The 57,480-nt window shown below is 57.7% G+C and carries 53 protein-coding genes (2 of these 53 running past the window's edge); 32 read left to right on the plus strand and 21 right to left on the minus strand.

Annotated elements, in window-relative coordinates:
• The 4 genes from AC2FLE_RS05075 to AC2FLE_RS05090 all read right to left on the minus strand — a co-directional run.
• A protein-coding gene (locus AC2FLE_RS05075) for a DsbA family protein (protein ID WP_496695588.1) crosses the window boundary here: on the minus strand, window positions 1-818 show its 5' portion. The gene continues 430 nt to the left of window position 1, outside the view; 818 of the gene's 1,248 nt are visible here — the first part of the coding sequence; its start codon is at window positions 816-818; the stop codon falls past the left edge of the window.
• Between the two features lie 89 nt (window positions 819-907).
• Window positions 908-2,377, minus strand: coding sequence for a carboxypeptidase M32 (locus AC2FLE_RS05080; RefSeq protein WP_496695590.1), 1,470 nt, complete (start codon window positions 2,375-2,377; stop codon window positions 908-910).
• Window positions 2,378-2,382: 5 nt separating this feature from the next.
• Complete coding sequence (gene ctaA / locus AC2FLE_RS05085) at window positions 2,383-3,528, minus strand: heme A synthase (protein WP_496695591.1); 1,146 nt, start codon at window positions 3,526-3,528, stop codon at window positions 2,383-2,385.
• A 62-nt stretch (window positions 3,529-3,590) separates the two neighbouring features.
• Window positions 3,591-4,334, minus strand: coding sequence for an RNA methyltransferase (locus AC2FLE_RS05090; protein WP_281972025.1), 744 nt, complete (start codon window positions 4,332-4,334; stop codon window positions 3,591-3,593).
• 153 nt (window positions 4,335-4,487) lie between these two features.
• Here AC2FLE_RS05090 and AC2FLE_RS05095 point away from each other — a divergent pair, with 153 nt between their 5' ends.
• The 4 genes from AC2FLE_RS05095 to AC2FLE_RS05110 all read left to right on the plus strand — a co-directional run bounded on the left by AC2FLE_RS05095 (window position 4,488) and on the right by AC2FLE_RS05110 (window position 7,711).
• Window positions 4,488-5,108: a thiamine phosphate synthase gene (locus AC2FLE_RS05095; RefSeq protein WP_496675816.1), complete on the plus strand. Its 621-nt coding sequence runs from the start codon at window positions 4,488-4,490 to the stop codon at window positions 5,106-5,108.
• 56 nt (window positions 5,109-5,164) lie between these two features.
• Window positions 5,165-6,058: a PfkB family carbohydrate kinase gene (locus AC2FLE_RS05100; protein ID WP_281972023.1), complete on the plus strand. Its 894-nt coding sequence runs from the start codon at window positions 5,165-5,167 to the stop codon at window positions 6,056-6,058.
• Window positions 6,055-6,969 carry a pseudouridine-5'-phosphate glycosidase gene (locus AC2FLE_RS05105; RefSeq protein WP_496695594.1) on the plus strand — a complete coding sequence of 305 codons (915 nt, stop codon included), beginning with the start codon at window positions 6,055-6,057 and terminating at the stop codon, window positions 6,967-6,969. The genes AC2FLE_RS05100 and AC2FLE_RS05105 overlap by 4 nt, the downstream gene beginning before the upstream one ends.
• Before the next feature lie 64 nt (window positions 6,970-7,033).
• On the plus strand, window positions 7,034-7,711 hold the full coding sequence (locus AC2FLE_RS05110) for a DUF502 domain-containing protein (RefSeq protein ID WP_142633557.1): 678 nt from the start codon (window positions 7,034-7,036) through the stop codon (window positions 7,709-7,711).
• Here AC2FLE_RS05110 and AC2FLE_RS05115 read toward each other — a convergent pair whose 3' ends face one another.
• Complete coding sequence (locus tag AC2FLE_RS05115; protein ID WP_496695595.1) at window positions 7,712-8,737, minus strand: patatin-like phospholipase family protein; 1,026 nt, start codon at window positions 8,735-8,737, stop codon at window positions 7,712-7,714. It lies immediately after the preceding gene.
• Between the two features lie 18 nt (window positions 8,738-8,755).
• A complete protein-coding gene (locus tag AC2FLE_RS05120) occupies window positions 8,756-9,529 on the minus strand; it encodes a 3-hydroxybutyrate dehydrogenase (protein WP_142633555.1) in 774 nt (257 codons plus the stop codon).
• Between the two features lie 291 nt (window positions 9,530-9,820).
• Here AC2FLE_RS05120 and AC2FLE_RS05125 point away from each other — a divergent pair, with 291 nt between their 5' ends.
• Together AC2FLE_RS05125 and AC2FLE_RS05130 are read left to right on the plus strand one after the other, a co-directional pair.
• Entirely contained in the window at window positions 9,821-11,647 is a 1,827-nt protein-coding gene (locus AC2FLE_RS05125) for an extracellular solute-binding protein (protein WP_496695596.1), read from the plus strand.
• 561 nt (window positions 11,648-12,208) lie between these two features.
• A complete protein-coding gene (locus AC2FLE_RS05130; protein ID WP_142633552.1) occupies window positions 12,209-12,445 on the plus strand; it encodes a hypothetical protein in 237 nt (78 codons plus the stop codon).
• Here AC2FLE_RS05130 and AC2FLE_RS05135 read toward each other — a convergent pair.
• Window positions 12,434-13,057: a helix-turn-helix domain-containing protein gene (locus tag AC2FLE_RS05135; RefSeq protein ID WP_496695598.1), complete on the minus strand. Its 624-nt coding sequence runs from the start codon at window positions 13,055-13,057 to the stop codon at window positions 12,434-12,436. The genes AC2FLE_RS05130 and AC2FLE_RS05135 overlap by 12 nt on opposite strands.
• Window positions 13,058-13,122: 65 nt before the next feature.
• On the opposite strand from AC2FLE_RS05135, the gene AC2FLE_RS05140 reads away from it, so the two are divergent.
• From AC2FLE_RS05140 to AC2FLE_RS05160, 5 genes are all read left to right on the plus strand, one after another.
• Window positions 13,123-14,640, plus strand: coding sequence for a class I adenylate-forming enzyme family protein (locus AC2FLE_RS05140; protein WP_496695599.1), 1,518 nt, complete (start codon window positions 13,123-13,125; stop codon window positions 14,638-14,640).
• Complete coding sequence (locus AC2FLE_RS05145; protein ID WP_142633547.1) at window positions 14,637-15,296, plus strand: DsbA family oxidoreductase; 660 nt, start codon at window positions 14,637-14,639, stop codon at window positions 15,294-15,296. Before AC2FLE_RS05140 ends, AC2FLE_RS05145 begins: the two co-directional genes overlap by 4 nt.
• Before the next feature lie 75 nt (window positions 15,297-15,371).
• On the plus strand, window positions 15,372-16,580 hold the full coding sequence (locus AC2FLE_RS05150) for a multidrug effflux MFS transporter (protein ID WP_496695600.1): 1,209 nt from the start codon (window positions 15,372-15,374) through the stop codon (window positions 16,578-16,580).
• A 57-nt stretch (window positions 16,581-16,637) separates the two neighbouring features.
• Window positions 16,638-18,302: a hypothetical protein gene (locus AC2FLE_RS05155; protein WP_496695602.1), complete on the plus strand. Its 1,665-nt coding sequence runs from the start codon at window positions 16,638-16,640 to the stop codon at window positions 18,300-18,302.
• Window positions 18,299-18,967, plus strand: coding sequence for an SH3 domain-containing protein (locus tag AC2FLE_RS05160; RefSeq protein ID WP_496695604.1), 669 nt, complete (start codon window positions 18,299-18,301; stop codon window positions 18,965-18,967). Before AC2FLE_RS05155 ends, AC2FLE_RS05160 begins: the two co-directional genes overlap by 4 nt.
• Here the strand turns inward: AC2FLE_RS05160 and mfd are convergent.
• Entirely contained in the window at window positions 18,964-22,419 is a 3,456-nt protein-coding gene (mfd, locus tag AC2FLE_RS05165) for a transcription-repair coupling factor (RefSeq protein WP_496695606.1), read from the minus strand. The two genes, AC2FLE_RS05160 and mfd, sit on opposite strands and share 4 nt — an antisense overlap.
• An 18-nt stretch (window positions 22,420-22,437) precedes the next feature.
• Window positions 22,438-22,965, minus strand: a complete 528-nt coding sequence (locus AC2FLE_RS05170; protein ID WP_496695607.1) for a component of SufBCD complex — start codon at window positions 22,963-22,965, stop codon at window positions 22,438-22,440.
• A 119-nt stretch (window positions 22,966-23,084) separates the two neighbouring features.
• Between AC2FLE_RS05170 and hemB the strand changes: the two genes are divergently transcribed.
• The 4 genes from hemB to AC2FLE_RS05190 all read left to right on the plus strand — a co-directional run bounded on the left by hemB (window position 23,085) and on the right by AC2FLE_RS05190 (window position 27,935).
• On the plus strand, window positions 23,085-24,083 hold the full coding sequence (gene hemB / locus AC2FLE_RS05175) for a porphobilinogen synthase (protein WP_281972015.1): 999 nt from the start codon (window positions 23,085-23,087) through the stop codon (window positions 24,081-24,083).
• A gap of 141 nt (window positions 24,084-24,224) precedes the next feature.
• Window positions 24,225-24,800 (plus strand): lipid-binding SYLF domain-containing protein, encoded by a 576-nt coding sequence (locus AC2FLE_RS05180; RefSeq protein ID WP_142633534.1) that lies wholly within the window; start codon window positions 24,225-24,227, stop codon window positions 24,798-24,800.
• A 173-nt stretch (window positions 24,801-24,973) separates the two neighbouring features.
• Window positions 24,974-27,436 carry a penicillin acylase family protein gene (locus AC2FLE_RS05185; protein ID WP_496695610.1) on the plus strand — a complete coding sequence of 821 codons (2,463 nt, stop codon included), beginning with the start codon at window positions 24,974-24,976 and terminating at the stop codon, window positions 27,434-27,436.
• A 106-nt stretch (window positions 27,437-27,542) separates the two neighbouring features.
• Window positions 27,543-27,935 (plus strand): nuclear transport factor 2 family protein, encoded by a 393-nt coding sequence (locus AC2FLE_RS05190; protein WP_496695612.1) that lies wholly within the window; start codon window positions 27,543-27,545, stop codon window positions 27,933-27,935.
• A 52-nt stretch (window positions 27,936-27,987) separates the two neighbouring features.
• Here AC2FLE_RS05190 and hflX read toward each other — a convergent pair whose 3' ends face one another.
• The 4 genes from hflX to trkA form a co-directional block, all read right to left on the minus strand.
• Complete coding sequence (gene hflX / locus AC2FLE_RS05195; RefSeq protein WP_496695613.1) at window positions 27,988-29,259, minus strand: GTPase HflX; 1,272 nt, start codon at window positions 29,257-29,259, stop codon at window positions 27,988-27,990.
• Window positions 29,259-29,498, minus strand: a complete 240-nt coding sequence (gene hfq / locus AC2FLE_RS05200; protein WP_010440340.1) for an RNA chaperone Hfq — start codon at window positions 29,496-29,498, stop codon at window positions 29,259-29,261. The genes hflX and hfq overlap by 1 nt, the downstream gene beginning before the upstream one ends.
• Window positions 29,499-29,624: 126 nt before the next feature.
• Window positions 29,625-31,163, minus strand: a complete 1,539-nt coding sequence (locus tag AC2FLE_RS05205; protein ID WP_496695615.1) for a TrkH family potassium uptake protein — start codon at window positions 31,161-31,163, stop codon at window positions 29,625-29,627.
• A complete protein-coding gene (gene trkA / locus AC2FLE_RS05210) occupies window positions 31,163-32,539 on the minus strand; it encodes a Trk system potassium transporter TrkA (protein WP_496695617.1) in 1,377 nt (458 codons plus the stop codon). The genes AC2FLE_RS05205 and trkA overlap by 1 nt, the downstream gene beginning before the upstream one ends.
• 192 nt (window positions 32,540-32,731) lie before the next feature.
• Between trkA and AC2FLE_RS05215 the strand changes: the two genes are divergently transcribed.
• Window positions 32,732-33,115 (plus strand): hypothetical protein, encoded by a 384-nt coding sequence (locus tag AC2FLE_RS05215; protein ID WP_282027378.1) that lies wholly within the window; start codon window positions 32,732-32,734, stop codon window positions 33,113-33,115.
• Between the two features lie 11 nt (window positions 33,116-33,126).
• On the opposite strand, the gene ntrX is transcribed toward AC2FLE_RS05215, so the two are convergent.
• The 5 genes from ntrX to dusB form a co-directional block, all read right to left on the minus strand.
• The gene (gene ntrX / locus AC2FLE_RS05220) at window positions 33,127-34,536 is read right to left on the minus strand and encodes a nitrogen assimilation response regulator NtrX (RefSeq protein ID WP_496675862.1); all 1,410 of its coding nucleotides are present in this window, start codon (window positions 34,534-34,536) and stop codon (window positions 33,127-33,129) included.
• Window positions 34,533-36,821 (minus strand): sensor histidine kinase NtrY-like, encoded by a 2,289-nt coding sequence (locus tag AC2FLE_RS05225; protein WP_496695619.1) that lies wholly within the window; start codon window positions 36,819-36,821, stop codon window positions 34,533-34,535. Before AC2FLE_RS05225 ends, ntrX begins: the two co-directional genes overlap by 4 nt.
• A gap of 99 nt (window positions 36,822-36,920) precedes the next feature.
• Window positions 36,921-38,288 carry a response regulator gene (locus AC2FLE_RS05230; RefSeq protein WP_282021919.1) on the minus strand — a complete coding sequence of 456 codons (1,368 nt, stop codon included), beginning with the start codon at window positions 38,286-38,288 and terminating at the stop codon, window positions 36,921-36,923.
• A 42-nt stretch (window positions 38,289-38,330) separates the two neighbouring features.
• On the minus strand, window positions 38,331-39,398 hold the full coding sequence (locus tag AC2FLE_RS05235; RefSeq protein ID WP_496695621.1) for a two-component system sensor histidine kinase NtrB: 1,068 nt from the start codon (window positions 39,396-39,398) through the stop codon (window positions 38,331-38,333).
• Window positions 39,395-40,378 carry a tRNA dihydrouridine synthase DusB gene (dusB, locus tag AC2FLE_RS05240; protein WP_496695622.1) on the minus strand — a complete coding sequence of 328 codons (984 nt, stop codon included), beginning with the start codon at window positions 40,376-40,378 and terminating at the stop codon, window positions 39,395-39,397. The genes AC2FLE_RS05235 and dusB overlap by 4 nt, the downstream gene beginning before the upstream one ends.
• Window positions 40,379-40,562: 184 nt before the next feature.
• On the opposite strand from dusB, the gene AC2FLE_RS05245 reads away from it, so the two are divergent.
• The 6 genes from AC2FLE_RS05245 (at window position 40,563) to AC2FLE_RS05270 (ending at window position 46,518) form a co-directional block, all read left to right on the plus strand.
• Window positions 40,563-41,693, plus strand: a complete 1,131-nt coding sequence (locus AC2FLE_RS05245; RefSeq protein ID WP_496695624.1) for a bifunctional 2-C-methyl-D-erythritol 4-phosphate cytidylyltransferase/2-C-methyl-D-erythritol 2,4-cyclodiphosphate synthase — start codon at window positions 40,563-40,565, stop codon at window positions 41,691-41,693.
• Window positions 41,690-42,187 (plus strand): phosphatidylglycerophosphatase A family protein, encoded by a 498-nt coding sequence (locus AC2FLE_RS05250; protein ID WP_282021915.1) that lies wholly within the window; start codon window positions 41,690-41,692, stop codon window positions 42,185-42,187. Before AC2FLE_RS05245 ends, AC2FLE_RS05250 begins: the two co-directional genes overlap by 4 nt.
• Window positions 42,184-42,663, plus strand: a complete 480-nt coding sequence (locus AC2FLE_RS05255) for a CinA family protein (protein WP_496695626.1) — start codon at window positions 42,184-42,186, stop codon at window positions 42,661-42,663. The genes AC2FLE_RS05250 and AC2FLE_RS05255 overlap by 4 nt, the downstream gene beginning before the upstream one ends.
• A 148-nt stretch (window positions 42,664-42,811) precedes the next feature.
• Window positions 42,812-43,993 carry an ammonium transporter gene (locus AC2FLE_RS05260; protein WP_496695628.1) on the plus strand — a complete coding sequence of 394 codons (1,182 nt, stop codon included), beginning with the start codon at window positions 42,812-42,814 and terminating at the stop codon, window positions 43,991-43,993.
• A gap of 128 nt (window positions 43,994-44,121) precedes the next feature.
• Complete coding sequence (locus AC2FLE_RS05265) at window positions 44,122-44,802, plus strand: orotate phosphoribosyltransferase (RefSeq protein ID WP_496695630.1); 681 nt, start codon at window positions 44,122-44,124, stop codon at window positions 44,800-44,802.
• Between the two features lie 225 nt (window positions 44,803-45,027).
• Window positions 45,028-46,518 carry a replicative DNA helicase gene (locus AC2FLE_RS05270; RefSeq protein WP_142633499.1) on the plus strand — a complete coding sequence of 497 codons (1,491 nt, stop codon included), beginning with the start codon at window positions 45,028-45,030 and terminating at the stop codon, window positions 46,516-46,518.
• 3 nt (window positions 46,519-46,521) lie between these two features.
• Here the strand turns inward: AC2FLE_RS05270 and AC2FLE_RS05275 are convergent, their stop codons facing one another.
• Window positions 46,522-47,064, minus strand: coding sequence for a GNAT family N-acetyltransferase (locus tag AC2FLE_RS05275; protein WP_496695632.1), 543 nt, complete (start codon window positions 47,062-47,064; stop codon window positions 46,522-46,524).
• A 232-nt stretch (window positions 47,065-47,296) separates the two neighbouring features.
• Here AC2FLE_RS05275 and alr point away from each other — a divergent pair, with 232 nt between their 5' ends.
• Genes alr through AC2FLE_RS05290 form a run of 3 tightly spaced genes read left to right on the plus strand, consistent with a single transcriptional unit; the run spans window position 47,297 to window position 49,853 of the window.
• On the plus strand, window positions 47,297-48,331 hold the full coding sequence (gene alr, locus AC2FLE_RS05280) for an alanine racemase (protein ID WP_496695634.1): 1,035 nt from the start codon (window positions 47,297-47,299) through the stop codon (window positions 48,329-48,331).
• The gene (locus AC2FLE_RS05285; RefSeq protein WP_271947374.1) at window positions 48,328-49,110 is read left to right on the plus strand and encodes an MlaE family ABC transporter permease; all 783 of its coding nucleotides are present in this window, start codon (window positions 48,328-48,330) and stop codon (window positions 49,108-49,110) included. Before alr ends, AC2FLE_RS05285 begins: the two co-directional genes overlap by 4 nt.
• The gene (locus AC2FLE_RS05290) at window positions 49,107-49,853 is read left to right on the plus strand and encodes an ABC transporter ATP-binding protein (protein WP_496695636.1); all 747 of its coding nucleotides are present in this window, start codon (window positions 49,107-49,109) and stop codon (window positions 49,851-49,853) included. The genes AC2FLE_RS05285 and AC2FLE_RS05290 overlap by 4 nt, the downstream gene beginning before the upstream one ends.
• On the opposite strand, the gene AC2FLE_RS05295 is transcribed toward AC2FLE_RS05290, so the two are convergent.
• Window positions 49,850-50,260, minus strand: a complete 411-nt coding sequence (locus tag AC2FLE_RS05295) for a hypothetical protein (RefSeq protein ID WP_496695638.1) — start codon at window positions 50,258-50,260, stop codon at window positions 49,850-49,852. The two genes, AC2FLE_RS05290 and AC2FLE_RS05295, sit on opposite strands and share 4 nt — an antisense overlap.
• Window positions 50,261-50,378: 118 nt before the next feature.
• Here AC2FLE_RS05295 and AC2FLE_RS05300 point away from each other — a divergent pair, with 118 nt between their 5' ends.
• From AC2FLE_RS05300 to AC2FLE_RS05330, 7 genes are all read left to right on the plus strand, one after another.
• Window positions 50,379-50,831, plus strand: a complete 453-nt coding sequence (locus AC2FLE_RS05300) for a paraquat-inducible protein A (RefSeq protein ID WP_142633488.1) — start codon at window positions 50,379-50,381, stop codon at window positions 50,829-50,831.
• A gap of 148 nt (window positions 50,832-50,979) precedes the next feature.
• Window positions 50,980-51,759: a DNA repair protein gene (locus AC2FLE_RS05305; protein ID WP_496675888.1), complete on the plus strand. Its 780-nt coding sequence runs from the start codon at window positions 50,980-50,982 to the stop codon at window positions 51,757-51,759.
• Between the two features lie 121 nt (window positions 51,760-51,880).
• Window positions 51,881-53,242, plus strand: a complete 1,362-nt coding sequence (gene radA, locus AC2FLE_RS05310) for a DNA repair protein RadA (protein WP_496695640.1) — start codon at window positions 51,881-51,883, stop codon at window positions 53,240-53,242.
• 41 nt (window positions 53,243-53,283) lie between these two features.
• Window positions 53,284-53,880 (plus strand): CvpA family protein, encoded by a 597-nt coding sequence (locus tag AC2FLE_RS05315; RefSeq protein ID WP_496695642.1) that lies wholly within the window; start codon window positions 53,284-53,286, stop codon window positions 53,878-53,880.
• Between the two features lie 616 nt (window positions 53,881-54,496).
• Window positions 54,497-56,020: an amidophosphoribosyltransferase gene (gene purF, locus AC2FLE_RS05320; RefSeq protein WP_496695643.1), complete on the plus strand. Its 1,524-nt coding sequence runs from the start codon at window positions 54,497-54,499 to the stop codon at window positions 56,018-56,020.
• Between the two features lie 252 nt (window positions 56,021-56,272).
• Entirely contained in the window at window positions 56,273-56,521 is a 249-nt protein-coding gene (locus tag AC2FLE_RS05325; protein ID WP_496695645.1) for a hypothetical protein, read from the plus strand.
• Between the two features lie 42 nt (window positions 56,522-56,563).
• Window positions 56,564-57,208 (plus strand): SDR family NAD(P)-dependent oxidoreductase, encoded by a 645-nt coding sequence (locus tag AC2FLE_RS05330; RefSeq protein WP_496695646.1) that lies wholly within the window; start codon window positions 56,564-56,566, stop codon window positions 57,206-57,208.
• Between the two features lie 60 nt (window positions 57,209-57,268).
• Here AC2FLE_RS05330 and AC2FLE_RS05335 read toward each other — a convergent pair whose 3' ends face one another.
• Window positions 57,269-57,480, minus strand: partial view of an ATP-binding protein gene (locus AC2FLE_RS05335; protein ID WP_142633473.1) — the final stretch only. It continues 631 nt past the right edge of the window; 212 of the gene's 843 nt are visible here — the last part of the coding sequence; the start codon falls outside the window, past its right edge — the gene reads right to left on this strand; the stop codon is at window positions 57,269-57,271.

Genomic DNA, 57,480 nt, shown 5'->3' on the forward strand with positions numbered 1-57,480 from the left:
GGCAGTCCACGCATCAGCATCGGCAGGACTGGCCGCAGGATCAGACGGGCGCTGTGACGGTTGGCAAGGGACTGAACACGGTCAAAGGCCAAGTAGGAATACGGGCTGCGGAACGAGAAAAAGAACTCCAGCTCTTTGCCGGCTGCGTTGCTGATTTCCGGTGAGGGATTTGGCGGAGCTATGATCGGTGGCGCGCTTTTGCCAAGCCCGGCCCCCTGCAATCTTTCTTCTAGGTAATGCAGCCGATCCAGACCCCAATACCATTCCCCGCCATAGTAGAACGTTCCGCCAAGATAGTGCCCCAAGGCTGCCAACGCACTGTCACCGGCATGCAGAGCCTTTGATGGGTCGATGGCCGTGCCCAATGGCAGATCACTGCCAGACAACAGAGCCCTGTTGACCCTATCCAGTTGGGCGGCAAAGTCCGACGCATCAAGGCAGGCCGCCAACAGACCATTGGCTTGCGCCTGCGCTTCAGCGCTGCACTTCAGTGGCACCTCCAACCCAAGTTTTGTCGCCAGCCGCGACGCGTCAGCAATCGCATTCTGCCGATGGGCGTCTGCGTCGGGAATAGCTTCCGATGGCGGCCCCGAGATCAGATGCGGGCGCAGCTTGACCCGGTAGCGGTCCTGAAACAGCGAAAGTATCTGCGCGGTCAGATGAGAAAAGGGATCAGCAACATCGTGGAAATAGTGCACCTCATGACCGGTGCCACGCACCCTGCGGCGAACCTCATGCGCCTGCCGTCGTGCAGTCAGAACCGCTTGGCTTGTGATGATCTGAGCAAGCCGGGATTTTACTTTGCGGTCAAGGGACAAGGGGCTCTCCGAGTGAGTGCTTTGCCTGCCACTTTAGCCGTGACCGCGTAAAAGACCACGCGCTTACACGGCAATGTGAGCAGGCATATCTAGACCCCGTAAAGCGCCCCGAATTTTGCCTCGAGATAGGCCAGCAGAGGTTCCGGCCCCGGCTCCATACCGCTGGCGCGTTGGATGATGTCGCGGGGGGCGAACAGGCCACCATGGCGCTGCACGTTGTCGCGCAACCAACCAGTGGCACCCGACGTATCGCCTATGGCCAGCTGGGCGTCCAGATCAGGCAGTGCGGACCTCAGGGCCTGATTCAAGCACCCTGCATAGACATTGCCCAACGAGTAGGTCGGGAAATACCCGAACAGACCGACGGACCAATGGACATCCTGCAAGCATCCGTTCGACGGCCTATCGACCGCATAGCCGAAATCCGCCTTGAACCGGTCGTTCCATGCACCCTCAAGGTCTCTGACCTGCAGATCACCGCTCATCAACGCGCGCTCAAGGTCAAAGCGCAGCATGATGTGCAGGTTGTACTGCACCTCATCCGCCTCGGTGCGGATATAGCCGTTATGGACCCGGTTGACCGTGGCATAGAACGCATCGGCATCGGCGACGCCGAAATTGCCAAAAGCCTCGACCATCTGGCCAAACAGCCAGCCAGTATAGGCGCGTGATCGACCCAGTTGGTTTTCGTAAATCCGGCTCTGGCTTTCATGCACGCCCATCGACACGCCCTGCCCCAGCGGGGTCAAAAGGTAGGCTGGGTCGATGCCCTGTTCATAGGCGGCGTGGCCGACCTCGTGAATGGTTGAATAGAAACAGTTGAATGGATCGGTCTCGCTGGTGCGCGTGGTGATCCGTACGTCCAACCCGCTGCCCGAGCTGAACGGGTGAACGGCCTTGTCGACCCGACCAGTGTTCATGTCGTAACCGAATCCGGTGGCCAGCTTCTGTGACAGTTGCATCTGGGTCGCTGCGTCAAACGCCCCGGTCAGGGCGGCCGGTCCGGGTTGATCCAGTACGGCTGCTCGCAATGCCACCAGACGCGGACGCATCTGGTCAAAGATCGCAGCGATCTGAGTGCCGGTCGTATAGGGCTCGTAATCTTCGACCATGGCGTCATAGACATCGCCGCCCTGTGCCAGGGCCTGACCTTCCTGACGTTTGAGCGCCACAACCTCTTCCAGTACGGGCAAAAAGGCCGCCACATCCTCATCGGCGCGTGCCTGTGCCCATGTGCCCTGCGCGGCTGAGGTAACGCGTGCGATGGTCTTGGCCAAATCGGCGGGCACTTTCACGGTCCGCTCATAGGACCGGCGTATCTCGCGCAGTTGCGCGCGGGCGACATCGTCCTGCGGGTCGGCCTGCTCCAGCCACTCTGCCACACGCGGATCAGACCGTCGGGCATGCAAAACAGCTTCGATCGCGGCCATTTCTTCTGCGCGCTGCGGTGCTGCGCCGCGCGGCATCACTGTTTCCTGATCCCATCCCAGACGCCCGGCAATCTGACCAAGGGCCGAAATTTCACGTTGGAAGGCCATCAGTTCATCATAGGCAGTCATCTGGGTCAGGCTCCGCGGATCGAAGTTGCGATGGGATAGGCTGTCAGGAAGCGCGCACGCAGGATCAGAGTCCACACGATCACGGCCATGAACTGGTGGAAAATGGCGATCTGCCAGGGGGCCGCGTAGATCACGGTCATGATCCCGACAACCACCTGCAGCGACAAGGCTGCGAACATCGTGTTGAAGGCAAAGCGCGTTTGCGGATGCGCACTGGAATTGCCACGCCGCCAGACAACGATGGCAAAGATGAACAGCAGATAACCCGCGCAACGATGGATGAACTGCACAAGCCCGGGGCTTTCGAAAAAGTTCCGCCACATCGGTTCCAGTATCGCCGCGTCCGGCGGGAAAATCTGCCCGCCGATCAATGGCCAGTCGGTATAAGACCGCCCAGCGTCGATACCTGCGACAAGTGCACCGATGAGGATCTGCAGGAATGCGAAATGCATCAGGCCGGTAGACAGGGAAAACAGTTTGGCCTCTTTCGCACGGCGGGCCTGCATCAGGTCACGCTCATCCCGGCCAAGTTCGAACATATACCAGGCGAGGAAACCCAAGATCACAAAGGCCAGACCCAGATGGATCGCCAGGCGATAGCTGGCAACGGCGATCATCCCCTCGCCCTGCGTCACGCCTGACGCAACCATCCACCAGCCAACCGCTCCCTGAATCCCACCCAAAGCACCGGGGATCATCAGCTTGCCGGTCCAGCCCGTTGGTATCTTGCGGGCAATAAGGAACCCGAAAAACCCAAGTGCCCATACCAGCCCGATCACACGGCCCAACTGCCGGTGGCCCCATTCCCACCAATAGATGGACTTGAAATCCGCAAGCTCCATCCACTGGTTCTGGATGCGCCACTGGTCGATTTGCTTGTACTTGTCGAACTCGGCCTGCCAGTCGACCTCGGTCATCGGCGGGACAGCCCCGGTAAGCGGTCGCCATTCGGTGATCGACAGCCCGCTATCGGTCAGGCGGGTCAGCCCGCCCACAGCAATCATCACAACCACAAGTGCAAACAGGATCATCAGCCAGGCCCGGATGGCCTTACGCGCACCACCGCGGCCCCGGTCAATCATACCAGGTTGAACCGCTTGTTGTTTTTCAGAGTCTGAGACCTCTTCGAAGATGCTGCGCTTGCCGCTCATGCGTTCCTCATGTGTCTTGAATTTCGTTGCAAGCTAGGACCACCATGGGACGAGGTCCAGCCTTACCCTTTGTCTTTCCAACGGACCATCTGACGCATGACCCCGTGCAACATCTGCACATCCGCCCGCGTCATCCGCATCCGTGACCACAGATTGCGCAGATTGGTCTTCATGCTTTCGGCTTTTTCAGGCGGGTAAAAGAACCCCGCCTCTTCCAGCCGGTCTTCATAATGTTCGACCAGTTTTTCGACCTCGATGCCTGTGGCCCAGTCGCCTTTGCCCAGATCGGTTGCCTCATGCACGACGTCGCCTGTCTGGCGCATCCACTCATAGGCGGTCAGCAACACGCATTGCCCAAGGTTCAATGAGGCATATTCCGGATTCACCGGGACCGAGATGATGGCATTGGCCTTCGCGATATCCTCATTCTCAAGCCCTGCCCGTTCCGGGCCAAACAGCACGGCGACTTTTTCGCCCGCAGCGACCTTTTCGGCCGCGATCTGCATAGCGCGTTCGGGGCTGAAGACCGGCTTGGTCAACCCGCGCTGGCGGGCCGTGGTGGCAAAGACATAGGTGCTGTCGGAGAGTGCGCCAGCCAAATCGTCAAACAGCTGCGCCTCATCCAGCAGACGGCCCGCCCCACTGGACATCGCCACCGCCTTGGGGTTTGGCCAGCCATCACGTGGGGCCACGATCCGCATCCGGTCCAGCCCGAAATTCCACATCGCCCGCGCGGCGGCACCGATGTTTTCACCCATCTGCGGGCGCACGAGCACAAATGAGGGCTGGGATTTGTCGCTTGGCATGGTTGTCTCCGAAAACTGCGCCTGCTGTAATCGTCGCGCCAACGCAGGGCAAGCCATTGGCGGCGCCAATTCTGCCTGAAACAGGCATAAAAGTTTGCTTCCGCCCCGCAATCCGCTAAACCGCGCAAAAGACTTAAAGCTAAGGACGCGCCGATGGACACCCCCGAGCAGCCGCAGATTTACCTGATTACCCCGCCGACCATCACGTTGAGCACGTTCCCCGACCAACTGGCCCGCGTTCTGGACAGCACCGAAATCGCCTGTATCCGACTGGCTCTTGCGGGAAATGACGAGGATACGATTGCCCGTGCCGCTGATGCCTGCCGCGAGGTTGCGCATACGCGGGACGTGGCGCTGGTGATTTCCAACCACGTCCTGTTGGCGCAGCGTCTGGGTCTGGATGGGGTGCATCTGGATGATGGCGCGCGCTCGGTCCGGTATGTGCGTAAGGAATTGGGTGCCGATGCCATTGTCGGCTGCTTCTGCGGCACCTCCAGCCATGACGGCATGTCAGCTGGTGAGGCCGGGACGGATTATGTGGCCTTTGGCCCGGTTGGCACGTCCTCCTTGGGTGACGGAACCGTGGCCGAGCACGATCTGTTCCAGTGGTGGTCCGAGATGATCGAAGTGCCGGTTGTGGCAGAAGGCGGCCTGACCCCCGAATTGATCCGTGACCTCAGCCCCTGCACCGATTTCTTCGGCATCGGGGATGAGATCTGGTCACAGGATGACCCGGCCGCTGGACTGAACGACCTGATCACCGCCATGGGCTGAGCAGGATGTGAGCGTTAACCCTTGCACCCACGCCGGGGCTGCGGCATGACGTCGACATGACTCAGAACAGCGAAATTCTTTGTATCGGTTCTGTCCTGTGGGACGTGATCGGACGTTCTGCTAGCGCCATGCGGCAGGGGTCGGATGTTCCCGGCAGGATCACCCGCCTGCCCGGAGGCGTGGCAATGAACATTGCCATGACGCTGGTGCGGTTTGGCATGACGCCCACCCTGTTGACCGCCATTGGCCGCGATCCCGAAGGGGATGAGCTGGTCAATGCCTGCGCCCGGCTAGGGATGGTAACGGATCACATCTATCGCTCGCAGGACCTGCCGACCGACCGATATATGGCTGTCGAGGGCGCCAATGGGTTGATTGCCGCGATTGCGGACGCCCATTCACTTGAGGCTGCAGGGGCAAAAATTCTGAAACCCCTGATGCAAGGCCCATTAGGCACAGAGACCATGCCATTCGATGGTCCTGTTGCTTTGGATGGCAACCTGACGCTGTCGCTTTTGGAAGAAATCGCGCAAAGCCCAGCCTTCGCCGGGGCCGACCTGCGCGTGGCACCGGCCTCTCCCGGCAAGGCCGATCGCCTGCTGCCTTTCCTCAAGCATGCCCGCGCGACGCTTTATGTGAACCTCGAAGAGGCTGGCATCCTGTGCCAGCGCGAATTCGCGGATTCGGCAAGCGCCGCCAAGGGGCTGCTGGATCGCGGCGCGCTGCGCGTGCTGGTGACTGATGGCGGCAGCTCGGCAACCGTTGCCAGCGCTGAGGAAATCTTGACCCAAAAACCCCCATCCGTTCTGGTCACCCGTGTGACCGGCGCGGGTGATACATTCATGGCGGCGCATATCGCATCCGAGGCCACCGGTGCCCCAAGCGATGAGGCCCTGTCACGTGCCCTGCATGCCGCCGCAACTTACGTTTCCGGAGAAACCCCACTGTGATCAACATTCAATATTCTGCCGAGGTCCGCGCCGCCAAAGACGCAGGCCAACCTATCGTTGCGCTGGAAAGCACGATCATCACCCACGGTATGCCCTACCCGCAGAACATCGAGGTTGCGGCACAGGTTGAACAAGACATCCGAGACGCGGGCGCTGTGCCAGCCACCATGGCGGTGATCAATGGTACGCTTCACGTCGGTCTGGAAGCCGAAGAGTTGAAAGCGCTGGGCCAAGCGCATGGGGTCGCCAAACTGTCCCGTGCCGATATGGCAGCCTGCATGGCAACCGGTGGCACCGGTGCAACAACGGTCGCCGCAACCATGATCGCCGCCCATCACGCCGGGATCGACGTTTTCGCCACCGGCGGTATTGGAGGCGTCCACCAAGGGGCTGAAACCTCGTTCGATATCTCTGCTGACCTGCACGAATTGGCCCATACCCCGGTCACGGTTGTTGCCGCAGGCGCCAAAGCCATCCTCGATCTGGCCAAGACGCTTGAGGTTCTGGAAACACTGGGCGTTCCGGTCATTGCCTATGGCCAGGACGAATTTCCGGCCTTCTGGTCGGCAAAATCCCCGCTGGCAGCCCCTCTGCGCATGGACAGTGCGGAAGACATCGCGCACGCACATGCGACCAGACGCGCGCTTGGCCTGCCCGGCGGCCAACTTGTCGCCAATCCGATCCCGGAGGCCGATCAGATTCCATCCGAGGAACTGGCCCCGATCATCGCCTCGGCACAGGCGGATGCAGATGCGCATCGGATCAGCGGTAAAGGGGTTACTCCCTACCTGTTGCAACGGATTTATGAGCAGACCGAAGGTCGTTCTCTGACCGCCAATATCGCATTGGTCCGCAACAATGCCCGTCTGGCAGCCGGGATCGCCCGCGCCCTGTCCGCCAAGGCGGATTAACATATAGCTATTGTACCAAGGCCAAGGACTGCTTAACTAAATTCGCAAGCCACTCAGGACCGTAATGAACACTCCTTTTGACGAAGAACCCAACCGACAGCCCGGCCTGTTCTCACGGCTGCGTGCGTCCTTTCTGACGGGCATCGTCGTTATTGCGCCGGTGTGGTTGACGATCTGGCTGATCTGGTCTGTTGTCGGCTGGATCGACAGTGCGGTTCTGCCGCTGGTTCCCCACCAATTCCAGCCTGAACAATATGTTGGCATCAACCTGCGCGGTGTAGGTGTCATCTTTTTTCTGGTGTTCACCGTCGTGGTTGGCTGGGTTGCCAAGGGCATCCTGGGCCGATCCTTTATCTCGTTCACCGAAAGCCTGGTGAACAGGATGCCGGTCATCCGGTCCATCTATTCAGGCATCAAGCAGATTTCCGAGACCGTCTTTGCCCAGACTGAACGGTCATTTGAAAAAGCCTGTCTGGTTCAATATCCGCGCCGTGGCATCTGGGCCATCGGGTTCGTCTCGACCACCGCCAAGGGAGAAGTCAACGAACGCGCAGAAGCGGGTGGCGATCTGTACAGCGTGTTCATTCCGACGACACCCAACCCGACATCGGGGTTCTTGCTGTTCTTTCCGATCGAGGACGTCATCCTTTTGGACATGTCGATCGAAGATGCCGCCAAGCTGGTGATTTCGGCCGGTCTTGTTTACCCGAACGACAAAGACCCGACCCAGCCACCAGAGTGACTATCCAAACATTTCCGGCAGATTGACCGTGCTGCGTGCACCCAAATCGGCCTTGTGATCTGTCAAAAACTGATCAGCTGCATTGCGGCCAGCTTCTTTGAGCTTATGGAGGACCACCGGGTTGGGCACCGTCTTGGTCGCGACCGAGAGGTCATTCATCAGCGCATCATCGGCAATCATGTGAACCAGAACGCGGCTCATTTCGCCCGTTTTCAGCTTGCCATCCTCCAGCAAGCGCTGAACGAAGCTTATGGCCCTCAGTTCCCGAAACAGCGATGAGTTAAAGCCAATCTCATTGATCCGGTTCTGGATCTGCTGCGGCGTCTTGGGGATTTCTTCCCGTTCCAGAGGGTTGATGTTCACGATCACCACGTCCTCGGGCAGATCGGAATTGAACAAGGGATACAGAGCTGGATTACCGGTATACCCGCCATCCCAGTAAGCCTCGGTCCGGCCCGATTTTGGATCGAATATCTCGACCGCCTGAAACAGGGTTGGCAAACAGGCGGACGCAAGGATGGCCTCAGTCGACAGCTCGTCCCCTGTGAACACCCGTATCTTTCCGCTGCGCACGCAGGTCGCGCAGACATACAGACGCGGACCTTCGGCAGCGCATATTTCATCGAAATCAAAGCGCTCAACCACGGGCTGCAAGGGATTACGGTAGAACGGCCCATAGGCATAAGGCGAAACCAATCGCGACCAGGCGTCGCCTACAGCAAACGGCAGCGAATTTTCGATGGACTGTGCGATATGTGAGGGCTCAAACGCACGCATCCAGTTGGTCAGGTTCGTATCGTCGACAGCCCCCATACGGGCCCAGAGCGCATCCAGATTGGCGCGCGCACCCTCCCGGCCGCCCCGTACCATGCCAGACTTATAGGCCGCACCGTTCAGTGCGCCTGCCGATGTTCCCGTGATCGCCGCGACTTCGATATCATCTTCGTCCAGCAGACGATCCAGCACACCCCAAGTGAACGCTCCGTGCGCGCCGCCGCCCTGCAAAGCCAGATTGATACGTATCACTGCCCTACTCCCCAAGGCTCAGAGCGCGGTCCACCCGCCATCAACTGAAATCGTAGTGCCGGTGATCTGCGCCGCCGCATCCGAGCACAGAAAGATCGTCGTACCGCCCAGTTGTTCGACCGTAGCGAATTCTTTCGAAGGTTGCCGCTTTAGCAGGACATTCTTCACGACATCCTCACGGCTCATATCGTATTCTTTCATCGTATTGGGTATCTGCTCTTCGACCAGCGGCGTCAGCACATATCCCGGGCAAATCGCATTACAGGTAATCGGCTCTTGTGCGGTCTCGAGGGCTACGGTTTTGGTCATCCCGACAACACCGTGCTTGGCCGCGATATAGGCGGCTTTGAAAGGCGATGCCGTCAACCCATGGGCCGATGCAATATTCACCACCCGTCCCCAGCCCGCCTTGCGCATCATCGGCAACGCGGCGGCAGTGGTGTGAAAGGCCGAGTTCATGTTGATCGCAATGATCGCGTCCCATTTGTCGGTTGGAAACTGATCAATCGGCGCCACATGCTGAATGCCGGCATTGTTGACCAGGATATCGCAGGCTCCAGCCTTTTCGATCAGCGCCCGACACTCGTCACCCTTGGACATGTCCGCTTTGATATAGCGCGCGTTGGTTCCGGTTTCCTGCCCGATCTCTGCGGCCAGAGCATGATCTTCGTCGCGGTCAGTAAAGGAATTCAGCACCACATCCGCCCCGGCCTTGGCCAGCTCGCGGGCGATGCCCAGCCCAATGCCCGAATTCGATCCTGTGATGATTGCTGTTTTGCCTGAAAGACTCATGGGTGCTCTCCGTCAGATTCCGTGTTGACGGCACAGTGCCATGCTGCACCTGCAAAGAAAACGGGGAAAGATTGGCCGCGCTGTATCAGTGAAAATCGCACAAAAAAAACGCCCGCACGAAGCGGGCGTTAAGTTATTGAGGCAGGTTTCATACAGGCAAGAAACCTATCGAGCAGTACGCCCTTTATAAGCAATTCCACGCCTTCGTCCAAGCTAAAAGTTTGATAATATGAAAAATCATGGCTACGGTGAATCCCAACAAAATAAGGCCAGAGCAGGATTGTTTCCAAAATGAGCCCCGATTTTCTTCGCCCCGTTCGCCCTATGATCGCGGGAATCGTTAGTGTTTTTGCCGTTGCAGCAGCCCATGCAGAATCGACCCATGGCATAGCTATGTATGGCGACCCTGCCCTACCACCGGATTTTGTGTCGCTACCCTATGTCAACGCTGATGCACCCAGAGGCGGCAAAGTCGTATTTGGAAATACCGGCGGCTATAACAGTCTTAACCCGTTTGTGCAAAAAGGCACGTCACCCTGGCAGTTGCGATTTTGGACCCATGAAAGCCTGATGGGGCGTTCCTGGGACGAACCTTTCACTCTTTACGGGTTGTTAGCCGAATCAGTTGAGACGGCTCCAGACCGATCCTGGGTCGAATTTACCCTGCGAGAGAATGCCCGATTCTCGGATGGATCACCGGTCACTGTCGAGGATGTCATCTGGTCATATGAGACTTTGGGAACCGAAGGGCACCTGAGATATCGCGGCCTTTGGGGAAAGATCGACAGTATCGAACAAACCGGACCGCGTTCCGTCCGCATCACGTTTAACGACCCCGACCGCGAGCTTGCGCTGATCGCCGGGATGCGCCCAATCCTTCAGAAGGCACAGTGGGAGGGTAAAGACTTTGCCGACGCGCCGCTGCAAGACATCCCCCTGGGGTCTGGACCGTATGTCATCGACGGGTACGAAGCCGGACGGTATGTGAACCTGCGTCGCAATCCGGATTACTGGGGCGCTGACATTCCGTTTCGGCGCGGCACCATGAATCTGGATGAGATGCGGATCGAGTTCTACGGGGATGGCACAGTCGCATTCGAGGCCTTCAAAGCAGGCGAGCTCTCAGCCGTGCGCGAGTTTAACGCCGATAAGTGGAACAACCAGTATAACTTCCCCGCGGTACAGCGCGGCGATGTGGTGAAAACCGAAATCCCGCATCGCAAGCCTTCGGGCATGACCGGATTTGTCATGAATACGCGCAAGCCACCCTTCGATGATTGGCGCGTGCGCGAGGCCCTGACTCTGGCTTTCAATTTCGAATTCATCAACGACACCGTCACCGGAAGCGCGCAACCGCGGATAACCTCGTATTTCTCGGGCTCGGATCTGGCGATGCAGCCCGGTACTGCCACCGGTCAGGTGGCTGAGCTGCTGCAGCCATACGCCGATACACTGTTGCCCGGTACGCTGGAAGGTTACGAGCTGCCGGTAGGTGACGGTTCGGAACGCAACAGGGCCAATCTGCGCAAGGCAACCAGGCTTCTGCAAGAGGCTGGCTGGACAGTTCAGGACGGCGTGTTGCGAAACGCAGATGGCGAAGCGTTCATCGTTGACATGGTCATCAGCCAGGGCAGCCTCAACGTTGTCCAGAATGTCGGAACGATCGCCGAAATCTATGCGCGTACGCTTGAACGGCTTGGCATCGAGCTTACAGTCGAAAAAATCGACGACGCACAATACACCTCTCGGATGGATGCCCATGATTTTGATATGACCCCATTTCGCCGGGCTCTTTCACTGTCGCCGGGCAACGAACAACGCCTGTATTGGGGCAGTGAAAATGCCAACACGGCAGGAACACGTAACCTGATGGGGGTTCAGTCACCAGCAGTGGACGGTTTGATCGATACGATGCTTGCCTCTGAAAGCCACGAAGATTTCGTGTCTGCGACCCGCGCGCTAGATCGCGTTCTAACCGCTGGCCGGTATGTCATCCCGATCTGGAGCTTTGACGTCGGCCGGATTGCACATGCGCGTGAGCTGAAACAGCCGGAAACCCTGCCCATATACGGTGACGGGCCGGAATACATGCCGCAGGTCTGGTGGTACGAGGAATAGCGCCTCAAAAGAGGCGGCCCTGTCCTTTCCTAATTGCTAACTGTCCGTGCCAATCTCGTTCCAGAGGATCGCAACCGCTGCAGATGTGATGCAATAAGACCCGTTCGGCGTTTGCTGTGTGGGTCTCATACCCTTCGGCGGATTCTGGCACAGACCCGCAGTACCACGACATGCAGGTAAATGCTGTAGGCATTCCGCTATAAATTGATGCGATCCCTAGTTTCAGACAAATTTGAAAAATTTCAACAAGGGGCTTTACGTAACGGGTTCGAAAGATATAGCCTGCGACTAGTACAAATGTATCCAATTTGAATTACGCCAAACATTACCGACACATAGCTGTGTTACAACATCAGGAACAGTATTTTCGGACCAGCCTCCACTCACTCAAAACTATTTGGTCCGTAGGCCCGTCTCAGATTTCCTGTGGCGGGCCTAACTGATTTAAACTTCGCACGCTCAAGGTGCGACATTTTGCCATAGCCCTACCTGCAAACACCATTCGTACCCTGAATTCAGGGCCGAGCAGATCTGTAGCCAGACAAACAGAAAGCCCAATATATGTTTAAGTGGAACGATCTGACGCAAGATTGGAATGAAATGTACGCCCGTGCAAAACGGCGGTTTCCCAATTTGCGCGACCGAGACATGGATGCGGTCGGGCGCGACCGTGCGCAATTCGAGGCTTATCTGGCCGAACGTCATCATCTGACGGTAAACGAAGCACATGAAGAGCTTGAGGATTTCCTGTTCACCGAAGCGCTAACCCGTGAAGTCACCAAACATCTAGGTAAGTGACGTCACCCACAGGATCATCGCGTCTTCTTCACTGACCGAAACGACATTATGCCCCATGCTGCCGTCGTAATAGGCGCTGTCACCGCGGCGCATTTCGACGGGTTCGTAGAACTCGGTATACAGGCGAACAACACCCGTCAGCACGTACAGGAATTCTTCGCCATCGTGGCGGACCCACCCTTCAAACTCATCCATCGACCGGGCACGTACACGGGCGCGATAGGGCAGCATCTGCTTTTTCGTAAGCGTCTCAGCCAGCAGTTCGTGCTCGTATGTTGTGGTTGCGTGGCTGGTACCTTGCCCCATCCGGGTCACAGCCATACGCCCGATCACCTGCTCGCGCTGTGGCGGCGTGAACAGCTGCGGAACAGAGATTTCCAGCCCGATCGCCAGTTTCTTCAGCGCATCGTATGTAGGCGACATCTGCCCATTTTCGATTTTGCTGAGTGTTGAACGCGCCAATCCCGCCTGATTGGCCGCTTGTTCCAAAGTCCAGTTGCGCGCCTTGCGCAATTCACGCACACGGACGCCAAGGTCCAGCGGTTCGACCTCTGTGTGCTCGCCCGAGTTTCGGGCAATTCGGATCAGAGATGTCTGCTCTTTGGTTCTCATGCGCCACTCTATAGGGCCAGCCTGTCCCGCTTGCAACGCAGCAGTTGCCGCGTTAGCCAGACGCCATGCTTTCCCTTTTCGATCAAGGCCCGCCCAAGGCCTGCCCCACCCCTTTCAATCTGGCCGCGCATGTGTTGCGTCAAGCAGATCGCAATGGCGACAAGATTGCCTTGTCGGTACTTGGCGCAACGTCGGCACAGAACTGGAGCTTTTCTGCGTTGAAACGCGCGATCCTTGCAACCGGTACAGGTCTGCTGCGGGCCGGTCTGAAACCGGGCGATCTGGTCTTGATGCGTTTGGGGAACACGGTTGATTTCCCAATAACCTATCTGGGTGCAATCGCGGTCGGCATTGTACCCGTGCCGACATCGTCACAGCTGACACAGCCGGAAACGGCAAAGATCATCCAAGATCTGAAGCCCGCCGCCATATTGCGCGATCCCGATATCGCCAGCGCGGATCACCCGAACCAGATATCTTTGAGCCAACTGCGCGAGATGCGCGATCTACCTCTGGTCGAGTTTCGGATGGGCGACCCCGAAGACATGGCTTATGTGGTCTATACGTCTGGCACCTCGGGCAAGCCACGGGCCGTTGCACATGCCCATCGTGCAATTTGGGCGCGGCAGATGATGGTGGATGGGTGGTACGGCCTGCAGGAAACGGATCGATTGTGCCATGCAGGTGCGTTCAACTGGACCTATACGTTGGGGACAGGACTGATGGATCCCTGGACCATTGGCGCGACAGCGTTGATACCGGAACCCGGCACCGATCTGTCGACCCTACCCGAAATGCTGCGCAATCACCGTGCCACGATATTTGCTGCAGCTCCGGGCGTGTTTCGGAAAATTTTGAACGAAGCAAACGATCTGCACCTTCCCGATCTGAGGCACGGCCTTTGCGCTGGCGAAAAACTCTCACGGCATCTGCACAAGAAATGGACACGGATCACCGGGCGCGAGTTGTATGAAGCTTTTGGAATGTCCGAATGCTCGACCTTCATCTCTTCAAGCCCAGCCTATCCGGCACGTGGCGATGCACTGGGGCAACCACAACCGGGGCGGCGTGTGGCAATTCTGGGTCCAGACGGGCCGGTTCCACAGGGGAAAGAAGGGACCATCGCCATCCACCGATCAGATCCCGGCCTAATGCTGACCTATCTCAACGCGCCGGACGAAGCGCAGGCCAGGATGCAGGGCGAGTGGTTTCTTACCGGCGATCAGGGTGCAATGGCAGTTGATGGTCAGATCACCTATCTTGGCCGAGACGATGATATGATGAATGCAGGCGGCTACCGGGTCTCACCGATCGAGGTCGAGGCCACATTGTCCCGATATCCCGGCATCTCGCAGGTCGGCGCGGCCGCCGTTGAGGTCAAGCAGGACAGTTTTGTCATAGTGGCATTCTATGCCGGGCCGGAAAAGCTGGACGAGGACGCCCTGCGCGCCTATGTCGAGACAAATCTGGCGCGCTATAAGCAACCGCGCGCCTTTATCCATCTGCCTCAGCTGCCAACTGGCGGCAATGGCAAACTTTTGCGCCGGGCGCTGCCGGCCTATTTCAAGGCGACCAATACATGACCCAGACCGTCAAGCTCGACATCATGTCTGACCCGATCTGCCCCTGGTGCTATATTGGCAAGACTCATCTGGACAAAGCGTTGGCTGCAACTCCGGATCATCCATTCATCATTGAATGGCACCCCTTTCAGCTGAACCCCGATATGCCGGTCGAAGGCATGGATCGGCGCGAATACTTGGAGCGCAAATTCGGCGGCAAAGACGGAGCCATCCGTGCGTATGCCCCGGTGGTCGAGCATGCCGAAAATGCAGGGTTGGGCATCGACTTTGAGGGGATGAAGCGCACCCCGAACACGCTGGACGCTCATCGGCTGATCCACTGGGCCGGGATCGAAAACAAGCAGAACGCTATAGTTGATGCCCTGTTTCAGGCCTATTTTGTACAGGGTCGCGATATCGGCGACCACGAGGTTCTGGCGGATATTGCCGACAGTCAGGGGATGGACGCCGCCGTCGTCATGAAGCTGCTGAAATCCGACGCCGACCGCACCGACATCAGCAACCGTGACGCGCATTCCCGGCAGATGGGTGTGACGTCGGTACCGACTTTTATCGTTGCCAACCAACATGCTGTCCCCGGCGCGCAACCACCGGAAATGTGGGAACGCGTGATCGGTGAGATCATGTCTCAAATCGAGGCTTCCCCTGCAAAATAGCACAGCCTCCTGTGCATTCTGATCACTGGCCGTGCCCAATCCGCTGTGATAGCGCGAACGGGTCAGGAGAGCCCCATGAGTAATCGCATGCCGCGCGGAGAATTTGTCGCTTTGATCGCAATGATGTTTGCGACAATCGCGTTTTCTATCGACTCGATGCTGCCCGCCCTGCCGCAGATCAGCGCGCAACTCAGCCCAGGTGATGCAAACAAGGCGCAGTTGATCCTGACCTCATTTGTGCTGGGCATGGGGATCGGCACCTTTTTCACCGGCCCTCTGTCGGATGCATTCGGGCGCAAGCCGGTAATTTACGTCGGCTCTGCGCTGTATATCCTGTCTGCCGCAGTTGCCTGGGCCACCTCCTCGCTTGAGATGCTGTTGATTGCGCGCATCTTTCAAGGCATCGGCAGCGCGGCCCCACGCGTGGTGGCCATGGCCATTATCCGTGACCTCTATTCCGGCCGTGAGATGGCCCGCATCGTCTCGATTGCCATGATGATCTTTACGCTGGTTCCCGCCATCGCGCCCATGATGGGTGCCGGGGTGATCGCTCTGGCCGGGTGGCGTGGCATCTTCGCTTCGTTCATGTTGTTCTCTTTGATCACCATCACGTGGATGGGCCTGCGTCTGAGCGAACCTCTGGCACCCGAAAATCGCCGTCCCCTGCGCCTGCCGCTCATGATTGATGCCGCGCGGCAGATGTTTGCACACCCGACTGTGCGGGTTTCGATCATGGTGCAAACGCTTTGCCTTGGGATGCTGTTCACCATGCTGACGATGGTACAACCTGTTTATGACATCATCTACGACAGAGCAGACAGTTTCCCATTCTGGTTTGGTTTCGTTGCTCTGATGGCTGGCTCGGCCAGTTTGTTGAACGCGACTTTGGTCATCCGATTGGGGATGCGCCGGATTGTAACCTGGACTTTGGGCGCACAGATCATCTTTACGTGTTTTGTCATGGTAATGAATGGTCTGGACCTTTCTGATGGCACCTCATTTGCGCTTTTTGTCAGTTGGCAGACTGCCGTGTTCTTCATGGCCGGTATGACGATGGGCAACCTGAATGCCATCGCGATGGAGCCGATGGGCCATATTGCGGGCATGGCAGCGTCAGTCATAGGCGCGGTATCAACCGTTCTGGCCGCTGCAGTGGCAGCCCCCTTGGGACAGTTGTTTGACGGATCGATCCTGCCCTTGGCAATAGGTGTCCTGACCATGTGCACGATGGGGTTCGGCCTGATGCTGTATATGGGCCGGATAGAAGACAGATTGCCCGCCTGATCTGTGCAGAGCGCGTGAAACACGTTATCCTCCCCTTGTTTCGAGGGGAGATTTTCAATGAGCGACTACTACGATCTGGGCACCCATTCCTGTCCGGTAAGCACCTCTTCGCCCGATGCGCAACAGTGGTTCGACCGGGGGCTGGTCTGGACCTATGGCTATAACCACGAAGAGGCCGTCGTCTGTTTTCAGCGCGCGCTAGAGCATGACCCGAACTGCGCCATGGCCCATTGGGGCGTCGCCTATGCGGCGGGGCCGAATTACAACATGCCTTGGGACCTGCACGATGACGCGGGCCGGCAAAAGGCGCTGGCGCTGGCCTATGATGCGACGCAGCTGGCCATGTCTCTTGCGGGCGAATGTACGCCGGTTGAACAAGCGCTGATCCGCGCGCTTCCCGCCCGCTATCCCCAGCGCGAAGCCATTGACGACATGCACAACTGGGATCACGATTTTGCCGATGCCATGCGTGCAGCGTTTGCATCGCAGCCCGCTCATCTGGACCTGCGCACGATCTATGTCGAAGCGCTTTTGAATCTCACCCCCTGGCAAATGTGGGATTTGACGACCGGCCAGCCCGCCGAAGGGGCCGCCACGGTCGAGGCGCAAAAAGCGCTGGAGGAGGCGATGGTTGATGATCAAGCAGCGATGTCTCATCCCGGGTTACTGCATCTTTATGTCCACCTGATGGAGATGTCTCCGACCCCGGAAAAAGCGCTGAAAGCGGGGGATGTTCTGCGGACGCTGGTTCCCGATGCGGGCCATTTGGTGCATATGCCCACCCATATCGATGTGCTGTGCGGCCATTACCAGAACGTCGTCCACTGGAACCAAAAAGCCGTTGAGGCCGACCTGAAATATTACGAACGCGAAGGCGCGTTCAACATCTACACCGGCTACCGCCAGCACAATTATCATTTTGTCATATATGGCGCCCTATTTCTGGGACAGATGGAACCTGCTCTGCGGGCCAATCAGGGATTGTGGGACACCACCCCCGAAGAGATGCTGCGCATAGAAAGCCCGCCCATGGCGGATTTCTTCGAAAGTTACATGTCGATGGGGCCGCATATCCTCATCCGGTTTGGCCGTTGGGAAGAGGCAATGGCGCTTGAGCTGCCCTCGGACCCCGATCTGTACTGCACTCTCACGGCAACCACGCATTATGCCCGGGCCATTGCTTTTGCCGCCACAGGGCAGGTCAGCGAAGCCGAAGCCGAAGAGCAGTTGTTCCTCGCTGCCAAGGCCCGCGTGCCAGAAACGCGATTGCTGCACAATAACCGCGTGATCGACCTGCTGGACATTGCCCGCGAAATGCTGCGTGGCGAAATCGAGTATCGCATGGAAAACTACGATGCGGCCTACGCCCATCTGCGCCGCTCGGTCGAACTGGACGACACCTTGCCCTATGACGAGCCATGGGGATGGATGCAGCCCACTCGTCACGCGTTGGGTGCATTGCTGTTCGAACAAGGGCATACCGCCGAAGCCGAGGCCATATACCGCGAGGATTTGGGGTTGGGCGGTACGCTCAGCCGTGCCTCTGTCCATCCTGACAATGTCTGGAGCCTCAAGGGCCTGCATGACTGCCTGAAGGCGCGCGGTGAGACGGTTGAGATCGTGCAGATCAGGCAACGGCTGGATTTGGCTCTGGCTCGTGCGGACCGGGCTGTCGGCGCGTCCTGTTTCTGTGCTCAAGCCGCCATGAGGGCCGCCGAATGAGATACGCCCTGCTGTTTGCTTTGCTCTGCAGCCCGGCGCTGGCGGATCGACAATCCTTTCCGCCCGTCGACGAGGCCGAGCGGGATGCCACCCTCGTCTCGTTCCGGGCAAACCTGCTGAACATGGTAGCCGAGCGCGACATCGAAGGCGTGCTGTCTGCTGCCTGCCCGGATATTTACCTTAGCCACGGCGGCAATGGCGGCCCGGACGAGCTGCGCGAGTATCTTACTCCCGGACCGGCAACGTCAGAGCAAGATGATGATGACAGCGAAAAGGTTGTTGAAACCTTTTGGTCCGATCTGGAAAACACCCTGACACAGCCTGGCTATTTCAACGAAGACGGCGAGTTCTGGATGCCCCACCAATGGCAGCTCACCCTACCCGCTTCGCTGGATCCGGCGTTGGCCTATTTTGTGACCGCTCAGGATGTAACTCTGCGCAACGCACCAAATCGAGGCGCGGCCATACTCGACCTCATCAGCTATGAGGTCGTCATCATCCGCGACGTCTCTTCCATCGTGCAATACCAGAGGGTTCTGCTGACTGATGGGGGTCAGGGCTATATGCACAGCGATTTCCTGTGGCCTATGACTGGTTATCGGGCGGCATTGGCAAAATCTGAAACTGGCGAATGGCAGTTGTGCACCTTTGTCAGCGGTGACTAGGCTTTGGCCTTTTTCTTTTCGGCCACAAGTTTTTCCGCCAGATCGCGGGCGATGGCAAAGGCCCCCTTGATCTTGTCGCTGTCCTTCTTCCAATCGCGGCGCACGACGATCTTGTTATCCTTGACCTTGGCCAACCCGCGCTGGTTCTGGATGAACTCGACCAGCCCCTGAGGCGAGGCGAATTTGTCGTTGTGAAACTGGATCGTCGCGCCTTTGGGCCCGCCATCTAGCTTGGCAATCCCTGCCCGTTTGCACATCGCCTTGATGCGCACGACCAGCATCAGGGTGTTGACCTCTTTCGGCAGCGTGCCAAAGCGGTCGATCAATTCAGCGGCGAAGCCTTCCAATTCCACCTTGGTCGACAGCGACGACAAACGGCGATACAGGCCCAGGCGGACATCCAGATCGGGCACATAATCCTCGGGGATCAGGACCGGGACGCCAAGATTGATCTGCGGCGCCCATTGGTCATCTGCATCCGACAGGCCTTCCATCTCACCGGCCTTGATCTTGGCAATCGCCTCTTCCAGCATCGACTGGTAGAGTTCATAGCCCACATCGCGCATTTGGCCCGACTGTTCCTCGCCCAACAGGTTACCCGCCCCTCGAATATCAAGGTCCTGAGACGCCAACGTGAACCCCGCCCCCAACGTGTCGAGCGAGCCCAGAACGCGCAGCCGTTTTTCGGCCGTGGCGGTCAGGCGGGCACGCGGCTTTGTGGTCAGATAGGCATAGGCGCGGGTTTTCGACCGCCCGACCCTGCCGCGGATCTGATAGAGCTGCGCCAGGCCGAACATATCCGCCCGGTGCACAACCATCGTATTTGCTGTCGGGATATCCAGCCCGCTTTCCACAATCGTGGTGGCCAGCAAAACATCGTATTTGCCGTCGTAGAACGCATTCATCCGATCGTCGAGTTCCCCCGCCGCCATCTGCCCATGCGCCACCATATAAGTCAGCTCGGGCAGTTGCTCTTTCAGGAATTCCTCAATCTCGGGTAGGTCCGAGATGCGCGGCACGACATAGAAACTCTGCCCACCACGGTAATGTTCACGCAGCAGGGCTTCGCGGATCGTGACCGCGTCGAACTCACTGACATAGGTGCGGATCGCCAGCCGGTCGATGGGAGGTGTGCCGATGATCGACAGGTCACGCACGCCGGTCAGGGACAGTTGCAGCGTTCGTGGAATCGGCGTCGCGGTCAGGGTCAGGACGTGGATATCGCTACGCAGCTGTTTCAGACGCTCCTTGTGGCCAACACCGAAATGCTGTTCCTCGTCGATGATCAGCAGACCCAGATTGTTGAACCGTATCGCTTTTGCCAGCAAGGCATGGGTGCCGATTACAATATCCACCGTGCCGCGCGCCAACCCATCACGGGTCTGTTGCGCCTCTTTGGCCGAGATGAAGCGGGACAGCTGCCGCACCTCAAGCGGGAAGCCCCGGAAGCGATCCTTGAAGCTGGCCGCGTGCTGGCGTGCCAACAGCGTTGTCGGTGCGATCACCGCCACTTGCACGCCCGACATTGCGGCAACGAAAGCGGCACGCATTGCGACCTCGGTCTTGCCAAAGCCCACGTCGCCACAAATCAGACGATCCATCGGCGCGCCGGAATGCATGTCTTCCATGACCTCACCGATTGCGCGCAGCTGATCGTCAGTTTCCTGATAGGGAAAGCGCGCACTGAACTCCTCCCACGCGTGCGGAGGCGGGTCCATAATCGGGGCCTTGCGCAAAGCCCGTTCGGCAGCGATGCGGATCAGTTTATCCGCCATCTCGCGGATGCGCTCTTTCAGCTTGGCCTTCTTGGCCTGCCACGCGCCGCCCCCCAATCGGTCCAGCAGACCCTCATCATGACCGTATCGCGACAGCAGTTCGATGTTTTCGACCGGCAGGTACAGTTTGGATTGTTCTGCGTATTCCAGCAGCAGACATTCATGGGCGGCACCGGCCGCCGTCACGACCTCCATCCCCAGATAACGCCCGATGCCATGATCCACATGAACCACCAAATCACCCGGGCTGAGGGATTGGGTTTCGGTCAGGAAATTTTCGGCCTTGCGGCGCTTTTTGGGCTGCCGGATCAGCCGATCGCCCAGCACATCCTGTTCGGCGATCACGGTCAGGTCGGGCGTTCCGAACCCGTGCTCCAGCGCCCAGACGGCCAGATGCAGCCCGCGTTTGCCGATACGCGTACCGTCGGGCACGGGGATCGCCTCGGCAAGGCCTTCATCCTCGATCAGCCCAGTCAGACGTTCGCGGGCCCCTTCGGAATAAGAGGCAATCAGAACCGGCCCCTTGGCCATTTTGTCGGTGATATGGCTGGCCAGTGCTCCGAACAAGCTGATGCTTTCCTGCTGCCGCTCGGGCGCGAAATTCCGTCCAATCCGTCCACCTGCGTCAATCACCCCGGGCCCAAGGGCCTGAGGCAATGCATTGAATTGCAGAACGCGCCTATCGCCGACAGCTTGTTCCCAAGCAGTGTCATCGAGATACAGTAGGCCCGGTGGTGTCGGTTTATACACCGTGTCCATGCGCGACCGGTTCTCAAGCGCGAGCCGCCGCGTTTCGTATTGATCCGCAATCGTGTCCCACCGCGCCAAACGCGCGGGCGTGACCTGATCATCCAGCGAGATGGTGGCACCGGGCAGATAATCAAACAGTGTTTCCAGCTTTTCGTGAAAGAACGGCAGCCAGTGTTCGATCCCCTGATGCTTGCGCCCTGCGCTAACGGCCTCGTACAGGGGATCATCTGTGCCCGCCGCCCCGAACTCGATGCGATAATTTTGCCGAAACCGGGTGATGGCCGCGTCATCTAGAATGACCTCGGACACTGGTGCCAGCTCCACAACAGCCAGCTTTTCGGTCGTACGTTGCGACATCGGATCAAACCGACGTGCTCCATCCAGAACATCCCCGAACAGGTCCAGCCGCACCGGCCCGGATTCGCCGGGCGGGAAAATGTCGATGATACCCCCTCGAACGGCATAATCGCCAGGCTCCATCACGGTCGGGCTTTGCGTGAACCCCATGCGCACAAGGAAATTCCGCAGCGCGGTTTCATCAATGCGGTGATCGACACGGGCGGTAAACGCCGCCTCTCTCAGCACCGCACGGGCAGGCACGCGTTGGGTTGCGGCGTTCAGAGTTGTCAGCAGCACATATTGCTGCGGCATCTGGTGCACAAGTGCGGCAAGGGTGGCCACACGCGCTGCCGAGATATCGGCATTGGGCGATACCCGATCATATGGCAGACAATCCCAGCCTGGGAACACAAATACCGGCATGTCAGGCGCAAAAAAGGCAAGCGCCGCGCGCATCGCCTCAAGCCGTTTGTCATCACGCGCTACATGGCACACCGGCCCGCCCGAGCGCGCCAGCTCATTCAGGACAAGCTGCGCGTCAAACCCTTCGGGGGCGCCGCCAACGATTACTTGGTTCGGACCCGTCATCGCCAAGCCTTTCTGATTTTACCAACCCGGGACGCCGATGGAAAAATTCTGGTACATGCCCCAAAGCGAAGTGATCAAGATCGAAATCATACCAACTATCTGGGTATAGATCCGGCAGCGCGTAAGAATCTTGGAAATATACTCCAGACTGGGTGTTTCCCGGCGCAGTTTCCGTGCGGCTGATACATTGATCAGCACGACAAGACAAACCGGAAACAGCAATAAAAACACGGCCTGCGCAAATTCAAGCCCGTAGTAGAACCCCAAAGTGGCGAGACCCGTGAACAGAAAACAACTAAACGCTAATATCGCGAGGCCGGATACCTCCAATATATAGAGCAATCGGTTTCCGTTAATGCGGACGATATCCATCAAATCCTGTTCCGATTGCCCGCCTACCCGTCTTGCGCGCACAACAAGGTCAAACGGCACGCCCATGGCCCAGTGGCTGGCCGATGACCACAACACCGCAAGCCCGATCCAATACCAGAGATTCGAAAAGCTGCGCATGTCGATGAGTTCAAAAATCGAAGAGTATAAGTCCACGCGTCAGCCCTTAATTTCCGTCTTCAGGGACCTTCTTCGCAAAGACGCGTCCATCGTTACCCTTGAGACTACACGGAATTCATGCCACCCAATGCTGGAATTTACAAGGAGAGCGCGTCATGAAACCGACCATTGCCCCCTATCCTCTGGCCCGTTTTCGTCGAACACGCCAATCACAGGCGGTGCGGGCGCTGGTCCGCGAGAATACACTGACCACCGATGATCTGATCTGGCCGGTTTTCGTCCGAGACGGCGAAGGTATTGAAGAGCCTGTCCCCTCGATGCCTGGTGTCATGCGCCGCTCGGTCGATCTGATCGCACAGGCTGCGGTCGAGGCGCAGGCCCTGGGTATCCCCGCAATCTGCATCTTTCCCTACACCGACGCCTCCCTAAAGACCGAAGATTGCGCCGAAGCGTGGAACCCCGATAACCTGTCCAACCGAGCCATTCGCGCCATCAAGAAAGCCGCACCCAATATCGCGGTGATGACGGACGTGGCGCTGGACCCATACAATATCAACGGCCATGACGGTTATGTGGTCGATGGTGAGATCATAAACGATCAAACGATCGAGGCGCTGGTAAAGATGACGCTGGCGCAAGCAGATGCGGGCGCCGACATCATCGGACCGTCAGATATGATGGATGGCCGGATCGGTGAAATGCGGCGCGCCCTGGAGGGCGCAGACCATCACAACGTGATGATCCTCAGCTATGCGGCCAAATATGCGAGTGCGTTCTACGGACCGTTCCGAGATGCAGTGGGCGCCTCGGGCGCGCTGACCGGAGACAAGAAGACCTATCAGATGGACCCCGGAAACTCGGACGAGGCGCTGCGCATGATCGAGCGTGACCTGACCGAAGGCGCGGACATGGTCATGATCAAACCCGGCATGCCCTATTTGGACATCTGCCGCCGGGTCAAGGACACGTTTGGCGCGCCGACCTATGCCTATCAAGTCTCGGGCGAATACGCGATGATACAAGCCGCGGCGCAGAACGGCTGGATCGACGGAGAGAAGGTCATGCTCGAAAGTCTGCTTGCGTTCAAACGCGCGGGCTGCGACGGGATCCTGACCTATTTCGCGCCTCAGGCCGCTCGGATTCTGCAGGGCTAATCCCCCGCGTTTCCGCGATTTTTCGCCGACTATCTTTGGTCACTGGGCAGCTTTCCCGTGACACGAGGCGACAATCGGCGTATTCTTGCGGACAAGATCGGGAGCACCCGACAATCAGGCATTTATACAGAGATAAAAAACATGAGCAGTTCCAAACCTACTCGATTAAGCCGTCGTGGCTTTGCTTTTGGCATGGCCGGTCTGTCAGTGACCGCCGCTTGCGGCAATGGCGTCGGCAGTTCCAACGCAGCGACGATTGACGCCCGTGTGGATGCGACATTGAACCAGATGTACGCCACCTACCCCAACACGCTCGAAATCGCGAACAAGGCCAACGGCATGCTGGTCATGCCTCTGATAACCGATGCCGGACTAATCGTCTTTGGCGGTGCCTACGGCACAGGCGCGCTACGCATTCAGGGCGCGACAGTTGATTACTATTCCGCAATTTCGGGAACCGCCGGCCTGCAAATCGGTGCCCAGCAATATGCGCATGTCCTGTTCTTCATGACACAGGACGCGTTGAACGATTTCCGCCGTTCCAGCGGATGGACCGCCGGGGCCGAAGTCGGCTACGTGGTCGATGCGACGGGCGACTCTCTGTCGACCGACACCACCACCCTGCGTTCGCCGGTTTTGGCGGCGGTCTTCGGACAGGCAGGGCTAAAGTTCGGCGCGACGGTCGAAGGCACGAAATACACCCGCATCATTCCCTGATACCGGACTACCCTCCCCCTTCAAGACACCCCGCTTTCGGCATCAGGCTCGAGGCGGGGTTTTTCATTCAAACCGCGGTAAACACGCATGTTCTCATGCGGTTCCTCTTTCGATCCGTGCGGCCATCCTCTAGTGTCTGCGCAATCATAGAGTGAACGGAAATGTGACCGCTGATGGGAATTGTCTTTCGCTGGCTAGTGCGTATCGCCTCGGGTCTTGTTCTGCTGACATTGGCGGCTGTAATGCTGGTGTATTTTCTGGCCAGTCAATCCCTGCCGGATTACGATCAGACCGTTAAAGTTGATGGCCTGACTGCGCCGGTTGAGGTTGTCAGGGATACTGCGAATGTTCCCCATATTCTGGGCGCATCAGACCCGGATGTCTTTTTTGGGCTTGGCTATGCCCATGCACAGGATCGCCTCTGGCAGATGACCGTTCTGCGCCGGACAGCGCAGGGCCGATTGTCCGAAGTCTTTGGCGCTCGCACTGTTCATATCGACAAGCTGTTGCGACGGTTTGATCTGTACGGGCTTGCACACCGGTCGGTACAAGCCCAGGACGACTATACCAAAGAGGCCCTGCGCGCTTATGCTGCCGGGGTGAATGCACGACTGGCCGAGATTAACGAAAACGCATTGGGCCGTGGTGCGCCAGAGATGTTTCTGTTCAACGCGCCTGTATCGCCCTGGCAACCGGGCGACAGCCTGGCCGTCATCAAACTCATGAGCCTGCAACTTTCTGGCCATCTTGAGGATGAAGTGCTGCGCGCGCGCACATCGCTTATGCTGGATGACCAGACCCGACTGGCGGATATTCTGCCTGATGTTCCCGGGCCGGGAATCGCCGCTCTGCCCGAATACGCCGCCCTGTTTCCCAACCTGCCCAGATATGCGGCCGGATCGTCGATGCCGGACACGCCCATCTCGCCCTTTCCAAAGCGCGGATTGGCCGGAGCATCGAACGCATGGTCTGCCGCGCCCACAAGATCTGCCAGCGGCGGGACGCTTTTGGCCAATGACCCGCATTTGGGTTTCACAGCGCCGGGCATCTGGTATCTGGCCCGTCTGGAACTGGCCAAAGGCGGCGTGATCGGTGCCACGATCCCCGGCATCCCGGCGGTGATGACTGGACGCAGTGATCGACTGGGCTGGGGTTTGACCTCATCCTATCTGGATGATCAGGACATCCATATCGAGCAGTTGAACCCGGAAAACCCCGAGGAATACCTGACCCCCGAAGGATACAAGACCTTTCGCAGCCGCCCTTCGATCATCGAGATCAAAGACGAAGCCCCAATCACTCTGACCCTGCGCTGGACCGAGAACGGGCCCGTGCTGCCGGGCACCCATTACGATCTTGGGACGATCACACCGCCGGGTCATGTCGCCTCGCTGTCCTGGACAGCCCTGAGCGCACAGGACACATCCATGTCAGCCTCAATGGCGCTGATGAATGCGGACACTGTCCGACAAGCCATCACCGCAGCCGAGCTGTTCATGGCGCCATCTCAGAACCTGTCATTGGTCGACAAGGACACGATCGGCATGAAGCTGATCGGTGCAATGCCGCACCGTGCCGCAAAGAACCAAAGTCGGGGGCGTATTCCGACGCCTGGCTGGCTGGCCGAAAACCGGTGGAAAGGCCGCCTGCCCTATGCTGACAACCCCGAATTCGTCACACCTGCGGGCGGCATTCTGGGCAACACAAACAACAAGATCATCGACCGGCCATTTCCCGAACATGTCTCATATGAATGGGGGGATACGCAACGCATCCATCGCTGGGAACGGCTGATGCAATCGCGCGAGGTACACACGCGCGACAGCTTTATCGAGGCACAGCTGGACACGGTCAGCTTTACCGCGCGCTCTCTACTTCCGCTGATCGGGGCTGATCTGTGGTACACCGGCGCCTCTGCCCCCGAAGGCACCCAGGAACGCCAGCGCCAGATCGCGCTGAACCTTTTGGCCGAGTGGAATGGCGAGATGAATGAACACCTGCCAGAACCCCTGATCTATGCTGCTTGGGTTCGGGCGCTGCAAATCCGGTTGATCGCAGATGAGCTTGGCCCCCTGGCGGCTGAATACAAACATGTCGAACCACTGTTCATCGAACGTGTCTATCGCGACATCGACGGAGCTTCGGCCTGGTGTAATGTGCGTCAGAGCGCGCCGACAGAGACCTGCACCGATATGGCGCGCATGGCACTGGACGATGCGCTGATCTGGATTTCCGAAAAATACGGAGGATCACTGGAATCTCTACGCTGGGGTGACGCGCATCAGGCGACGCATGACCACCCGGTTCTGGGATCGGTTCCGGTGCTGCGATTCTTTGTGAATATCCGACAGTCCACCAGCGGTGGCGACAACACCCTGCTGCGCGGCAGAACATCGGGTGAAGGCCCTGATCCGTTTCAGAACGTGCACGGTGCAGGCTATCGCGGCGTATATGATTTTGCGGATCCCGACAGCTCGGTCTTTATCACGGCTACGGGTCAGTCGGGTCACTTCCTGTCACGCTACTATGACGATCAGGCCCAGCTTTGGCGTCGGGGTGAATACATCCCGATGTCGCTGGACCTTGACCTGGCACATGCAGCCGCCGTCGGAGTGACCACCCTTATCCCCCGCTAAGGTCCGTGCTTCGGCAAGACCTCGCCCGTTTATTTTCCATCGCGTGGACGCTGAATGGCGTTTGGCATACGATCCAAAGGCCTAGGATTTGTGTGCGGGGGACCAAATGGCCAGTATCCGGGATAAGCTGAACAATCTCGCGCGGGATTATGCGATCGCCTGGAGCTCGGGCGACCCCGAGGCCGTTGCCAGTTTCTATGCTCCCGACGGACAGATCACGATCAACCGTGGAGAACCGATCATAGGCCGCGCTGCGGTGGCGGAAATGGCGCGCGGGTTTTACACTGATTTCCCCGATCTTGAGGTCCGCTGCGACATGTTTCGCTGGGCGGGAAGCCACGCAATATTTGTCTGGACACTTGAAGGGCAGCATTCCAAGACCGGCAACGACGTCGTGACGCGGGGTTGGGAAGAATGGGAAATGACCGACACCAATCAGGTCCAGACCTCTCTGGTTTGGTTCGATGCCGAGGATTTTCAGCGCCAGATTGACGGCTGATCACGGACCACTTTGTTCGATGGGTATAGGGGAATTCGCCCCCAGTCAGAGTTCAAAGCGCGGAGTATTGCGAGGCCTGTTTTTCTGTCCACAGCACGTCGATCACAAAGCCATCTTCGGTCTGCTTTTCGGACTGCACGACCTCCTGGCGGAACAACCACGCGCGCTTGTTGCCTTCGGCAAATCCCAGTTCCAGCGTTGCCTCAGAACGTACGCCCTGCAGCGTGACGGCAATTTCCGCCAAAAGCGGGGCGATCCCTTCGCCGGTGACGGCTGAAATCGCGAAAATCCCCTGATCCCGCTCTGCCCGCGCCATCGCGGCTTCGCGCTCATCCGGGGACAGCAGGTCGATCTTGTTCCAGACCTCAATCCGGGGCCGCGTATCGTCAATACCCAGTGAAGTCAGGATAGTTTCGACATCCTTCGCCTGCACCTCAGATTCATCGTGGCTGATATCGCGCACATGAACCACGATATCAGCGCCCAACACTTCCTCCAGCGTGGCCCGGAATGAGGCGACCAATTCGGTGGGCAGGTTCGAAATGAATCCCACCGTGTCCGACAGGATCACTTCGGGACCGTCAGGCAATTCGACCCGGCGCATGGTGGGGTCCAAGGTGGCGAACAACATGTCCTTGGCCATGACATCGGCCCCGGTCAGGCGGTTGAACAGGGTTGATTTGCCCGCGTTGGTATAGCCTACCAACGCCACAATCGGATATGGCACCTTGGCCCGCGCGGCGCGATGCAGCGTGCGGGTCTTGACCACCTTCTGCAACTGACGACGCAAGCGCACCAGTTGTTCATCAATGGCCCGGCGGTCCGCTTCGATCTGGGTCTCACCCGGTCCACCCACAAAGCCCAATCCGCCCCGCTGCCGTTCCAGGTGGGTCCAGGCACGCACCAGCCGGGTCCGCTGGTAACTCAGCGCGGCCATTTCCACCTGCAAAACGCCCTCACGGGTGCGCGCACGGTCGCTGAAGATTTCGAGGATCAGCCCGGTCCGGTCGAGGATCTTGACCTTCCACGCCTTTTCAAGATTGCGTTGCTGAACGGGCGTAACCGATCCGTCGATCAAAACCAGCTCGACTTCGTTCTCGTGCAACCGTTCGGCCAGTTCCTCGATCTTGCCGCTACCGAACAGAAAACCGGCCTGCGCTCGAGGTAAGCGCACAACTTCGGATCCGGTCACATCAAGGTCGGGCAATGCAGCGGCCAGCGCCACCGCTTCTGCCAGCGCCGGTCCTGGAACGCGGCGCTGTTCATCTGATTTGATTTCCGGATGCAGCACCCACGCTCGGGTGCGCACCCTTTCATGTTCCATCAAGAGGCGTCTTCGCCCTCATACAGGCTGATCGGCTGCGATGGCATGATGGTCGAAATCGCGTGTTTGTAGACCAGCTGCGACTGTCCGTCGCGGCGCAACAATACGCAGAAGTTGTCGAACCAGGTGATCACACCCTGCAATTTCACACCGTTGATCAGGAAAATTGTGACCGGGACTTTTGCTTTCCGTACATTATTCAGGAACGCGTCCTGCAGATTCTGTCTGTCCGAAGCCATATTCTTATAATCTCGCCATTGTTCTTGCTACGCGCTGCGGACCAACGCGCTCCCTCCGGCGGAGTATGGAGTGTCGTTAACCGATATTCCAGATGAAAAATCAGTCACTAGCATGGTTATTGTTTCTTAACCCCTCAATAGAGCGGGTGTGATCAGGGCAATAATCGCCAGCGTTTCCAATCTGCCGATCACCATAGCGGCACACATGGTCAGCTTGGCACCGCCCGAAAGGTCGATCAATCGGATAGGAACATCGGTTGCCAATTCGATCAACGGTCCTGTCGTGCTCAGCGCGGCAACGCTAAGCACCATAGCGTGTTCGAACCCCGTACCCATGGCAGCAAGCAACACATTGAACACAGCAGCTGTCAGGGCAAACATCATGAAAAATATCCAAGCGATAAAGGCCCCATCACTTTGGATGCGGCGGTTTCCGCCACCTACTCCGCTGACCGAAGACGGATAAATCAAACGGTCAATTTCGCGCGCGCCATTAAGGTACAGAGCGAAAACCCGCAACAGCTTTACCCCGCCCGCCGTTGTTGCAACTCCACCGCCGATCAGCGCAAGCCCCATCAGGATCAATCCCGGGGTGCCCAGACCGGAAATTTGCTGGGCATCATCCCAGTTTGCACTTTCGAACCCCGCGGTTGTCAGAAATGACAAGACCGTAAAAATCATGCCCCAAATTACGCTCAACGCCTGAAGAGGTTCCATCTGGCCGCCAATTTCGCTGACGCCGGCAAGAACCCTGAAGAAAAGCAGCGCCGCTACGCCTGCAACGATCATGAGCCCGATCCGGAACTCGGGGTCCTTATCCAGCCGCGAATATCCTGAGGTAGCTGTGTCCGAGGAAAAGGTAAGCCGCGACAAAGCGAAGAACAGGAACAGAAACAGGATGGCCTCACCGGTTACGCCGGCCTGCGCTCCCTCAAGCCCACCAACCGGTGAGATACCCGATGTGGCCATGGTCGACATCGCATGACAGATGGCGGTCAGGCCCTGCTCTCCTGCGATCACGAGCAACAGCCAAATGACAGCGGTCAGCCCGACATAAACCGGCGTCAAAGTCAGCGTGACACGGATTAGACGCCCGCGCGGGTCTACCATCTCGCTTTGCGCCACGCCTGAAACCGGGCGACCGGGTTGACCGCGGGCTGTCACCTCGAACCCGCCCAGCGACAACGGCGCGAGGATCGCGGCCGCTGAAATCCACATCAAAAGCCCGCCCATCCATCCGACCTGAGCCCGCCAAAGGTGTAACGGCGCCGACAACCGGTCTGGATCAGGAAACAAATCAGCCCCGGTAGTGGTCAGTGCGCTGACCATGTCGAAATAGGCGTTGAGAAAGCTCGTATTGCCCAACGCATCATGCAGAGGGATCGCAAGAAACAAGGGCAATACGGTGAAACAGCCTAACAAGACCGCCAACTGGCCCAATGTCCCTCGGCGCGGCATTCTGTTGGATGTTGCCAGCGAAATGATCCCGACCACGAACAACCCCAGCAATCCGGAATAGAAGAACGACCGGGACGTGTCGTGATCATCCAGCACCAGCGCAAATATGGCAGGCATCCACATAGCGGCGGCAAAAATACCCCAGAGCAGAAGAAACAGCGGCAATCGCCGAATGAGGCTAACCTGTTTTTTCCGTGCATGCGCCATCAGAAGAAATCGATCGAGACCTGCATCAGCCGTTCCACCTCGGGCACGTCTTTGGCTAAGGCAAAAATCGCCACCACATCCTTTTCTTCAATCCTCAGGCTGCCTGTGGGACGCAACATCTCATCGCCTTTGCGTACGGCACCAACCAGCACACCTTCGGGGAAATCAATGTCGCGCAGCTTCTGCCCGGCCATAGGAGAGGTTGAAAGTACTTCGGCCTCGATCACTTCGGCCTCGGCATCTCCGATGGAATAGACCTGCCGCACGCGTCCGTGCCGAATATGGCGCAGAATCGAACTGACGGTGGTGGCGCGGGGGTTGATATAGGCGTCGATACCCAGCGGCCCCATCAGGGCAACCATGCTGGGATCATTGATCAGTGCAATCGCCAGAGCACAGCCTTCGGCCTTGGCACGCACGGCAACCAACATATTTACACGGTCATCATCCGTGACGGCCAACATTGCATCCGCGCGTTCGATGCCAGCTTCGCGCAGCAGCGCCGCGTCCAGACCATCACCGTGAAGGACAATCGTTCGCTCAAGCGCTTCGGCTGCCACTTCCGCACAGTGGCGGTCTCGTTCAATTATCTTGGCACGAACGCGGCTTTCACGTTCTTCCAATGTCCGAGCAACTTCAAGACCGACATTACCACCGCCGACAATCACCACCCGGTCCTGCCGTTTTTGCGCCTTGCCGAAAACCTCCATCGTGCGGTCCACGTCTTTGACATTGCTAAAAACATAGCATTCGTCACCGACAAACAGCTGGTCCTCGGATTCCGGTGCAAACAGCGTACCCTCGCGCCGGACACCCACCACGATAGAGCTGAGCGTCGAAAACAGATCGGTCAGTTGCCGCAATGGCGTGTTCACGATCGGGCAATCCTCGGCGATGCGTATGCCAAGCAACTGCGCTTTGCCGTCCATGAACATCTCGGTGTCAAAGGCGGATGGGGCAGACAACCGGCGCATCGCCGCTGCGGCAACCTCGCGCTCGGGGCTGATCACCACATCAATCGGCAGGTGATCGCGGCGATACAGATCCGAATGAATGGCCTCGAGATAGGATTTCGACCGAAGCCGGGCGATTTTGCGCTGAATGGAGAAAACCGAATGTGCCATCTGACAGGTGACCATGTTCACCTCGTCCGAATGGGTGGCAGCAATAATCATATCCGCATCGCGCGCGCCCGCTCGGTTCAGAACATCCGGATAGCTTGCAAATCCCGCAATCCCCTGAACATCCAAGGTTTCGGTCGCCCGTCGCACCAGATCAGGATTGTTGTCAACCACAGTAACGTCGTTCAACTCGCCCGAAAGATGCCGTGCAATCTGCCAGCCAACCTGACCCGCACCGCAAATGATGACCTTCATGCTATTGGCCCTTCTGCCTGAAATCTTTGAATGACAGATGCCCCCCAGACGGTCAATTAGTTTGTAACACAAGCAAAGCTGAGGCAAGGTAAGCGTATGAAAACAATAGCTCTCACGATTTCTTTGACTCTGTTGCTAACTGCGTGTGGGCCGCTTTCCCTGTATTATCAAGAGGGCGAGACAGTTTCGCAAATGCAGTCGGAAACGACCGGATGTCAGGTTCAGTCCCTCAAAGACGCCCCCGTTGCCAATCAGGTGCGACAAGGGGCACCAACCTATTGGCCAGGTCGCACCTACTGCGATGGTCGGGGAAGGTGTCATCGCACCGGAGGCTGGTGGCAGCCCGGTCAGATCTATACGGTCGATGTGAACAAAGGGCTGCGCAACAAGCTGGAAGCACAATGCATGGCGCAGAAAGGCTATCGCCCGGTCAGCCTTCCGCCTTGCAAGCAGGGCGTAAAGTCGCGTGTTGCTGCGGTCCCAACAACACAGCTGCCACCGCTCAGCACAGATTCATGTTTCGTCAAATTCGACAACGGAACGTTCCAGATCATTACCCCAGGTCAGGCAGGGTAAAGGCCGGCGGATCACTCCGCCGGTTCAGCCTCGTCCAGTTGCGCGATCCGCGCCCCCGATTTGTTCGAGGTCACTACGCCCAGAGATTTCAGCTTACGATGAAGCGCGCTGCGTTCCATGCCGACAAAGCTGGCGGTACGGCTGATATTGCCCCCGAACCGGTTGATCTGGGTCAGCAGATATTCACGCTCGAACGCCTCGCGAGCTTCGCGCAACGGCAAGGTCGCCAATGCCCCGGACAGAACGACGCGTCCCGATTCATCAGCTTTTTCTTCTTCGTTTGGAAGCTCACGCGCTTCGATCGGGCCCGTACCGTCACCCAGAATGAGTACCCGTTCGATCAGGTTCTTAAGCTGACGCACATTGCCCGGCCAGGTCATGGTCTGCAGCAACGCAACAGCTTCGTCTGAAATCTCGCGCACCGGCAGGCCCTGGGATTCATTGCACATTTCAATAAAAAACTCGGCAAGAACGGGAATATCCTCGCGCCGATCTTCTAGCGAAGGCACCGAAATAGGCACAACATTCAGACGATGGTAAAGTTCTTCTCGAAAACGATCAGCTGCGATTTCTGCATCAAGGTCACGATTGGTCGAAGAGATCACCCGCAGGTCGACCCGGACCTTGTCGGTACCTCCAACCCGTTGAAACTGTTGATCAACCAGAACCCGCAGGATTTTTGACTGGGTTCCCATGGGCATATCTGCCACTTCATCAAAGTAGACGACGCCACCATGGGCCTCTTCCAACAGGCCTGCCTCAACCCCGCGTTCGGTGGTTTCACGGCCGAACAGAACCTCTTCAACGCGCTCCGGCTCGATCCCGGCACAGTTCACGGTCACGAAGGGCGCATTTGCCCGGTTCGATTCTGCATGGATATAGCGCGCGGCGATTTCCTTGCCTGAACCGGCAGGGCCTGTCAGCATCACACGCCCGTTGGACTTGGTAACCTTGTCCAGTTGGCTCTGCATTGCCCGGAACGAGGCCGATTTGCCGATCATATCCGAGCTTGTGACCTCTTTCCGCTTTAGCGAGGCGTTTTCGCGGCGCAGGCGCGAGGTTTCCATCGCGCGGCGGATCACAACCATCAGCTGGTCGATGTTAAAGGGCTTTTCAATAAAGTCATACGCCCCCTGCTTGATCGCAGCGACAGCGATTTCGATATTCCCGTGGCCCGAAATGATCACCACCGGAATGTCTGGGTTGTCGCGCTTTACAGTCTTCAGAATATCAATCCCGTCCATCCGGCTGTCTTTCAGCCAGATATCCAGGATCAAAAGCCCCGGGGGTTCGGAATTGATGGCTGCCATACACTCGTCCGAGTTGCCAGCCAGCCGGGTGGAATAGCCTTCGTCCTCGAGAATATCGGACACAAGCTCGCGAATATCACGCTCGTCATCTACAATCAGAATGTCGCTCATCTTTGGCCTGCTTTCAGTTTGTTTGTATCAATTGCCTGCTTTTTCGGCGCTGAATTTGAGGAAATATTGCTCCCGGGCAAACGGATCACGGCCATTGCGCCAAAATGGTCCTGTCCGTCAAATACGGGGGCGTCCTCAAGTGTCAGCACCCCGCCATGTTCTTCGATAATCTTTTTGACGATCGGCAGCCCCAACCCGGTGCCCTCGTCGCGTGTGGTCACGTAAGGCTCAAACAGCCGCGCACGATCTTCCGGCAAGCCGATACCGTTGTCGGCAATGGTAATTACTGTGCCCGCATCGTCGCCGATCACAGTAACCTTAATCTGAGGCTTGAGGTTCTTAGGTGCCCCTTTTTGTTTCAGCGTTTCAATCGCTTCGCCTGCATTCTTGATCAAGTTGGTCAGCGCTTGATTCAGCATTGTTGCGTCTACATCACCTGAAATCGGCTGATCTGGAAGCATCGCTTCGATTTCGACATCCGGCTGACCGGCTTGCTGCAAAAGAACAGCCTCGCGCACCAACCCCACCAGATTCTCTTCGTGCCGATCCGGTTCCGGCATGCGCGCAAACTTTGAAAATTCATCCACGATCCGCCGCAGGTCATTCGTCTGGCGAACGATCACATCAGTCATGGATACAAGGATATCGCAATCATCCTCATCCAGTTTGGACGAAAACTTTCGTTTGATCCGCTCGGCGCTCAGCTGGATCGGGGTCAAGGGGTTCTTGATCTCATGTGCGATGCGGCGCGCCACATCACCCCAGGCTGCCATTCGCTGTGCACTGACCAGATCGGTCACGTCGTCAAAGGCAACCACATATCCTTCAAGCCCGCCATCTTCGCCGCGGCGGATCGCCATGCGGACCAACAGGTTTTCCAAATGGCCTTTTCGCGTGACTTTGATTTCACCCTGCACAGCCTCTTGCCCGCTGTCCTTGAGGCTTTCGAACAAAGGCATGAATTCGGGCACCGCAATGCCAATGGCAAGATGTTCCTCTCCACGGGACCAATCCAACAGGCGTTCGGCGGATCGATTCACAAACGTCACGCAACCATCGGGGTCGACACCAACAACACCGGATGTGACCGAGGTCAGAACCGAGTCGAACAGCCGACGCCGGCGTTCGATCTGCCGTGTGTTCTCCAAAAGGGTATCGCGCTGCCCTTTCAACTGTCGGGTCATCTGATTGAAATAACGGCCCAGCATCGCAATTTCGTCATCGGTGGCTTCTTCGATAACCTGAACGCCCAGATCGCCTGCCCCGACACGCTGCGCAGCGGTGGTCAGGCGTCCAACCGGGCGCGAGAGACGCTCGGCGAACCACATTCCCAGCGACACTGCAGCCAGGATCAGGATCACGGCAAAACCCAGATAAAGCAGGCCGAATTCAAACAATACCCGTCCGCGTTCACTTTCAAGCTGTTGATAGAACTGAACTGTTTCCTTGGTATCGTCCAGCAGCGTCAGCAACTGCCCGTCCACTTCCCGGCTGACATAGAGATACCGATCAAGATAAGCCTTCAAAGGCACAAGCGCCCTGAATTCACTGTTTTGCCAATCGGCAATGATCAGCAATTCATTCTCAGTCGCCTGGGCCATCTGTTCAGAGGTCGGCTTTTCGAAGTTGAACAGATAAGAGCGATCCCCCCGGGATCGGATTTCACCATTTCCATCAATGACATAGGCCTCACGCAGACCGCGCTGGATTTGCGCCTGCCCTTGCGCCAGAACCTCTCGCAGTTCAGCATCGGAAATATAGAAATCACGCGTCCGGGCATTGTCCAGAAAAAGCGCTAATACGACGGCGTCCTGAGTCAGGCCCTCTCGGTGTTCCTGTTCATAAGCTTCCGCAGCAGTAAGCGAGGATCCGACAACCTGCCTTACGCGGTCGGAAAACCAGCCCTCAAGACCAATATTCACCGTCAGACCGGCAAAGATTGCAACCGTGACAGTCGGCACCAGAGCCAACAGCGTGAAAGCTCCGATCAGTCGCAGGTGCAAACGGGACCCCGCGGATTTGGCCCGGCGTGCTGCGATCAGGTTGCCTACCTGACCCAGAACCAGCGCCGCAACCACGAGAACATAGACCAGATCCGCAAGCAGGATCAGGCGCAGTGAGGGCGCGGTTGCCCCCAGATCGAATGGACCAATGACCAGATAAGTGGTCAAAGCCAGCACCGGGCCCAGCAAAACCAGACCCAAAGTTCCAAAATTGCGCAGCCTTCGGGATTTTCGCCACCGATTGACTGATAAAATCAGCCCGCTCTGTGCTCGGGTTGCCACCGTCTGCCCTCATCCTGATGTGCCGCTTGCGCGACTTACCGCCATATGTCGTGGTCGTTGCCCGGTCGAAACCCGGATGCCACGCTTTGTGTGGCGATATTACATCAGTTTGCGCCGCCGTGTCACCTGAATATCGAGCTCTGTTATCTTTTTGCGCAGCGTATTCCGGTTAATCCCTAGAAGATCAGCACATTTTGCCTGATTTCCCCCGGTCGCATCCAGGGCCAGTTCAATCAAAGGCGCCTCAACCTCACGCAAAATACGCTGATACAGACCCGGAGGTGGCAACATATTTCCATGTAGATCGAAATAGCGGCGCAGGTGGCGTTCGACCGAAGCCGAGAGCTTTTCGCGTTCTCCATTGCCTAGCACCGGCTCGGCTTCGGGTTGGCTGCCCAGCACCGACTCGACCTCGGTTTTGGAGATTTCATCGGCGCGGCTGGTCAGGCTCAAACGACGGACCGCATTTTCAAGCTGCCGTACATTTCCGGGCCAGGAATAGCGCCGTACTAGCTCGACCGCATCCGGACTGAACCAGCGTTTCGCGCCATGTTCGCGTTCTTCACGCGCCAGAAAATGATCGGCAAGCAAGGTGATATCATCGACCCTTTCGCGAAGGGCCGGAACATGCACTGTCGCACCGCAAAGGCGATAATACAGGTCTTGCCGGACGCGCCCGTTCTCCATGGCTTCGGTCAGGTCCGATTGGCTCGTAGCCATGAACCGAGGAACATGATCGCCTGGAGTGTCCATCATCCGAACGAGACGCGCCTGTAATTCGTCATCAATATCCGCGATCTCGTCGATAAGCAGCGTACCGCCCCGCACCCGTGCCATGACGCGCGCCGGGCCTTCAAGATCCAGCAGGTCGGCGGCAGTGGCCGTTACAAATGGCAGCGTCCTGCGATCGGAAAAATCATGTATCGCTTTGGCGATCAACGACTTGCCCGTTCCACTCTCGCCCGAAATCATGACCGACAGATCGGTATTCATCACCCGCGCCACCAAGCGATACAGCGCCTGCATCACTGGTGTCCGCCCCACCAGAGGCAGCTCTTCCGGACGCTCTTGGGACGTGTTACCGGCATCTGACGGCGTGCGCTGTTTCTGTTCCAGCGCGCGCGCGGTACGCTTCATCAAATCCGGCAGGTCGAAGGGTTTCGGCAGATAGTCATAAGCTTCCGCCTCGGCTGCCTGGATGGCCGTCATGATCGTGTTTTGCGCCGAAATCACGATGACCGGTAATCCCGGTCGGTCCTGTGCGATTTTTGGCAACATCTCGAGCCCATTGCCATCCGGCATAACTACATCGGATATGACCACGTCGCCTTTGCCCTCGGCCACCCAACGCATCAAAGTGGTCAACGACGAGGTTGCATGCACCTTACACCCAGCGCGTGTCAGGGCCTGTGTCAGAACGGTCCGAATTGTGCGGTCGTCATCTGCAACCAGTACTGTTCCATCCATCAGGTGCTTTCCTTATTCTTGCTCTTTCCGGCGATTTATTGACTATTTCGCGTCACGCGGCGCGCGCCTCAGAGAGATGCGAAATTCCGTTCGTCCCGGAACCGACTCGGCCGAAATCCAGCCGTCGTGGTCCGAAATGATCTTGCTGACCAGCGCCAGCCCCAGGCCGGTGCCGTTTTCCTTGCCCGACACAAACGGATCGAATATCTCGCCCCGAATCTTCTCCGGCAGACCGGGGCCGTCATCGGTCACTTCGATTTGCAGTGGCAGAGAATGACCTGACCCGTCGCTGCGTCGCAGGCGGAAAGAATGTTCAAAATACGTCCTTAAACGTATGGTTCCCCCTTTAGGGTCAGCGGCTTCCGAGGCATTCTTTAACAAATTCAAGATGACCTGCAGAAACTGATCCGGGTCGCCATAAGCAAGTGGCAACGACGGGTCGTAATCCTCGATGATCGTCATATGGGCACCGAAACCCAACAGGGCCGACCGCCGTGCCCGATCCAGCACGTCATGTATGTTGACCGGTTTGAAATCGGGCTCAGAGAGATTTCCGAATTGTTCAACCTGCTCCAACAGTTTTACGATACGACGACTCTCTTCGACAATAAGATCTGTTAATTCAAGGTCTTGCTGCGAGATATTCATGCTGAGAAGCTGCGCCGCGCCGGTAATTCCTGCCAGAGGGTTCTTAATTTCATGCGCAAGCATCTCGGCCATGCCGATCGCCGATTGCGCAGCAGATTTCACCGTGTTTCCACGGGTCATACGCCCAGCAAGTTCACGCGGCGTGATGATCATGATCATTGACCCCGGATGTCCGACAAGCGGCGCGATCTGAAGCGCACATTGCAACGGCGCGCGGTTGCCTGACCCTACATCCACATCGTTCACAAATAGTGGCGTACCTTGCTGACGCGCTCTCAGAAACGCTTCTTCTAATGGAGCGTCCACGGCAATCTGATCCCAGACGGGATGCCCGATCACGGATTTGCGCGAGGCATTCAGGAACCCTTCACCGGCGGAGTTTATGTCTGCGATCCGGTCATCTGCATCTATGACAAAGGCAGGAACGGGCAGCGAGGTCCAGATGCTGTGATCCGAGGTCATGCCGCCACCTCTGCATCACTGCCAAGCGCAACACTCAGCAGGTGCATCACCTCATCCGTGTTGCGCGATGTCAGCACCGCCCGGCGCAACGGGGCCGGTGTTCCAGCCTCATCCATATACCAGCCGAGATGCTTGCGAGCGACGCGCAGGCCCAGATCCAAACCATAAAACCCCAGCATGGCCTGATAATGGGCACGAACCATGTCGATCAGATCACTACCAGCGGGAATGACTGGCGCCTCTGCCCCGTATAACTCATGCCCCATCTGCGCCAGAAGCCACGGTTTACCCTGCGCCCCGCGCCCAACCATAACCCCATCGGCGGCGGACTGATCCAGCGCTATGCGTGCAGCGCTAGAATCAACAATGTCACCATTCGCAATCACCGGAATCGAGACCGCTTCTTTGACCGCCCGGATTGCGCTCCAATCGGCATGCCCTTTGTAGAACTGGCAACGTGTGCGGCCATGGATCGTGACCATTCGTATCCCAGCATCCTGCGCCCGCCTTGCCACATCGGGCGCGTTCAGCAATTTGTCATCCCATCCCAACCGGGTTTTCAGCGTCACGGGCACGTCCACGGCGCTGACAACGGCGTCGATCAATGTCAGCGCGTGGTCAGGTGTCTTCAGTAGGGCCGAGCCCGAATATCCATTTGTCACCTTCTTGGCCGGGCAGCCCATATTGATATCAATCACGCGCGCACCCCGATCAGCGACCTGGCGGGCCGCCTCGGCCATCCAATACGCCTCGCGTCCGGCAAGCTGGACGGCAGTGTTTTCCACATCCGCAGACAGCTCGGCCCGTTCGCGCACACCGGGTTTGGCCTGCACCATTTCCTGGCTAGCCACCATTTCGCTGACCACCATACCGGCACCAAAGCGCATCACCAGATCGCGAAACGGGCGATCAGTGATTCCGGCCATGGGCGCCAGTAGTACGGGCGGGTTCAAATCTTTGTCGGCAAGTCGCAGAGTCAACGTGCTTAATCCTTGAGCAGTTGCAGCTTTGATATCGAATTGAGTGCATATGAACAACAAAACGGCCATGAACAAGCATGCAAAATCATCGTTTGCCTATTTTTTAAGCAGATGAAACCGAGTGATTGCCTCTGCTTTCACCGCACCCTAAACATTGCCCTTAACTTGTCGGAGAGCACGACACATGACGACTGCAGCTATCATTGTCGCCGCAGGACGCGGTCAACGCGCCGGAGGCGGCACGCCAAAACAGTGGCGCCATCTGGCAGGTCGTCGGGTGGCCGACTGGACCATCGACCGATTCCGCGGGCAAGTCGATCACATCGTCCTTGTGCTTTCGAAAGAGGATGCCCCCGCCTGGGAAGAATTTAAAAGCGCCGATCTGATCCTCGCGGAAGGCGGGTCAGACAGAGCAGGATCAGTGCGCAGCGGGTTGTCGGCGTTGAACGGGATGAATGTGACCCGCGTCTTGATCCACGATGTCGCACGTCCTTGTGTCAGCACCGAGATCATTGATGCCGTTCTGGCCGCTCTGGACAATTTCCCCGGTGCAGCACCTGGCCTTGCGGTGACGGACGCCTTGTGGACAGCAAGCGACACTATGGTCACAGGCACTCAGGATCGATCCGGGTTGCATGCAGCGCAAACCCCGCAAGGCTTTCACTATGACGCAATCGTCGCTGCTCACACCGCGCATCCCGGAGGTTCCGCGGATGACGTGGAAGTCGCGCGCGCCGCCGGGCTGGACGTCTGCATCGTGCCGGGCGATACGGACAACCTGAAAATCACCCGACCCGAGGATTTTGCCAGGGCGGAACGCATATTGGGAACGGATATGGATGTAAGGCTGGGGAACGGCTACGACGTGCATCGTTTTGGTGACGGGGATCACGTAATCCTGTGCGGTATCAAAGTTCCGCATAACCGATCGCTTCAGGGGCATTCTGATGCGGATGTCGGTATGCACGCAGTCACCGATGCGATTTACGGAGCATTGGCACAAGGGGATATCGGACAGCACTTTCCGCCCTCAGATCCCCAATGGAAAGGCGCGGCAAGCGAAATATTCCTGCGCCACGCGGTCGAGTTGGCCGGGCAGATGGGATATCGTATCTCGAATGTCGACTGCACGCTGGTCTGCGAATACCCCAAGGTCGGGCCTCACGCCGCGGCCATGCGGGCAGAGATGGCGAAGATCATGGAATTGCGCCAGGATCAGATTTCGGTCAAGGCCACAACCTCCGAGCGTTTGGGCTTTACCGGGCGTGGTGAAGGAATTGCTTCTATTGCAACAGCTTGTTTGGTGAAATCATGACCGTTGCACAACTGATTGGCACTGTTTGTGGCGTCGGATATCTGCGACCCGCCCCCGGCACCTGGGGGTCTTTGGTTGCCCTGCCCTTGGTATGGGTTCTGCATACTCTGGGCGGTTTCCCCTTACTGGTGGTCGCGACAGTCGCAGTGTTTTTCGGCGGTCTGTGGGCCACGCGGGTGATGACCGCCGGGCAAGAAGACCACGACCCTTCCGAGATTGTGATTGACGAGGTCGCAGGTCAGTTCCTCGCGCTTTGGGCGATATCCTATCCCAGTTGGGCGCACGGGATCGACATTACGGCGCTGTGGCCAGGTTGGGTAACTGGGTTTGTACTGTTCCGCCTGTTCGACATCCTGAAACCCGGCCCCGTGGGTTGGGCCGACCGGCGCGGTGATCCGATGGGCGTTATGCTGGACGATGTGATTGCCGGGGTATTCGCGGCCATAGGCATCATGTTGGCCGCCGGGTTCAGCCACGGAGTTCTGGGGTTGTGACCGTTTCCGACCTGCTAGAAAGCGCCAAAGCGAAAGGGGTGATGATCACCACCGCCGAAAGCTGCACTGGCGGGATGGTCGCTGCGGCTCTGACCGACATCCCCGGCAGCTCTGCGGTCGTTGAGCGCGGTTTTGTGACCTACACAAATACTGCCAAACAACAAATGTTGGGTGTCCGCAAGGAATCATTGGATGCCCATGGCGCGGTTTCTGAACAGGTCGCACGCGAAATGGCCGAGGGTGCCTTGCGGAATTCACAGGCGCATCTGGCAGTGTCGGTTACCGGCATTGCAGGCCCGGGCGGGTCCGAGTTTAAACCCGAAGGCCGGGTATGTTTTGGTGTGGCCGGTGACGGCATCCCACCCATGACAGAAACCGTCGAATTCGGCGCATTGGGCCGCGATCGGGTGCGCCGCGCTGCGCGGGATCACGCGCTGGCACTGCTGTCAAAGGCACTTTTCAGCACTGCCCAATAATCGGGCATGCTCGACAATTTGACGCCCAATTAATCAACTCTTCAAAAAAGGCCCCTGAAATAGGCTGCTTTTTTGGGCTCTGCCTCTTTTTTCCCCACTCGCAATCCGCTTCAAGCCCCGCCACGCATTCTGAAAAGGAGAGTGGCTGATGAATGGAGCCGATACCGCCTGGATCATAGTAGCAACCGCACTGGTCCTGTTCATGACACTTCCGGGCCTGGCCCTCTTCTATGGCGGCCTTGTACGCGCCCGCAACGTGCTAAGCGTGTTCATGCACTGCTTTAGCATCGCCTGCTTGATGAGCATTCTCTGGCTGGTCGCAGGATATTCCATCGCCTTCGGCCCCGGTGAAAGCGGGATTTGGGGTGGGTTGGGCAAGGCCTTTCTAAATCGTGTTGATGCCGACAGCCTGGCCGGCACCCTGCCCGAAATTCTGTTCTTTGCCTTCCAGATGACCTTTGCCATTATCACCCCCGCCCTGATCGTCGGCGCCTATGTCGAGCGGGTTGGCTTTGGCTTTGTTCTGACCTTCTCTGCCCTGTGGATGCTGCTGTGTTATGCGCCCGTGGTCCATTGGATATGGGGCGGCGGAATGCTGAGCGATGGCGGCATTTTTGGCGAGATTGGTGTGCGAGATTTCGCCGGTGGCATCGTGGTGCATGAAACGGCAGGTCTGGCCGCATTGATCATTGCCGTTGTACTCGGCCCGCGCCGCAATCGCACGACGCCTCCGCATAATCCGGGCTATGTCATGATCGGCGCCGCAATGCTGTGGGTCGGCTGGTTTGGGTTCAACGGCGGCTCGCAACTGGCGGCAGATGGTGGTGCGGCGATGGCGATGACCGTGACGCATCTTTCGGCGGCCACTGCATCCCTGACCTGGGCATTGTGGGAGAAAATTCGCTTTGGCAAAGCCTCGATGGTGGGTCTTGTGACCGGAACCATCGCCGGTCTCGCTTCGATTACCCCAGCATCGGGTTTCGTCGGCCCGGTTCAGGCGCTGATCATCGGCGGCGTCGCAGGTATCCTGTGTCAGGAAGCGGTCTATGTCATGCGCAACATTTTGAAAATCGACGATACGCTGGACGTGTTTGCGGTGCATGGCGTTGGCGGCATCTTTGGCACGATCATGATCGCCTTGTTCGGTCTGGGTACCTGGACCGCGCAGCTTGGCGGGCTGGCAATCGTGGGCGTCTTTACCGCTGTGGTGACCTTTGTGCTGATCAAGCTGGTCTCAGCCGTCACGCCGCTGCGTGTGGATGCCGAGACCGAGACCAATGGCCTTGACTTGTCGGTGCATGGCGAACGTGCCTACGACATGTCAAGCTAACCACCAAACCATTGTGAAAGCTTACAGCGGGCCCCATTCGGGCCCGCTTTTCTTTTGCCTGCCCTCTCGACTCTGACGGCAGCAGCAGGCTATCAGCCCCGAAGGTTTTTCAGCTCAGAGGTCCCGCCATGATCCCCAGTTCCTTTCCCGACAGCACCGAAATCGCCCGTCTGACCGCGCGGATGCTACTGGAGATCAAGGCCGTTCACTTCAATTCGCGCGAGCCATTCACATTGGCCAGCGGACTGCCCAGCCCGACCTATATCGACTGCCGAAAGCTGATCTCGTACCCGCGCATCCGGTCTACTCTGATGGATTTCCTGACCGTTACAGTGATGCGGGATGCGGGCTTTGAAGCGTTCGACAATATCGCTGGCGGCGAAACTGCGGGCATTCCCTTTGCCGCGATGGTCGCTGAACGCATGGCCTTGCCGATGACATACGTTCGTAAAAAGCCCAAAGGCTATGGCCGCAACGCCCGGATCGAAGGCGCGATGAGCGAGGGCGAGCGCGTGCTGCTGGTCGAGGATCTGACCACCGATGGCGGCTCAAAACTGTCCTTCGTTGATGCGATCCGCGAAACCGGCGCGACCTGCGGGCATACGGCGGTGATCTTCTATTATGGCATCTTCCCCGAAACCGAGAAAACTCTGGGTGATCATGGGGTGAAACTGCATTCGCTGTGCACCTGGTGGGATGTTCTGGCCGAGGCAAAAGCGCAGAAAGCCTTTGATACGGAAACACTTGACGGTGTCGAAGCCTTCCTGAACGACCCGCGCGGCTGGCAAGAGACCAACAAACCTTCCTAAACCTGTTGTGGATGGATTGGGGATAAGCGCCAAAGAATCGGCTGAGCATATACGATATCTGGTGACTTTTCCCCGCTTTCCTACATAATAGGCCAAGCACACCACATCGTCCAAACTGTCTGGAAAGTTATCCCTAGGCCTTACCCCCAGTTAGCCACAGGTATTTCCAGATAGCTTGCAGAGGCGTTTCGCGTATAGAACCTCGGGACGGGCAGCGGGGACAAAATGAACGAGATAAGCAGCATCGAGCAGGCAGCGGCACAGATCCAAAACGCCGATACCATGCCGCATTCTATAGAGGCTGAACAACAGCTTCTGGGTGCGATCCTGACCAATAACGACCTGTATGACAGGGTCGCCTCGATCATCGGGGCCGAGCATTTCTATGACCCAGTCCACGCGCGTATTTACGAGGTCGCCGCGACCCGTATCGCCAAGAACGCGCTGGCCTCGCCCGTCACGCTGAAATCTTTCATGGCCGAGGATGAAGGCCTGAAGGAACTGGGCGGTCCGGCCTATCTGGTCAAGCTGGCCGGGGCCTCGATCAGCGCCTTTGCGGTGCATGACTATGCCCAGATGATCTATGATCTTGCCATCCGGCGCGAGTTGATCCGACTTGGCCGCGATATCTCGGACAAGGCGGCGCGGGTCGATGTGGCGAGCGAGCCCAAAGAACAGATCGTTGAGGCTGAACAGCAGTTGTATCAGCTGTCTGAACAAGGCCAGACCGAACAGGGGTTTCAATCCTTCCTCAAGGCGGTCACCGAGGCTGTCAACGTCACCAACGAGGCCTATCAGCGCGGTGGTGGAATGGCCGGGATTTCCACCGGTCTGACCGATTTGGATAAACAGTTGGGTGGCTTGCACCCGTCCGACCTGATCATTCTGGCCGGGCGTCCGTCGATGGGGAAAACCTCATTGGCGACAAACGTGGCGTTCAACGTGGCCAAAGCGTACAAGCGCGGGCTGAAACCCGACGGCACCGAAGGCGCGATTGACGGCGGCGTTGTCGGGTTCTTCTCATTGGAAATGAGCGCCGAGCAGTTGGCGGGCCGGGTTCTGGCCGAAGCCTCGGAAATCTCGAGCCACAAGATCCGCCAGGGTGACATGACCGAGGGTGAGTTTCGCCGCTTTGTTGATGCGGCCAAGGAGTTGGAAGCCTGCCCGCTGTTCATTGACGACACCCCGGCACTACCGATTTCACAGCTCGCCGCGCGTGCACGGCGGTTGAAGCGGACTCACGGTCTGGACCTGCTGGTGATCGACTATCTGCAGTTGTGCCGCGGCATGGCCGAAAACCGCGTCAACGAAATCGCTGAGATTTCGATGGGTATGAAAGCCATTGCCAAGGAACTGAACATCCCGGTCATCGCATTGTCTCAGCTATCCCGGCAGGTTGAAAACCGAGACGACAAGCGCCCTCAACTGTCCGACCTGCGGGAATCAGGCTCGATCGAACAGGATGCTGACGTGGTGATGTTCGTGTTCCGCGAGGAATACTACAAAGAACGTGAAAAGCCCGGCGATCATGAGTTGGAGAAGATGGAAGAGTGGAAGCAGGCCATGGAACGCCTGCACGCCAAGGCCGAAGTAATCGTTGGCAAACAGCGCCACGGCCCCATCGGTACGGTCGAGCTGTCCTTCGAAGCACAGTTCACCCGCTTTGGGAACCTCGTCAAACCCTGGCAGCAGGACGGTCAGATCGAAGGCTACTGACCGTCACCAAAGGTCAGGTCGGTCAAACGCGCTGACACAGCGTGACGGCCCCACTATCGGATCAGCATGTGAACCAGACAGAGATTTCCCTAGCCATCCGATCGGCTGGCTAAGCGGCATTGGCGGCTGCGCGAATGCCTCAGAAATGGGCAGGAAACCGGTTTTGCCGTAATATGACGGATCTCCGTAGGTTATTGCAAAATCGACGCCTTGGGCCCGCAGTTGGTCCAGACCAAAGGTGATCAGCTTCTGCCCGACCCCACCCTGTTGCCGATCCGTCCGCACGGCCACGGGCGACATCAGAAACACCCGTCGCGGATCCTGATCAAAGGTCAGGCGCGAGAACATGATACATCCCAGAAGATCACCCCCATCAGTCGCAACACATCCCTGCAGATCCTGATCGGGCTCGGTTTTCAGCAATTCCCTGATCAAAGATTGAATGGCCCGTCCTTCCTCGCCCCCCTCTGAGGCAGAGAACACATCGTAAAAGAAATCAGGCAACCTACTGCTCTGGTTTTTGTACCCAAACGAGAGTTCAATCATGTTTTCATCCCAACAGGCCCCTTTGGGCATTAGTGAACGATCACCTTGACCCGATCATGGTTGACCACGATGTGCGCACAATAGTGATTTGTTGCCCTCAGATGATCAATACGCAGATTTACGCTGTTTCAACCCGCTTCCCGGCCTCAAGGTGCCGTTATGCGCAACGTACAGGTCAATTATCGCTGCGACCCCCCTTGACCTGACGCGATCCAATGTCATGAACAGACGCATGAGTACTGCACGCTTAACGATCAATCTTTATACGCTGGCCAGCAACTGGCAGGCGCTTGATGCAAAGACGTCCTGTGAAACGGGTGCCGTGGTCAAGGCCGACGCCTATGGCCTGGGCGCTGGTCCTGTCTCTGCCGCACTTGCTGAAGAAGGTGTCAGAAATTTCTTTGTCGCGGCCGCCGAAGAAGGCGCCGCCGTGCGCGAGGCTGTCGGGCCCGACGCAACGATAAGTGTTTTTTCCGGGCATATGGAAGGCGACAGCGACCTACTGCTCCAACACAATTTGACGCCATTGCTGAATTCGTCCGAACAGTTCCGCCGCCATCGTCAAGCCTTGCCTGAACACGCCTTTGGAATCCAGTTGGATACCGGCATGAATCGCTTGGGGATTGAGCCTGCGGACTGGGCCGCGTTGCGCACCGAGATTGAGCCACTTAACCCCTCGCTGGTGATGTCGCATCTCGCCTGTGCGGATGAACCTGACAACCCGATGAATCGCCACCAACTGCGGGTGTTCCACGAATTGACTGATGGAAGTGCGGCCCCCAGATCGCTTGCGGCCACCGGCGGTATCCTTCTGGGCAGCGATTATCACTTCGACCTTTGCCGTCCCGGTATCGGGATGTATGGCGGACAACCCTTTGCCGATGCGAAACCCGTCGTCACCGTCGACCTTCCGGTCATTCAGGTGCGCGAGGTCGAGCCCGGCGAAAGTGTGGGGTACGGCAACAGCTGGGTCGCGCGGCGCAGATCCCGTATCGCCACGGTTGCGGCCGGGTATGCGGACGGGCTTCACCGCGCTATCGGCGGTGGCATCGACGCCTTTGTAGGAGGCCAGCCCTGCCCCGTTGTTGGCCGGATCTCGATGGATCTGATCACCATCGACGTAACGGATCTGCCCGAGGATCCGGAACGCCTGCGCATTCTGAACGGGCACCAGACAGTGGATGATCTGGCCGAGGCTGCAGGCACCATCGGGTATGAAATTTTGACATCGCTAGGCGCACGCTACTCTCGGGGCTATATCGAATGAACCCTCTTTCAATACTGGGTGGGTTGGGTCGTACAGCCCTGTCTCTGCTTGCAAATTTCGGCAAGGTCGCGCTGTTCTTCGTGGACGCGATTTCACATATTTTCCGCCCCCCCTATTATCCGCGCGAATTTGCGGTCGCTCTGATGAATATCGGTTGGATGTCCCTGCCGGTGGTTGGCCTGACGGCGATATTTACCGGCGGTGCATTGGCGCTTCAGATCTATGCAGGTGGTGCGCGTTTCAATGCCGAAGCTGTGGTGCCACAAATCGTAGCGATTGGCATGGTGCGCGAGCTTGGGCCTGTTCTGGGCGGTCTTATGATTGCGGCGCGGGTCACATCCTCCATCGCCGCCGAAATCGCGACCATGAAAGTGACCGAGCAGATCGACGCGCTGGTAACTTTGTCCACCCATCCGATGAAATACCTCACCGCGCCGCGGGTGCTGGCCGCCGTTATTACCGTGCCGATTCTTGTTGCTGTTGGCGATGTGATCGGCATTGCAGGCGGATATATCGTGGCGACCCAAAGCCTGGGCTTCAACGCCGCGACCTACCTGCAAAACACCATGAATTTCCTCGAATTTCATGACATCGTCTCCTCGCTTACCAAGGGCGCGGCCTTTGGCCTGATCACTGCGACCATGGGCTGCTACTACGGCATGAATTCGGGCCGGGGCGCGCAGGGCGTTGGCGCTGCGACCAAATCTTCGGTCGAGGCTGCCGCAATCATGATTCTGGCTGCAAACTTCGTTCTGACAGGGGTGTTCTTCTCGATATGATCCGGATGGAGAATGTACATAAAGCCTTTGGGTCCAATCAGGTCCTCAAAGGCGTCAATATTGAGATCCCCAAGGGCACCTCGATGGTCATCATCGGCGGGTCGGGCACAGGCAAATCGGTGGCGCTGAAATGCGTTCTTGGCCTGATCAAACCCGATAGCGGCACGGTCTATGTAGACGGTAAAGACGCCACCAAAGGCGACCGCGATGCCTTTCTGGCCCGCTTCGGAATGCTGTTTCAGGGCGGAGCGCTGTTCGACTCGCTGCCCGTCTGGCAAAACGTCGCCTTCCGCCTGCTGCGCGGCTCGCTCAAACGCCCCGTGGACGAGGCGCGCGAGATCGCCATCGAGAAACTGCGCCGCGTGGGTCTGAAAGCGGATGTGGCCGATCGTTTCCCGGCCGAACTGTCGGGCGGTATGCAAAAACGCGTAGGCCTGGCCCGCGCCATCGCCGCCGAGCCCGAGATCATTTTCTTCGATGAGCCCACCACCGGCCTTGATCCCATCATGTCCGGCGTCATCAACGACCTGATCCGCGAGATCGTGACCGAAATGGGCGCCACCGCGATGACCATCACCCACGACATGAGCTCGGTCCGCGCGATCGCCGACAACGTTGCCATGCTGCACGGAGGCATGATCCAATGGACCGGCCCGGTCAGCCAGATGGACGCCTCGGGCGATCCTTACGTAGAGCAGTTCATCAGCGGCAGTGCTGAGGGGCCGATTGAGGCGGTGCGTTAGACAGGCGCACCTTTCCTTTCTTGTTTCAAGTTCTCGTAGGCTTCTTTTACATAATCTAGCCGCAGCAGGTATTTCCCACGCGGGACTACAAAATCTGGCGTCTGAATCCGAGCAAGCGACAATGTTTGACTCAGATGAGTTCCCGAAAACAGAACGTAATTGGGATCTTGCCCTGAAAATCGATTGTAAATTTTTCCACCGAACCAACGCGCCCTGCGTTGCGCCTGCAGTGCTTCATGGAGGCGAAAATGCATTACGCCGAACAACTGTTCGCGATCAAATGGCATAATGTCTGCAGCGACACTTCCCGCTGAAAGAACCCCCGCGAGGCCAGCAGTTATAGCCTCGTTGACCCCCTTCTGGGTTGGGGACGGGCCTTCGACAACTTTTATAACAGGTTCAGTCATATAAATTTTATTCGTAAACAAAGTGATGTGTATCAATAGCGTTTCAGATATCGGTATAGGCACAATACAGACTGAGGTTAAATATTCACCTCATAGAAAAGTCCGAAGAGTAACTATAATGACCCTCCGCCTCGTCACCCTCTCGCTCCTGATCCTCTACCCCATCGCGTGGTTCGCCCCGCTGATGCGCGCGGGGTTTCTGCCCATTTTCGGACTTTCCGAAATCAGCGTCATCACCGGGCTCCAGTCCCTTTGGAAGTCCGATATCTTCCTCGCGCTGATCGTCACCGTCTTCGCCCTTTTCGCACCCTATCTGAAAACCATCGGCACCGCCCTGATCCAATGGGACCTGCTGGATGCGCGCGTTCAACCTGCGCTGAACATCCTCGGCAAGCTGGCGATGGCAGACATCTTCCTGATCGCGCTCTATATCACTCTGGCCAAAGGCATCTCTTACGCGACCATCGAAACCGCATGGGGGCTTTACCTGTTTACGGCCTGTATTTTGGCCTCAATCGGCTTGGGTATTATTACCGAGATGACATCCAGATCACGAAATCATCAGACCTAATTGATTGAAAACACTTATCTGAGTATCATCTTAATATTTCGAGCAGCCAGTTTCTTGTAGTGATCGGTCCGTAGCGGATCAAAAATTATGTTCAACCTTTGTCCGCTTCGGACCGATATGTATCGGTTTGAGAAGGAGATCGTCGAACATGACCGCACTCCACACGTTAACATTACAGTTTCAAAACGCATTTTTACGACTGACATTTTTTCTGATTTGTTCCGCGGCTTTTCTGGCCGTCGCAACCACTATGCTATCCGCCATGGGCGTACTGCCCTGGCTCTCCATGCAAGCCGGACTGGCGGGCGGTACCATCATAGACGCCGGGATCTATGTTCAGATTGGCTTGACCGCTCTGATCCTGATGCTGGCCTTCTACCTTCCTGCGAATGCCCGGATGATGGCGCTGGAAAACGCGCACCGTAAATTTGCGCTGAACATGCACGACATCGCCCATGCCTATCAGCTGGCCCATGCGCAGGACCGCAGCGGGGCATTTATCCTGTCGTCCGAATTTGATGCGGTCAAAGAGCGGATGGCCTTCCTGCGCCAACATCCCAACCTACAATCGCTCGAACCAGAGATTCTGGAGTTGGCCGCGCAAATGAGCCAGATCAGCCAAGAATTGGCCGAAACTTACGGGGATACCCGCATCGCCCGTGCCCGCACATTCCTGCAGCAACGCCAGGAAGAGATCGAACTGTTTCAGCAACGGCTGGAAGAGGCGCAAACCATTCAGCACGAGCTGCGCCAGTGGACCCATGATGTTGAAATCGAGGAATCCATCGCTCGTTCTCAGCTAACCCGTCTGCGCGACGAACTTTTCGAACTGTTGCCGGAATTGTCGGCTCAACTGCAGCAGCCCAAGGACGGTGCATCGAAGCCGTCGAGCGTCATAGCTATGTCGCCACCTCGCGCCGCCGAATAGGCGCGACGGCGCCCGCTTTGGACAATGGCCCAAACGGGCCTGAGGATATGGCGCGCTACCGGCGGAGATGAAGGCCCACGAGGGCTTGAAGAACCGCCATTCCTCGGGCACCAAGGGCGCCATGGCAAAGACAACTTTTTCATGCTCGGCCTGCGGTGCCACTCATTCACGATGGTCCGGGCGCTGTGACGGTTGCGGTGAATGGAATTCCATCACGCAAGACGTACCCCTTTCGGCTGGCCCGGCCAAAAAATCCCTCGGTGGTAAGCGCGGCCAGTCTATCATACTCACGGACCTGTCGACCGAGGAAACGCCCCCACCCCGCACACTCTGCGGGGTTGAGGAGTTGGATCGCGTGCTGGGAGGCGGTCTCGTCCCCGCCTCGGCCTTGCTGGTAGGTGGGGATCCGGGCATCGGCAAATCCACCCTTTTGCTGCAGGCCGCGGCCCGGTTCTCGCGTGCGGGTGTGAAAACCATTTACGTCTCGGGCGAGGAAGCCAGCGCGCAGGTTAGGATGCGCGCGCGCCGGTTAGGGCTTGAAGATGCGCCTGTGCAACTGGCCGCCGAAACCAACCTGCGTAACATCCTCACCACGTTGGAAGCCGAGAAACCCGGTCTCGCAATCATCGACTCAATTCAAACCATGTGGGCCGACAACGTCGACAGCGCACCGGGTTCAGTGTCACAAGTCCGCGCCGCAGCACATGAATTGACCACGTTTGCGAAACGACACGGAGTTTCAATCATCATGGTTGGCCATGTCACCAAAGATGGTCAGATCGCTGGCCCCCGCGTGGTTGAACACATGGTCGATACCGTTCTTTATTTCGAAGGCGAACGCGGGCATCAGTTCCGCATTCTGCGCGCGGTCAAGAACCGGTTTGGTCCAGCCGATGAGATTGGCGTGTTCGAGATGACAGGCAAGGGTCTGGCACAAGTCACAAACCCGTCGGCCCTGTTTCTATCTGAACGCGGCAAGCCCAGCCCCGGATCGGCCGTATTTGCTGGTATCGAAGGGACACGGCCGGTTCTGGTCGAGCTTCAGGCGCTGGTTGCCCCATCCCCCCACTCTCAGCCTCGCCGAACCGTCGTCGGCTGGGACAGCGGACGGCTGGCAATGATCCTTGCCGTGCTCGAAGCCCGCTGCGGCATCCCCTTTGCCGGGCTCGATGTCTATCTCAACGTCGCAGGCGGGCTTAAAATCACCGAGCCAGCCGCGGACCTTGCCGTTGCTGCCGCGCTACTCAGCGCGCGCGAGGACACAGCCCTGCCAACGGACACCGTCGTTTTCGGAGAAATCTCGTTGTCCGGGGCACTTAGACCGGCCCCTCAGACAGAAAACAGGTTGAAAGAAGCCCAAAAACTTGGTTTCACATCCGCCATAGCTCCGGCAGGCGGGAAAACCGGTACTGTGGCAGGTCTGACACTCACCCGGCCCTCTGATTTGGTAGGGTTTGTTGGCGAAACCTTCGGAGCAGGTTAAGGTAACGCCTTGAGGGGCAGAAAAAATTACGGGCGAGGGCCATGGAAGGTTTTACAATAATTGACGGGGTAGTTGCCCTGATCATCGTTATATCGGGTCTGCTGGCCTATTCCCGTGGCCTGTTGCGGGAAATTCTCGCGATCGCGGGATGGGTTGCGGCGGCAGTTTTGGCATTCATTTTCGCACCACAGGCCGTTCCACTGGTCAAAGAAATCCCCGTTGTCGGAGATTTCCTGCGCGACAGTTGTGAATTGTCGGTTATCACCGGGTTCGCTGGCGTGTTTGCCATTGCCCTGATCGTGGTTAGTATATTTACCCCACTGTTCTCATCTCTTGTGCAACGGTCTGCACTGGGCGGCTTGGATCAGGCACTTGGGTTTTTCTTTGGAATCGCGCGCGGCATCCTTTTGGTGGCGATTGCCTTCTTCGTCTATGACACAGTCATGACGGGCCAATCCTACACCATCGTCGACGAAAGCCGGTCAGCCAAAGTGTTCGAACAATTCAGCGACAAAATCGAAGAGCAAAACCCCGAAGCCGCGCTGGGGTGGGTAACATCCCAATATGAAGAACTGGTAGCCAGCTGTGGTGAAAGCGCCGATCCATCCGACGCACCTGCAGCACCTGAAACGGAATAAGGCAAAAGCCCGGTCAAAGCCGGGCTTTTTCAATTCGGCTTAGACAAACCCTTCTCCGGCGCAAACAGTGCATCTGATGTTTTTCAGCCCAAAGCACCCTTCGCAACGGGACATGACGGGCTTGCCAAAAATGTCCCGACTTTTGATCACTTCACCTGCGCCTCCGCAAATCTGACAGGGTGCGCGCCCCATTCCACGGCATCGGTGGCACCGGCGTTTTACCGGTTCTTGCTTTTTCTGACCTTGATTGTTTTGCCACATGTCTGAAATCCGCTTGGCTTGAAGAAACTATTGTTTCGGATTGTTTCCTCTATGACAGCACAAGCTGCGAAACCTGTCACCTTTTGTTCGGCCATTGTGGCAAATTCCACCTGCGTCAAATCGCAAATGTGATCCTTTGATGACACAGCCTCCGTAAGGCTTTATGTGAAGTCCGAACTGACATGGAATCGGAGCTGCCGATCTTGCTGTATCTGTTTTCTTTCGCGCCTGCCGCTTGCGACCAGGGCGCGTCTGCATCCCAAGATCTATGGGAAGTATCAGGCAAAGACACCGCCATGCTGATGTTCCGAACACCGCCACAACTTAAATCGTCATAGTAATTTGGAGCCCGTACATGTGTGGGATTTTGGGGATCGCAAGCAGAACACATGATGTGTTTGCGGAAATCTATGACGGGCTTCTGATGCTGCAGCACCGGGGTCAGGATGCATCGGGTATCGTCACTTATACCGGAGAGTTCTTCCGCGAAAAGAAAGCCAACGGGCTGGTCAAGGACGTGTTTAACGCTCAGGACGCCGATACCCTGCTTGGAAAGGTCGGCATTGGCCATGTGCGCTATCCGACTGCCGGGTCGCTCAGTGCGGCCGAGGCGCAGCCGTTCTTCGTGAATGCCCCGTATGGCATCTACCTGGTTCATAACGGCAATATCACCAACACTGCCGCACAGCGTGAGAAGGTCACCGGAAAATACAGCCGCCACCTGCGCACAACGTCAGATTCGGAAATTCTGCTGAACGTTCTGGCGGACAAGGTCGCTGACGCAATCAAGGTCAATGGCAACGCCGAGCCCATTCGCAATATCTTTGCCGGTGTGAAGATGACGATGGAACGGGTACAGGGCGCCTATTCGGTGATCTGCCTGATTGCAGGTGTCGGAATGCTGGCTTTCCGCGACCCGCACGGAATTCGCCCGCTCTCGGTGGCCATCCGCGAAACCGAAAGCGGTGGCGACGACTTTGCGTTTGCCTCGGAAGATGTGGCCTTTGGCATCAACGGCTTCAACAAGATGCGCGACCTGCGCCCTGGCGAAGCGATCCTGATCGACCTGGACGGCAACATGCACGAATTCCAGGCGGTCGAAGGCAAGCTGACACCCTGTATCTTTGAATATGTCTATCTCGCGCGTCCGGATTCTCTGTTGGACGGCGTCTCTGTCTATAAAACGCAGATGCGTATGGGGCAGACGCTGGCCAAACAGATCCAGGAATCAGGGCTTGAGATTGATCGGATCATCCCGGTCCCAGACAGCGCCCGCCCGGTCGCGCTTGAGGCGGCCAAGATCACCGGCATTCCCTATCGCGAAGGACTGGTAAAGAACCGCTATGTCGGACGAACGTTCATCATGCCCGGTCAGGCCGAACGTCAGAAATCCGTGCGCCGCAAACTGAATGCGGTTCCGCTGGAGTTTGACGGCCACAATGTTCTGTTGATCGACGATTCCATCGTCCGCGGGAACACGATCAAGAAGATTGTGCAAATGTGCCGCGAGGCTGGAGCCAAGAAGGTCTACATTGCCAGCGCCTCACCGCCGGTGAAATACCCGAATGTCTATGGCATCGACATGCCCACCAAACATGAGCTGATTGCCCATGGCAAAAAGGTCGAGGAAATCCGGCAAGAGCTGGGTGCAGACGCCCTGATCTATCAGCATCTGGACGATCTGATCTGGGCCGCCAAGGAAGGAAATCCAGAAATCGAAGCGTTCGACTGTTCGTGTTTTGACGGAAAATACATCACCGGAAGCGTCAGCAAAGACTATCTGGATACGCTCGAGAGCAGTTCACGCGTTAGTAAGAAACGTGAAGACATGCAGGTGCCCGGCGGATCCTGGAACGCGGCCAAGCTGGCTTCGGGATAAGTTCCCGGCGAATCGGTAGCTCTCTGCCCGGTTCAAGCCGGGCGGTTTCCGACCTGCATCGGTGTAAATTCGCTTAGTTTCCACGCACAACTTTTTGGCGAAGGAAATGCAATCGCAATGGGTTCACCGACTGTCTTTTGAAAGTGACGGAACGGACAATTCACCGGACCTTTTGTTCCCTTGTTACGTTTGATAGTCCGCCTCCAACCACTCATCAAAAGGGGTTGGGGCCACGTGCCGCAACCGCACTCTATGTCAAACAAAACCGTCACAAGCGCGGCCACGCAACAGGGCGCGCTTAGCAAGAACTCTGTCACCCTGCTTGGGGTGTTTGGGCCAAAAGCCGAGATGCGCGCGCTGATGCGGATGTCTTCTGGCCGGGTCAAAGAGGTCAAGCTGGGCAGCCGTGTGTCTTCAGGTACTATTGTGGCCATTGATGCCGAGGGCATCATGCTGCGACAAAGCGGTCAGACGACGCGCATAGCGATCCCAGGCAGCTAATCCTGTCTTGACGCGCTGCGCGCTTGGGTTCAAACCGCAGTCATGACCGATCAGACTAAAATCGCCCTCATCACCGGGGCCTCACGCGGGCTGGGCGCTGCCCTGGCCGAGGCGCTGGCACCAGAGTACCACATCGTCGCTGTCGCCCGCACCACCGGCGGGTTGGAAGAACTGGACGACCGCATCAAAGCAAAGGGCGGTTCAGCCACCCTGGCCCCTATGGACATTGCCGACCCGAATGCGATGGCCACTCTGTGTCGTGGCATCCATGATCGCTGGGGCAAGGTGGACCTGTGGCTGCATACTGCGGTTCACACTTCGGCCCTGACGCCGACCCATTTCATTGACCCCAAGGAATGGACCAAAGCCATTAACACCAACGCAACCGCCACGTCGGTCCTGATCCCCTATGTTGCGCCTTTGCTGGGTGAGGCCGGCCAAGCGGTGTTTTTCGATGATCCGAAGGCGGGAGAGAAATTCTATGGCATCTACGGTGCCACCAAGGCGGCGCAGATGGCTCTGGCCCGTAGCTGGGCGCTGGAAACTGAGCGCACCGGGCCGCGTGTGAGCATCGTGGAACCGGCTGCCATGCCAACTGCCGTGCGTGCCCGATTTCATCCCGGTGAGGATCGGGAGGCATTGACCAGCACCGCAGATGAAGCGGCGCGCATTCTGGCTCTGTTATAGGAATGGCCCATTGGGCCACGCCTCCGGCGGAGGTATTTTTAGCCAGATGAAGCCGGCGGATTACGCGATGTGAACACCGTTTCTTCCGGCCAGATCGACGAAGAATTGCCATGCCACACGGCCCGAGCGCGCGCCACGTGTGGCCTGCCATTCGATCGCTTCGGCGCGCAGGGTGTTTGCGTCGACCGAGACGCCGTAAGAAGCACAATAGCGGTCGATCATGGCAAGGTATTCGTCCTGATCGCAAGGATGGAAACCCAGCCATAGCCCGA

The organism is Ruegeria sp. CDSA077, assembly GCF_059612265.1.

Excerpts from the sequence above, each read along its gene's own strand:
- AC2FLE_RS05155 (WP_496695602.1), top strand. The coding sequence starts at position 16,638 with ATGAGCGACTACTACGATCTGGGCACCCATTCCTGTCCGGTAAGCACC.
- AC2FLE_RS05150 (WP_496695600.1), top strand. The coding sequence starts at position 15,372 with ATGAGTAATCGCATGCCGCGCGGAGAATTTGTCGCTTTGATCGCAATG.
- AC2FLE_RS05275 (WP_496695632.1), bottom strand. The coding sequence starts at position 47,064 with ATGATTGAACTCTCGTTTGGGTACAAAAACCAGAGCAGTAGGTTGCCT.
- AC2FLE_RS05180 (WP_142633534.1), top strand. The coding sequence starts at position 24,225 with ATGAGCAGTTCCAAACCTACTCGATTAAGCCGTCGTGGCTTTGCTTTT.
- alr (WP_496695634.1), top strand. The coding sequence starts at position 47,297 with ATGAGTACTGCACGCTTAACGATCAATCTTTATACGCTGGCCAGCAAC.
- AC2FLE_RS05125 (WP_496695596.1), top strand. The coding sequence starts at position 9,821 with ATGAGCCCCGATTTTCTTCGCCCCGTTCGCCCTATGATCGCGGGAATC.
- AC2FLE_RS05140 (WP_496695599.1), top strand. The coding sequence starts at position 13,123 with ATGCTTTCCCTTTTCGATCAAGGCCCGCCCAAGGCCTGCCCCACCCCT.
- AC2FLE_RS05185 (WP_496695610.1), top strand. The coding sequence starts at position 24,974 with ATGGGAATTGTCTTTCGCTGGCTAGTGCGTATCGCCTCGGGTCTTGTT.
- AC2FLE_RS05250 (WP_282021915.1), top strand. The coding sequence starts at position 41,690 with ATGACCGTTGCACAACTGATTGGCACTGTTTGTGGCGTCGGATATCTG.
- AC2FLE_RS05330 (WP_496695646.1), top strand. The coding sequence starts at position 56,564 with ATGACCGATCAGACTAAAATCGCCCTCATCACCGGGGCCTCACGCGGG.
- AC2FLE_RS05095 (WP_496675816.1), top strand. The coding sequence starts at position 4,488 with ATGGACACCCCCGAGCAGCCGCAGATTTACCTGATTACCCCGCCGACC.
- AC2FLE_RS05135 (WP_496695598.1), bottom strand. The coding sequence starts at position 13,057 with ATGAGAACCAAAGAGCAGACATCTCTGATCCGAATTGCCCGAAACTCG.
- trkA (WP_496695617.1), bottom strand. The coding sequence starts at position 32,539 with ATGAAGGTCATCATTTGCGGTGCGGGTCAGGTTGGCTGGCAGATTGCA.
- AC2FLE_RS05215 (WP_282027378.1), top strand. The coding sequence starts at position 32,732 with ATGCAGTCGGAAACGACCGGATGTCAGGTTCAGTCCCTCAAAGACGCC.
- AC2FLE_RS05245 (WP_496695624.1), top strand. The coding sequence starts at position 40,563 with ATGACGACTGCAGCTATCATTGTCGCCGCAGGACGCGGTCAACGCGCC.
- AC2FLE_RS05325 (WP_496695645.1), top strand. The coding sequence starts at position 56,273 with ATGTCAAACAAAACCGTCACAAGCGCGGCCACGCAACAGGGCGCGCTT.
- AC2FLE_RS05160 (WP_496695604.1), top strand. The coding sequence starts at position 18,299 with ATGAGATACGCCCTGCTGTTTGCTTTGCTCTGCAGCCCGGCGCTGGCG.
- AC2FLE_RS05230 (WP_282021919.1), bottom strand. The coding sequence starts at position 38,288 with ATGGATGGAACAGTACTGGTTGCAGATGACGACCGCACAATTCGGACC.
- AC2FLE_RS05110 (WP_142633557.1), top strand. The coding sequence starts at position 7,034 with ATGAACACTCCTTTTGACGAAGAACCCAACCGACAGCCCGGCCTGTTC.
- purF (WP_496695643.1), top strand. The coding sequence starts at position 54,497 with ATGTGTGGGATTTTGGGGATCGCAAGCAGAACACATGATGTGTTTGCG.
- AC2FLE_RS05300 (WP_142633488.1), top strand. The coding sequence starts at position 50,379 with ATGACCCTCCGCCTCGTCACCCTCTCGCTCCTGATCCTCTACCCCATC.
- AC2FLE_RS05235 (WP_496695621.1), bottom strand. The coding sequence starts at position 39,398 with ATGACCTCGGATCACAGCATCTGGACCTCGCTGCCCGTTCCTGCCTTT.
- radA (WP_496695640.1), top strand. The coding sequence starts at position 51,881 with ATGGCAAAGACAACTTTTTCATGCTCGGCCTGCGGTGCCACTCATTCA.
- AC2FLE_RS05145 (WP_142633547.1), top strand. The coding sequence starts at position 14,637 with ATGACCCAGACCGTCAAGCTCGACATCATGTCTGACCCGATCTGCCCC.
- hemB (WP_281972015.1), top strand. The coding sequence starts at position 23,085 with ATGAAACCGACCATTGCCCCCTATCCTCTGGCCCGTTTTCGTCGAACA.
- AC2FLE_RS05260 (WP_496695628.1), top strand. The coding sequence starts at position 42,812 with ATGAATGGAGCCGATACCGCCTGGATCATAGTAGCAACCGCACTGGTC.
- AC2FLE_RS05270 (WP_142633499.1), top strand. The coding sequence starts at position 45,028 with ATGAACGAGATAAGCAGCATCGAGCAGGCAGCGGCACAGATCCAAAAC.
- AC2FLE_RS05295 (WP_496695638.1), bottom strand. The coding sequence starts at position 50,260 with ATGACTGAACCTGTTATAAAAGTTGTCGAAGGCCCGTCCCCAACCCAG.
- ntrX (WP_496675862.1), bottom strand. The coding sequence starts at position 34,536 with ATGAGCGACATTCTGATTGTAGATGACGAGCGTGATATTCGCGAGCTT.
- hflX (WP_496695613.1), bottom strand. The coding sequence starts at position 29,259 with ATGGAACATGAAAGGGTGCGCACCCGAGCGTGGGTGCTGCATCCGGAA.
- AC2FLE_RS05305 (WP_496675888.1), top strand. The coding sequence starts at position 50,980 with ATGACCGCACTCCACACGTTAACATTACAGTTTCAAAACGCATTTTTA.
- AC2FLE_RS05315 (WP_496695642.1), top strand. The coding sequence starts at position 53,284 with ATGGAAGGTTTTACAATAATTGACGGGGTAGTTGCCCTGATCATCGTT.
- AC2FLE_RS05290 (WP_496695636.1), top strand. The coding sequence starts at position 49,107 with ATGATCCGGATGGAGAATGTACATAAAGCCTTTGGGTCCAATCAGGTC.
- AC2FLE_RS05120 (WP_142633555.1), bottom strand. The coding sequence starts at position 9,529 with ATGAGTCTTTCAGGCAAAACAGCAATCATCACAGGATCGAATTCGGGC.
- AC2FLE_RS05130 (WP_142633552.1), top strand. The coding sequence starts at position 12,209 with ATGTTTAAGTGGAACGATCTGACGCAAGATTGGAATGAAATGTACGCC.
- AC2FLE_RS05080 (WP_496695590.1), bottom strand. The coding sequence starts at position 2,377 with ATGACTGCCTATGATGAACTGATGGCCTTCCAACGTGAAATTTCGGCC.
- hfq (WP_010440340.1), bottom strand. The coding sequence starts at position 29,498 with ATGGCTTCGGACAGACAGAATCTGCAGGACGCGTTCCTGAATAATGTA.
- AC2FLE_RS05265 (WP_496695630.1), top strand. The coding sequence starts at position 44,122 with ATGATCCCCAGTTCCTTTCCCGACAGCACCGAAATCGCCCGTCTGACC.
- AC2FLE_RS05190 (WP_496695612.1), top strand. The coding sequence starts at position 27,543 with ATGGCCAGTATCCGGGATAAGCTGAACAATCTCGCGCGGGATTATGCG.
- AC2FLE_RS05100 (WP_281972023.1), top strand. The coding sequence starts at position 5,165 with ATGACTCAGAACAGCGAAATTCTTTGTATCGGTTCTGTCCTGTGGGAC.
- AC2FLE_RS05205 (WP_496695615.1), bottom strand. The coding sequence starts at position 31,163 with ATGGCGCATGCACGGAAAAAACAGGTTAGCCTCATTCGGCGATTGCCG.
- AC2FLE_RS05090 (WP_281972025.1), bottom strand. The coding sequence starts at position 4,334 with ATGCCAAGCGACAAATCCCAGCCCTCATTTGTGCTCGTGCGCCCGCAG.
- ctaA (WP_496695591.1), bottom strand. The coding sequence starts at position 3,528 with ATGAGCGGCAAGCGCAGCATCTTCGAAGAGGTCTCAGACTCTGAAAAA.
- AC2FLE_RS05285 (WP_271947374.1), top strand. The coding sequence starts at position 48,328 with ATGAACCCTCTTTCAATACTGGGTGGGTTGGGTCGTACAGCCCTGTCT.
- mfd (WP_496695606.1), bottom strand. The coding sequence starts at position 22,419 with ATGACGGGTCCGAACCAAGTAATCGTTGGCGGCGCCCCCGAAGGGTTT.